We start from the raw sequence: 45,239 nt of genomic DNA, 5'->3' as shown, positions 1-45,239 counted from the left end.
CGGAACCGCCGTATGCGACCCACGCTTGTACGGTGGTGTGAGAGGACGGAGGCCGTGAGGCCTCCTCCTACTCGATTTATTTATCGAGGTTTTCTTGACTGCTATCCCTGTGGTTAGGGCTCGGTCACATCAATAATTAAAGTGTTGTAACAACTTCATCAAGAGCTAGGCGCGCTTTTGGTTTACCGTAGTTGTAGTCTTCGCCTTCTTTGTGGTAGCCGATAGCCAGTGCCACATCAACAACGTGACCTTCAAGTTCGTCTGCAAACTCTTCGCCGATCATCTTCGCGTCGACACCTTCCATCGGTGTTGAAGCGATACCAAGGCGGGCCAATGTGTGCATGACATTACCTAGCGCAATGTAAATTTGGGCCTTAGTCCAGTTACCGTTGAAACCGGTTTCGTCGGTGTTCATTTCTGCGAATGCGTAAGCACCTAAGAATTGCTCGTACATTTCAGCTGGTAGGTGACCCGAGCTAACTTCAGTGTCGGCACGTTTAGCGAATTTCTCTTTAGTGTACTTAGGGTCATAAGCAAAAAGAATCGTGTGTGACGCTGCTTTTGCATGTGGTTGGTTAAACTGGAACATGTTTTCAAACGTGTTGTGGAAGCGCTGTTTTGCTGCATCGCTCTCAATGATGATGAATTTCCAAGGCTGAGAGTTAATAGAAGAAGCCGATAAGCGAAGCGCTTCTTTGATCACTTCCATGTCTTCCGCAGATATGCGTTTTTCTGCATCGTATTTTTTAGCTGTGTAACGAGTGTTTAGATCAGTAATGATTGGGTGAGTCATGTTGAATCCTAATATCTATCAATAATAAATGTTGTCGAGCTTTATATTCAGTTATGCCAACCTTTGTTTAGTCGAATAAAACTAGCTCAGTTGCGTAAAACTAGTTCAATCTCGTCAACAAGATACGGATTTAAACTGAATGTTTGAGTGACGCTCGAACGTGTCCGAATAAATCGAATATCTGCGGTAGATTGGGTCGATGGGGGTAAGGTAATAGAAAAGTGGCACGGAGAAAATAGCGAACACATCAAATAACTATGGTTAATCATGTCCATAATAGTTCGATAAGTGTGAGCTAGATTCAATTAAGTGGCCGATACTCAGCCGCTTAATACGCTTTTATGCCGTATTGGCGCAACAATGGGGGAAGTAGGCTATCTAAGTGAGGGATATCCTCTGGGGTGAGCTCTATTAAGCTAAAACCGTGCTCTTGATAGACCCCTCTTGTGATATCACGCTTGTCTTCTGCGATTGGCGCAGAATCGGTTCCCCAAAATTGGATGTACACCTTGCCACTTGGTAGATAGAAATCGCTTATCACTTCTTTTGATGTCGGCAGTGGACGCTCGTACGCATGGACGACACCCGCCATATACAGCCAATTATCGATGATAAGCTCGCCCTTCGAACGAACATAGTGCCCATCTAGAGTTCGATGTTTTGCTTCGAACTTCTGGCGAAAGTTGGAAAATGACACGTCGGTTGAGTGACTCTCCGCATCATGGCCCAGAAACTCGATAACCGATTGCTTTAACCGTTTATTACGAACCAAAGAATTATGCCAAACCACGAATAAATTCTGAGTCGCTTTATCCTCTCTTTGTTCGCCACCGGCTTTGAGGCCTGTTGGGGTGACGTGCCAGCCGTTTTCTTCTTTAGTTATCCAGCCAAGCTCACTGAGTAATAAGTTGATTTTCTTGGCATTGAGTTGAAAGGCGCTACCAAGCTGGGTGGCGGTGAGTGTTTTTCCTGAGAATGAGTCCAAATCGATAAGCAGTTTCTCTGGCCAGACAATAAAGACACCAAACTTCTTGTGTTCGACATATTCCCCACCAAAGCTTTCTCCCCGCTCAGTGAGAATCCAACGCTCTTGTGAACGCACAATATAGCCCGCTGTTTTTAGATCGCTAAATAACGTTTTAGCTTCTATTCCTTTTTGTTTCGCAAGTGCCGAGGTGGAAATCTTGTCTGACATAGTCTGTTCTCAAGTAGCAGTGTGAGCTGCTAATTCATGCTGAGGGAGGCGGGATATCGTAGGCCAATACCATAACACATCTTGTTGTGCTAATTGCAGCTCTTCAGCTTGCGTCTCTGAGGATGTTTTAGTAGTACAACTCACGGATGATAGCTTTCTTAAATTACCAAAATGTAATTAAATTACACTTACTCATTAATTGCTCGCTTTTTCGTGTGTATTTTGTGCTTAGTATGGCGTACTCATATACATCTTTATCATTTCAGTGACTGCTATATTTTAAAATGAGACCTGTGTCGCTTTTTAATTTTCTGCTTGCGGCTGATTGGCGTGATCAAGATCACTGTTGAATAGTATTCATTATCAGAGAGTTGAGATTGTAATTTAAATTCACGAGCATTATGTGATCTTTGTCCTGTTATTTATTGTTAGTGTGTTTTTTATATGTGATCAATATCGCTAAAGATGAGTAAAAGTGCATTTTTGAAACTTTGTGATACATTTTAATCAACTTCTAAGCACACACTTTCGGTCATTTGACCAACCAATACATGACGGGGTTCTACCTATGCTATCACCTGAAGCGAAGATCAAGGTTCAAAATTTTGGTCGTTTCTTATCCAATATGGTAATGCCAAATATCGGCGCATTCATTGCGTGGGGTTTCATTACCGCACTATTCATTCCAACGGGTTGGTGGCCTAACGAAACGTTAGCATCCATGGTTGGTCCTATGATCACATACCTACTGCCACTTTTGATTGGTTATACCGGTGGTAAAATGGTTGGCGGTGATCGCGGTGCGGTCGTTGGTGCCATAACCACTATGGGTGTTATCGTTGGTACTGATATACCAATGTTCATGGGGGCAATGATTGTCGGTCCACTCGGTGGTATCGCAATTAAGAAATTCGATGAAGCGGTTCACGGTAAAGTGAAGAGCGGCTTCGAAATGCTAGTGAACAACTTCTCTGCGGGTATTATCGGTATGATCTGTGCGATCATCGCGTTCATCGTGATTGGTCCTGCGGTTAAGATTCTATCTGGTGGTTTAGCAGCTGGCGTGAACGCCATGGTAGAAGCTGGGGCACTGCCGCTCGCCTCTATTTTTGTTGAGCCTGCGAAAATCCTATTCCTAAACAACGCAATCAACCACGGTATCTTCTCCCCGCTAGGTATTCAGCAATCTGAAGAAATTGGTCGCTCAATTTTCTTCCTTATTGAAGCGAACCCAGGCCCAGGTTTTGGTCTGTTGCTGGCTTACATGGTGTTTGGTAAAGGCAGCGCAAAGCAATCGGCTGCTGGTGCGTCTATCATCCACTTCTTAGGTGGTATCCACGAAATTTACTTCCCTTACGTTCTAATGAACCCACGTCTAATCCTTGCGGTTATCGCAGGTGGTATGGCTGGTGTATTCACTAACGTAATGTTCGATTCTGGCCTTATCTCTCCAGCATCACCGGGCTCTATTTTCGCGGTATTGTTAATGACGCCCAAAGGTTCTTACATCGGTGTTGTACTGTCTGTTATTGCTGCCACAGCGGTGTCTTTCGTGGTCGCTTCAATTCTCCTTAAGACTTCAGCTCAAGGTGAAGACGAAGATTCGCTAGAAAAAGCATCAGCACAAATGAAAGACATGAAAGCATCCTCGAAAGGTGCAGCCTCAGCAGCCAACGTCAACCTAGCAGATGTTAAAGCCGTTTATGTCGCGTGTGATGCGGGCATGGGTTCAAGTGCGATGGGGGCTGGCTTACTGCGTAAAAAGGTCGCAACAGCGGGCTTAGATATCGAAGTCACCAACTACGCAATCAACAATTTACCGGCTGATTCGCAAATTGTGATTACCCATAAAGACCTAACAGACCGTGCGCGTAAAACCATTCCCGATGCGATGCACATGTCTCTTAACAATTTCTTGGACGGCGCGGTATACGACCAGCTAGTTGCAGAGCTGACAGACGCTCAGCTTGCCAATGCTCCAAGTGGTGAAGCGAAAGCAGCAGCGCCGGCAGCTGCATCAGAAGACAATAAACTTGCCCTGACGGATGACAGCATTTTCCTTGGCCTTAAAGCGGCTCAAAAAGAAGACGCAATTAAGTTTGCTGGTGATCAATTAGTCAAACTGGGCAACGTATCTCCACAATATGTCGACGGGATGTTTGCCCGAGAAGAGTTGGTGTCTACTTACCTAGGTGAGTCTATCGCCGTACCACACGGCACCATCGAAGCAAAACAGTACGTACAAAAAACCGGCATCGTGTTCTGTCAGTACCCTGAAGGTATTCAGTGGGGGGAAGATGAAGACGATATCGCAAAACTGGTTATCGGTATTGCCGCACAAGGCGATGAGCACAACATGGTGCTGATGGCTATCACCAATTCACTCGATGATGAAGAGGCTGTCGAATGCCTACAGAACACCACCAACCCTGCTGATGTTCTGCGTATTCTCAACGGTAACTAACAAGCTCTAGTCAAGCTCCTGAGTGAAGGCGGCCAGTCCCCCCCTGACTGGCCTCATTTTCGGTCTTAATTTTTTTGTAAGATTCAGTCTGGATAGCTGACTGCTGAATGCCGAGAGCGCATGGTCAAGGTATGTTGTTGAGCCGTTAGCTATCTAGATTCAAATATTTATAAGGTCAAAGTTATGAAAGCATTACATTTTGGTGCAGGTAATATCGGTCGTGGTTTCATTGGTAAGCTTCTTTCTGATGCGGGTATGAAGGTTACGTTTGCTGACGTAAATGAAACGGTTGTGAATGCGTTAATTGAGAGCCAAGAATACCCAGTGAAGATTGTCGGTGAAGAGTGCGTTGTTGAAGTGGTTAAGAACGTGACCGCAGTAAATTCAGCGACAAGCGCAGTGGTCGATTGCATTGCTGAGTCTGATCTTGTGACAACAGCTGTCGGCCCCACGGTGCTTAAAATCATCTCTAAATCCATCGCTCAAGGCATTGAGAAGCGTGCAGCAGATAACAATACTGCACCAATGAACATCATCGCGGCAGAGAACATGGTACGTGGTACGAGCCAACTAAAAGCGGCAGTGTTAGAGCATCTTTCTGATGAAATGAAAGCGTTCACTCAAGCACATATTGGCTTTGTTGATTCCGCCGTTGACCGCATTGTTCCTCCGGCAGAAGCGAGTGAAAGCGACCCGCTAGCGGTAACCGTTGAAACATTCTGCGAGTGGATTGTCGACCAAACACAATTTAAAGGTCCAATCCCTAACATTCCTGGTATGGAATGCACCGACAACCTAATGGCTTTCGTTGAGCGTAAACTGTTCACGCTTAACACGGGTCACTTGGTCACCGCATACCTAGGTGTGCTTGCTGGTCATGAAACGATTAAAGAGGCTATCGAAGACGATAATATTCGCGCTGAAGTGACCGCAACGATGGAAGAGAGCGGTGCGGTTCTGATTAAGCGCTACGGTTTTGATCCACAAGCTCACGCGGCCTACATCCAAAAAATTCTAGGTCGTTTTGCTAACCCGTTCCTGCGGGATGAAGTCGACCGCGTTGGCCGCCAGCCGATTCGTAAGCTGAGCCCGCAAGACCGCCTCGTTAAGCCACTGAACGGCACCTTGGAGTACGGCCTTCCGAACACGCATTTGGTCAACGCTATCGCGGCAGCGTTCCATTATAAAAATGAAGATGACCCTCAAGCGGTTGAACTTCAAGCAATGTTCGCAGAAAAAGGCTTTGCTGAGACATTAGCGCATTATTCTGAGCTGAATAGTGACTCAGATATTGTTAAACTAGCGCAACGAGCTTATCTAGCATTGAAATGATAAACCACCAAGTGCCACTCCAGTGGCACTTTCTTATTACCGAGCCATTATGCCAATACAAACGAGCAACGAAACCGAACTACTCGAAGCGCTCTCTGAAGCTGAGAGTGCTAGCGCCTGCCTGATGGCAGCTTACGATGCGTTGGATGACACGGTCGATGCAGTTTTAAACAATATTTTCAAGAAAGATGATACTGCGATTCAGTTTGTGGTTGAGCCGCTGCTTAATAGCGGTGGGCCTTTAGGTGAAATCATGGTGCGTGGCAAGCTCCTATTGGGGCTAGGCGTGATAGACAAAGCGCTTTATGACGATTTAGAAATTTTCGTGACTTTAAAAGAGTGGGCGAAAATACAAGGTGAAGATACCAGCTTCACGGAAGTTGATGTGATCTTCGAGCTTAATAAAGTGCACGCGATTCAACGTATTATGCCGATTGAATATGATGCGGAGATGGTAAAAACCATGTCTGGTCCAATGCTCGAAATGTTCTTGAGCCGACATCATCAGAAAGTGCAGTCGACCATCGTGTTGGCTATTACCGATATTCTCAATACCTTGTGCCGAGATAACGCGCTGAGCTCTTAGCTCTAGTCTGCAGTCCTGCTTATCTCGTTTCTCATCCTACATATCTTGTAGTTATTCGTTTCAATCCAAAGCTTAAAATGATAGCGGTTTCTCTCGTTGGATAAATCGCTTTGTTGTTTTTTTGCCTCTAAAATATATCCGAAATCTCTTCCCATTAAACACAAAATCAGCAGGCACAAAAAAAGCCACATACAGTGGCTTTTTTGATTCAACAAAACCTTAGATTATAGGTCTTGGATGTTTTCAGCTTCTAGCTCTTGGAAGTAGCGTAGAGTCTTAACTTTAAGTTCTTGTTGAGCTGGCTCATCAGCAACGATGATCGCTTTACGGTGCATCTGTAGAGCTGTAACAGTCCACATGTGGTTTACAGAACCTTCGATAGCCATTTGAAGCGCTTGTGCTTTGTTGTGGCCTAGAGAAAGGATCATTACTTCTTCAGCGTCTAGAAGAGTAGCAACACCGATAGTTAGTGCGTATTTAGGAACTTGGTTGATGTCGCCATCGAAGAAACGAGAGTTCGCGATACGAGTGTCTTCAGTCAACGTTTTGATACGAGTGCGTGAAGATAGAGAAGAACCTGGTTCGTTGAATGCGATGTGACCGTCGATTCCTACGCCGCCCATGAACAGGTTGATCTTACCGTATGAACGGATTTTTTCTTCGTATGCTGCACAGTGAGCATCGATGTCTTCAGCTTTGCCGTCTAGCAAGTTGATGTTTTCTGCTTGGATATCAACGTGGTTGAAGAAGTTCTCGTGCATGAATGTGCGGTAAGACTCTGGGTGGTTTGGTTCGATACCAACGTACTCATCCATGTTGAATGTTACAACGTGCTTGAAGCTCACTTCGCCCGCTTTGTAAAGTTCAATTAGCTCAGCGTAAGTAGTTAGAGGTGTGCTACCAGTAGGAAGACCTAGTACAAATGGACGCTCAGCTGTTGGCGCGAATTTGTTGATCGAGTCTGCGATATGACGAGCAGCCCATTTACCTACTTTTGCTTTGTTGCTTAATGGAATAAGTCTCATTGATTTTGCCCCTAGAAATAAAATTTTATAGTGTTCTGAAACATTAATTCGCATTATAAAATAAGCTATCTGGTTCCGCTATTGTTTTAGGTCAAATTTTCGATTTTTCTTAGTATCTGTGACCATAGCCGCCAAATTTGAACATTTATCACATGGATATTTGGTGGCGTTAAACAAGATTAATACATTTGTCATATCGTCGACTTCAAGTCAATGCAGAGCGGAACTACCTCGGTGTTTTTGTGATGGGTGTTTTGATAAATATCTGATTTTTTGATGTAAAGTGTGTTTAAAGAGAAAGCCCCAAAATGAGGCTTTCTCTGTTTGGGGCTGTTTATTCTTCTTGGAGTGCTAGCTCACTGTCGTACTCTTCGCTGGGTTCTTGGTCGCGTTTACTGCCATTTAAGGTATGAAAACGACGACGTCCACGAGATAACTGAGTGTACTTTAACCAAACACGCTCTAACTTAGACTTTGCCTTATGGGGTTGAGACAATACTTTCAGAAAGTGTTTCTCTTCGGCATTGACTGGTGTTAATTCACCAGTCTCAAGAGCCTGCATAGTGTCCCCAAACCGGGTAAGGGTCTCCTCTTCGGAAAGAGTAAAGTCACCTGACTTCGCAAACCCTCTCGGGAATTTAACGGTGTCATAAAAACGTTTTTTTCCATGTCGGAATTCAGTCTCAGACATATCAGCCTCTTCGATAATCATTGGTGTTTTTTTGTTGATGCGAGAATATGGGCAAAGGGAAAAATACGCCCTTTGTCTGCTACGAAAACAATCCTAGATCGGTTAGTTATCAGATTTATGACAGAGAGTAGTTTATTGGCTGAGGTGTAAATATTGAGAACTTAATCACTTAAGGTGAGGTTGATAAGGCTGAATGAGGGCTGACTCATTTACCGTGTCTTCGCTGCGAAATATGCGATGCAAGCGCTTAAGGGTAATAATTTTGACCTAATCTATTTAGCGACCACAAAAAATGGCTCCTTCAGGAGCCATTTCAGTGTAAACCATACGCCAAGCTTTCGCTGGGTATGCTGCTCGAACGGTATATTATGCGTTCGGCTCTTTATTATCGACTAATCGACTAGAAGCTAGAGGTTCATCAAATTCTCAATCGACTCCTCTAGAGAGTATGACATGTACGAATGGATCGTTTCTCCATCGGTAGCATCAATTTCAATCTTAGAAATTCCGTTGTCCGTTTTATCTTCAAGAAAGCTCAGCGACTGCTCGACTGATTCACTGATAAGCACTTGTTGGTTTGATAAAATAATTCGACAGGTGTGAAGATCCATAGCCATTTCCTTTGTCTTAATTCCTTTTATTCGATAGGTCTCTGCATCTTAGTGTGCTAAGTACTTATCGCCGACGTTGATAGAAGTATGCCTTCTACCTCCTAAAAATAGCTGAATTGAAAAAAAATAAAACTCTTTTTTGTGATTTATCTGTCTTTCAGTTCCGAAAATGGCTAGCGCCGATGGTGGTTCACGATACACTTTTGATTATTGGACGCATCGTTGTTAGCAATGGAAATAAGGAAAATGGCAGATAATTTATACAAAAACAGTATCTTAACTGATGAGCAGTGCAGTTTGGCTCGTTATTCACGAGACGCTCGTTTTGACGGTATGTTTTTTACCGCCGTGAAAACCACCGGTATATTTTGTCGGCCAATTTGTCCGGCAAGCCCACCCAGAGAAGAAAACGTCGAATATTTTTCCCATCAAGCTCAAGCATTGAGCGCGGGGTACCGGCCTTGTTTACGTTGCCGACCAGACAGCGCACCTTTTTCGCCGGCTTGGAAAGGGGTCGAAACCACATTTTTACGCGCATTGCAGTTGATTGATGGCGGTGCCTTAAATACAGGTTCTATGGTCGAGTTAGCGGCGCGCTTAGGGGTATCAGACCGTTATCTTCGAACTTTATTTGAACGCTATATTGGGGTTTCTCCCAAGCAATACAGTTTATACAATCAACTGATGTTCGCGAAACAATTGCTGCATAGCACGACAATGAGTATTACCGACGTCGGTTTTGCCAGTGGTTTCAACAGCACTCGTCGGTTTAACGATGCGTTCTTAAAAGAGTTGCAGCTTTCTCCTAGTCAGATTCGCCGAGCTAAACCCAGTCAGGGAGCCAGCAATCATCTCCAAGTCAGCTTTCACGGGGCGCTGGATTGGCCTCATCTACTGGCATTTTATCGACGACGGATGATTGAAAAAATCGAACAAGTTGGCGACGATTATTACCAGCGTACCGTCAACATCAATGGTGCAAAGGGCTGGTTTAAAGCTACACTTATCGGCCCACAGACCTTAGATATTGAGTTTGAGTTGGAAGAGATAAGCCAGCTAAGAATCTTAATTACGACAGTGCGGCGTATGTTCGATCTCAATGTCGATATTGATAAGGTTGAGACGTTTTTAGCGAGCGTTGACGGCAAACTGGTGCAGAAAAGTGGCATCCGAATTCCCGGGGTATGGAGTGCATGGGAAGCGGGAGTGAGAGCCATTCTTGGTCAGCAAGTCTCCGTGACAGTTGCGGTGGGGCAGTTGAATTTATTGGTACGAGAGTTGTGTGATTCAACCCGCAGCTCTGAACCACCAAATAGACTCTATTTCCCAACGCCACAGCAGATAGTTGATGCCGATATTGGCTTTTTAAGAATGCCAACAAGCCGCAAAGAAACGCTCAAACGCTTTGCTCAATACATGGTCAGTCATCATGCGGAGCATCCTTCAAAGTGGATTGAACTGAAAGGGATCGGACCATGGACGATTCAGTACGCCCTGCTGCGAGGATTAAGTGAACCCAACCATCTGTTAGTGGGCGATTTAGTAGTGAGAAGGTATCTCGAACATCATCCTACTATTACCCCAGAGGCGGTTTCACCTTGGGGAAGTTACGCCACCTTTCATTGCTGGAATCAAGCCTAATATCAATGTACATAAAGCTGGGAGACAGAATAGTGAAGCATTTTACGTATTACCAAAGCCCACTTGGGGTTATCACGCTGCAAGCCAATGACGACGGGTTACTGGGCGCATGGTTTGAAACTCACACAACCCAACCACAGGAGTTGGGTACCCAGCAGGACAATTTCCCGATTTTTACATTAGCTATTGAGCAGCTTGAGCGCTATTTTTCAGGCGAAGCAATAGAGTTTTCAATACCGATAGCAGCTAAAGGAACCCCATTTCAAGAGTCGGTCTGGCGTGCGCTAACCACCATCCCATATGGTGAGACGTGGAGCTATGCACAGCTCGCAGATGCGATTGGCAACCCAAAAGCAGTACGAGCCGTTGGCTTAGCGAATGGTAAGAATCCGATATCGGTGATTGTGCCATGCCATCGAGTGATTGGTAAAAATGGTAAACTTACAGGGTATGCTGGCGGTGTTGAAAGAAAGCAACGCTTGTTGGATTTAGAGGGCCACACTGAACTTTGATGACACTCCTAAGTTAATTCATTATCAATTCCAATCGCCGTAAATAACGGCTGATTGGTGTAACGCGGTTAATTGCCCTGATACAGTGAATTACCCTGATACAGCGAGTCGCTCTAACACAGCGAATAGATGTAACACGGGTAAAAGCGTAGACTGAAATAGTAGGGTGGAGTGTGATAGATATCTTAATCATTCAATAGATCATGACGAAAAATCCCGATGGGATTCAGCGTTGAGAACCGCGTAGATTACTATTGAAATTTAGTGTTATGAAGAGATCGCTGCGTAGATTGTCTAGAGATAAGACGTCGCAGAAATAAGAGACCCCGCTTGGCTTTCACCAAACGGGGTTCATTCTTTTTATTGTAGCCATCCTGCTACTGACGTGTTACGTATTTTTTTTATAGGTAACGTATGCTCCATGCATCGTTCCGTGATTGAGCCAAATCCTTTAGCTTTCCTACTCATCGCCTTCCTAGCGGTGTCCTTACTCACTCATCATCCTGACAAGCGACTCAATCCTAGAGTATGACTTCCTTGCTGATCACTCATCCTAAGTCATCAAATCTTCTTCCTGAAGATACCCAGTCCGTTAGGTTTTTCCTGTTGCTGCCAACTCCCTGTCGACATGTGTATTACACATTTTTATGGCTTCACTCGCAATCTACCTCAATAAAAAAATCGGCTCTTTGAGAGAAAGAAATATGCGTGGATTCATACAAAACAAGGAGTTGGGTTTGTTTTCTAGGTATTTTCTGCGAAGCTTAATTAGGATCTCTTACGCCAGATGTAAGATATATCTCACACATATACGGGCGCAAACATCCTTCTATACTGACCCTATCTGTTTGATAGGTAAGCCAAATGCACCCATAAACGCCAGAGAATAGGGAAATATAATGGTGACAGCACTTTACGCGGCCTTGTTAACGGTCGTCATGATTTGGTTGGCAATTGAAGTTATCAAGCAAAGACGAATCAATCTTGTTGCTCATGCCGATGGAGGAGTTGAGTCGTTGCAGATAGCCCGTTCGGCTCAGAGTAACGCAATGGATTACATCCCAATCACGGTTATCTTGATGGGATTGTTAGAGACAAATGGTGCCGATGCTTGGTTTATTCATGTGCTGGGTATGGCGTTTCTGTTGGGACGAGTGATCCATGCAAAGGGGATTCTAGCCAAGAACTTCAAAGGTCGAAAAGTCGGGATGGTGTTAACGCTTATCTGCATGGTCTCATTGATTGTCCTAAACTTAGTTTACCTACCTTTCGATAAAATGTTCTAGGGAGCATTATGGCATTGCGCCTTCCTCCTGCTTGGGCGATTGTCCTTGCAGGTCTCATACTCAACATCATGGCGATTATCCTATCGAGTTTGGTGTTAGATAGAATTGAAGCTGAGAAAGCGCAATACAATGACCGCAAATACGGCAATGTGTATTTAATACAACTGGCTTGGAACACGACTGAAACTCTAGAGCGCAAGCGTGAAGCGATTCTGATTCACCTTGATAAATTACCGACTGCAACCGCAGAGCCTTCAGCGACACTTGATCAGGCATTACGCGCCCAACTGAGACGCTGGGTGAGTGGTGATGTACCGGCCATCTCATTGGCTAACTTACCTAAGCTGATGACGCTGATAGATAGCGCTCAAGAAGCGCAACGCACACGAATCGATGATTACTACCTAGATAATCTGACCTTGGTGGAGTTGATCCAAAGGCTCGACGAGGAGATGGCGTTCTACAAGAACATTGCCCTGTTTCTTCAGGTGTTTGGTTTAGCGCTTATTTTGGCGCGAGACTTAGCGAGAAGACCTTAGGGGTTTGCCTTACTCATTGGCGACCTGCGTTAGCGGTTTCGATTGATGTTTTAGTGGAAATTGTATGCAGTTTGTTCATTTGTCGAAAGAGGGCGTAAAAAAGTGGACTTTATAAGCTCATTGTACCATCCTGCCCGTCCTATTTTATCTAGACACCAGTGAGACGAAGTGCCTGCTGAACATTATTCAGCCTCCCGTATTTCATGAAAGTATTAAGGAGTTCAACTTGAACCTATTTGTAAGAGACCTTACCGTTATCGATTCTTCATACATCTGTGAACACAGAGGGGTCGTAGGAGATAGTTGGATTTTAGATGTCATCATGTCTGGTGAACTTAATGAAATGAGCATGGTGCTGGATTTTAGCAAGGTCAAAAAGCAGATCAAACAGCTGGTTGATGAACACGTTGATCACCGCTTACTACTGCCAATGCAAAACGCTGCAATTGTGCTTCAGGCGAGCAAAGCGGGTTACTCTAAGGTGGATGTGTTACGCGGTGACAAGAGCCTTCACCTGCATTGCCCTGATGAAGCATATTGCCTGATTGATGCAGAAGCGATCACCATCGAGAGTGTGACTGCACACGTTTATCATATTCTTCGCGATAACCTACCAAGTAACGTCACTGGGTTAGAGATCACCCTGCGCCACGAACACATTAATGGCGCGTTCTACCACTACACCCATGGTTTAAAAAAGCATGATGGCAACTGCCAACGCATCGCGCATGGTCACCGTTCTCCAGTAGAAATTGTGGTTGATGGTCAGCGTGACGAACAACGCGAACAAGCATTTGCTCAGCGCTGGGAAGACATCTATTTAGGTTCTAAAGAAGACCAAGTTTCAGTTTCATCACTTAACCTGAGTGAAAACGCGAACAGTGTTAATGATGAAAGTCATTATGGTTTCCGCTATACGGCGCCGCAAGGGGAATTCGAGCTGGCGATTGCCAAGAGTGAGACCGAAATTCTGCCGACAGATACCACGGTGGAACTGCTCGCGGGCTACATTGCGGATCAAATTGAGCCGAGCTTAGCTGAGAACCAATCTCTACAAATCGTCGCTTATGAAGGTGTGGGTAAGGGTGCAATGGCGTTCCGATAACACTGCAACGAGTACACCGTTTCGGTACTGAAATGATCAAATAAGGGTAAGATAATTCGTTATCTTGCCCTTATTTTTTGTCGCTGTTTAAACGGCCTAATCAGTAGTGTTAGACAAAGGAGCAATGCATAGGTCAAGAACTCACGCATAGATCAAGAACTAACGCATAGGGAAAGCACTAACGAAGTAGCACACGTCTTAATGGGCTTTTCTCAATAGCAACGACCAAACCGAAGCTCAGCAATAGGGTGCCAACATACACGGTAACGTCTCTGCCGAATTCAGTGATTTCCAACATGCCACAGACATTGGACAGCAAGATAATGATCAGTAAATGACATGCGTAGATACCCAGCATACGATCAGAAATTGCGCGCACCCACGCATAATTGCCCATTTGGGGATGAGCTAAAAGCCACATAAAGATGCCTGTGCCCCACAGCGCCGTCCCAAACAAGAAGTCGTTGATATTAAAGGCAACATCAAACTGTGTTAACCAGGCTGCTTCTGTAAAATGAACGACCATTCCTAGTGCGAGTAGCCCTAGCGCCTTGGCAGACGATAATTGCCGCTGATTTTGACGAATAACAAAGCCAACAGTCACCAACAGAGTACTAAAGAAGGGGCCGTTCCGTGTGAAGAAGGGGGCATCTAACCCTGTTAACGTGGCGTAACTGCCCGCCAGTACACCATAGCCATACAGAGCCAACGCGACAGGTAATAGTAGTTTGGTTAGCTCCATTTCTATGAGCAGCGAGATAATTAAAACCGCACACACCAACGCTGGAATGAACCACAAATGTACCAGCCCTCCCTCTAGCAGCGAGTTCAGTGGCGCATTCATTAAATAGCCCCAATAACCTTGACGCTCTGCTAAATAACCAAACTCACCGACCTTCGCGAGATTAAAGGGCATTAATAGGCAAATGAGGCTCCATGCTAACCAAACTTTGAGCAGCGGTTTAGAATAATTAACGACCGTCTCCCAAGGTGAAGCCGATAACTTTGGCTGAATCAAGAAACCTGCAATGAGGAAGAACAGAGGTACGGCAAAGCGAGCTGCTTGGTTGAGCACATAGCCCACCCATGGCACGTCGCCTATTTGCCAGTAAGACAGTGCCATTTGACCGTGTAAACCAATGATCGCCAAGATAGCGATCACTCGTCCTAACTCGATACTTGCGATGTGTGGTGACGGTGGGGGCTGAACAGAAGACATATTAGATCTCTTAATCATATTTTTTAAGAAATCTAACAGTCTTTATAGGGATTAAGTGAGTGTTAAATCAAAGGGATAGTTGTTTTCAGACCTTGCTGTCGATTATTTGATCTTGCTCTCAGTTAGAGCAAGTCCATGACGCTGAGAGCAAAGATACCTAAGGTGCACGTCACCAAAGAGACAACGGTCGTTAGGGCAATAATATTGGCAGCTAAGGTTGAGTTTCCTCCCATAGCTCGGGCCATTACATAGCTTGCTGCTGCGGTTGGCGCGGCACTCATTAAAAAGATAAGCCCGAGATCTAATCCCTCAAAACCTAAGCCTAACGCCGCGAGTGTGATCAGCAAAGGTGAGATAATTAACTTATAACTGGAGGCAAACCACGTAGACAGTTTTTCTTGTTGCAGTGAGCTAATATCCAATGAGCCACCCGCACAAAGCAGTGCCAACGGCAAGGTCATGTTAGCAAAGTACTGTCCCGCGTCAGTCACTATCTTAGGGATTGGGATCGACAGAGCATAGAAGAATACCGCTAAGAAAATAGCAATGATGAGTGGGTTCTTGGTGATTGACTTAACGATCCCTTTGATCGCCTTCGCCCCCGACTCTTGCCCTTTTGGTGTCAGTGCGATCACCGCTTGAATATTATACAGTACGGTTGTTGAGGCAACATAAATGGCCGCCAGCGCCACCCCTTGGTTGCCATAAATATTGGCGACATACGCTAGCCCTATGATCGCCGTGTTGGCTCGAAAGCCACCTTGGATTATCACGCCATGATCTTTAGAGTCTTTAATGACTAATTTGGTCGAGAAAATAGTAAACAAGAAAAAGGCAAAGTTAGCGATAAGACCAAATAACACCAGCGTACTGCTTGATGAGAAATCATGATCAGATTGAACAATACTCAGAAAAAGCATTGCGGGTAAGGTCACTTGGAAAACGACCTTAGACGCGACCTCAATGAAGTTATCATTGATTAAACCGATCCGCCTAAATATCACCCCAAGAAACAGCATTAAACAGATGGGCCCTGTTATTGAAGCCGAAAACGCAAACTGTTCCCAAAGTGTGTTCATATTTTTCCTTCGTTCATTGATTGATGGCTGTGACTGCCGCCGCATTTTTCCACAATTCGTCGGTAAGCGAAATTAAATCCCGAACGATAGGCAAAAAACTTTCAAAAAAAGAACGACCGTGCTAAAAATAAATGATCAAACCCACAATTGGTGAATGATGAGCAAGGGTAAAATAACCAAAGAGTATATTTTGAGTCATGCATTTGCACTCGCAAGTGAAGGTGGTCTTGAGAGCCTGACTATCGGTGAATTAGCCAAGCAGTGCGGGATGTCGAAGAGTGGACTATTCGCCCATTTCAACTCGAAAGAGAATTTGCAGCTTTCGGTACTCGAGTATTCTAATCACATATTTTCTGAAAGGGTCATCTTGCCCGCCAGAGAGCTGGGTGACGGTGATATTGAAGCTAAGCTGCAACAGCTGCTCGACAATTGGCTGGGTTGGAACCACTCCTTTCAAGGTCGCTGCATGTTTATTGACGCATGGAAGGATAGCGGCGCTGAAACCTCCGTGATTCAGCAAGCATTGCAAAAGACCATGTCGGTATGGATTGATTATTTGACGATTCAGATCGCCAAGGCCGTAGACAGTAACCAGTTTCGAGCCGATTTAGACCCTAAGCAGGCAACGTTCGAGTTATACGGTCTTTACTTGAGTGCGAACTTGTTTTACTCCTTACGAGGCCAGCAAGAGAGCCACACTCATTTTTGGCGAGGTGTAGAGCGCTTAATCGCTAGCTGGAAAGTGGCTTAGCTCGTAAACCATTTATTTCACAAATAATTTAGCTCGCAAATTATTGAGTTCGCAAATTATTGAGTTCGCAAAGCATGTAACTTTGCTTAATTCAGGCTTGCAAAAGATTTTAAGATAAGTGGCGGCAAGCAGTCGTAAACAGCGCTATCGCCATTTTTATACTAACAAATAGCACGGTCGTTCGATTTTATGACCGAGCTCGATACGCCAATGATGATGGCGACACAAGGAACGATCATGAGTGATAAAATCTATTTTAATACATCGAACAAGTTTAGCTTCAAGCGCAGCCTAATTGGTGCAACAACCAATTTGCACTACATTCTCGCGCCGAATCATGCCAAGAAGACCGCGCGCAAACTGCTATTAACGCCGATGCGAACGGAACAGAAGAATGCCGACCCACAAGGGCTGGTTAAGGGTGAAATTAGAGGCCGTGATGGGGTGCTCAAAACATACTCCCTAGGTTCAGGCCCAGTTTGGGTGCTGACTCATGGTTGGTCTGGTACCGCGAGCCAGTTTTTCCCTTTAATGGAGCATATTGCTGCGAAAGGCTTTACGGCACTGGCTTATGATCACCCAGCTCATGGTGGCAGTGACGGTTTGCATGGTCATATTCCGGCGTTTGTGCACGGCCTTGAAGCCATTCTCGATTCAGTGGGTGATGTTGCGGGTTTGGTGGGTCACAGCATGGGGACGGCTTCGGCCTTGGAATGTAAGCACATTAAATTGCAAAACAAACCGCTATTGCTGATCGCCCCTGTGCTCGATTACTTGGATAACCTATTTGGCAGCGTGGCACGCTCTGGCTATTCCATGAAGCTATTCGACGCAGTGGCCGGTGAGTTGGAAACGCAATTTAACTACCCGATTCAGTCAATTGATCCTTATGGTAAATTGTCGCATCGCGATTCTCAAACCATTATCGTCCATGACGAGCAAGACAAGTTTACTAAGTTTGATGTCTCTCAGCGCGCCGCCAATGAAATTGACCGCGTTACCTTGATTGCGACTCAAGGGCAAGGGCATGGCCGAGTGATGAAATGCCCACAAGTGTTTGAGAGTTTTGATTCGTTGGTTGGTTAAACTTAATCGATTCAACTTCAACTTCATGTCGCACTTATTATCTGAAATCGGGAGTCATGGTATTTATTTTCTTTAGCAGATAGGCCAACGAGAGCATAGCTAGTTGGCCTATCTTTTGAGTTTTTTGATCGCTTAGTTCGTTTCTATCGCTTCAACATACCCCATAAGGTGCTGTTTCACTTCATCCGATGCGAATGCGCTCGCGACAGAGTATTGGTAGATCTCTAGGTAGTCTTGTTTGCTTAACTCGAAGGTTTCACACACACGTTGTACTTCGTTGGTCATGGTTGTATTCGACACCGTACGGTTATCGGTGTTGATGGTCACTACGATGCCGTCTTTTTGGAATTTAGAAATTGGGTGGTCACCGAAGGTGTGGATGCATTTCGTTTGCACGTTACTGGTTGGGCAAGTCTCAAGTGCTACTTGTTTATCTTTAACAATGTTGTAGGCATCTTGGTTACCTTGGATATGAACCCCGTGACCAATGCGCTCAGCATCGAGCAGAGTGATCGCGTCATAAACGTTTTGTCCGTGCCATTGTTCGCCCGCGTGCACCGTTACACGGTAACCTTTCTCGATCGCGTATTGGGTGTATTTGGAAAACTCCGCGCAAAAACCGGGCTTTTCGCCACCAGCGATATCAAACGCCACCACACCGTTACCTAAATAGGCTTGGCCTGCGTCAATGACATCTTTGATTGAATCTTTCGGAAACATACGCAGTACAGACAGGATATAATTCCCTTTGATGTCGTACTTCTGTTCTGCGCGCTGCATGCCTTTGACTGCACTGGCAATGATCGTATCAAGAGACAAGCCCTTGTTGACGTGAAGAATCGGTGCAAAGCGAACCTCAAGGTATTTCACGTTCTCGAGTGCAGCGTCTTCATAAAGCTCAAAAGAGATACGCTCAATTGCTTCCTCGGTTTGCATCACTTGCAATGGCAGTCTGAAACACGCCAAGTATTCATCAAGGTTTTTGCAATCTTCAGGCACGGTGAGAGATCTAACGACGGCTTCACGATCTTCTGGAAGTTCAATAGCGTATTGCTTCGCCAGATCAATCACAGTGTCAGGGCGAACGCTTCCATCTAGGTGGCAGTGCAGATCAATCTTAGGAAGTGCGAGAAAGTTCATGAGTATTCCTTTTTCTATTATTTTATGGCGTTATTAACTCTTAGGTTACAGGCGCTGAAATTATCAAGTTTGTGATATGATTTAAAGTGACATAAATTCATCACAAATTTGAACTAGAGGAATATCATGGTCGATGTTAAAAGCTTACTCAAATGTGATATGAATTTACTGCTGTGTTTGCATGTGTTGCTCGAAGAGCGCAGTGTCAGTAAAACCGCAGAGCGATTGTTCCTCAGCCAGTCGGCGGTCAGCAAGCAGTTAACCAAGCTGCGTACGTTGTTCGATGACCCTCTGTTTGAGCGTGAATCTAGGGGCTTATTTCCAACGCCTAAGGCTTCCGTTTTAGCCCCTAAAATCCACCAAATTCTTCTTCAAGTTGAGCAGCTAACGCTACCGGAAGAGTTTGATGCACCGGGCAGTGAGCGCATTTTTAACATCGATCTTGTCGAGACTGCGTATACCGCGATCTATCCGCAATTTATGCCGAATGCGCTAGCAGAAGCGCCGAACATCACGGTAAACAGCACTACTTGGAGCAGCGAAACCTTCAAGCGCTTGCTCAAGCGTGAGGTCGATTTTGGTATTGGGATTTTTGAGCTAGATGAGAGGGCGAGCAGCCATGTTCAGACGATTCCTTCCGAGCTGAATTATGTGGAGTTGCTGCAAGATTATTCGGTGTGCTTAATGCGCAATGATCATCCAGTACTGGAAGAAGAGTGGAGCTTAAAAGCCTTCCTTAAATACCGTCATATACAGCTAGTCACTGGTGGCGTTGGCGATTGGTTACTGCTTGAAATCTTACAATCCAAACAGCTGCAAATTAATAAGGCGGCGAACGTGTCGGATATCACCAGTGCCGTAAAATTGTGCAAGCAAAGTGATTTACTGATGTGCTACCCGTACAACTCGGTGCGTGATTATATCGAGAGTGGTGAGTTGGTGATGAAACCTGTTCCAGTCGATTTGGTGCCAGGAGGCTTGTTCTTGCTGTGGCACAAGTACTTCGATTCAGAGCCGAGCCACAAATGGTTGCGTGATCTGATCATCGAACAGACTCGATAGCTGGGATGCTTCATTTGTATAAGATATTGAAAGATATAATAAACGTAATTATTTGAGAAAAACTTTCACTTTATTTCGTCTTTTGGGATTAAGCTTCGTCTTATTATGGATGCTATTTTTATTTGTAAGATGAGATATGACAATTCCACCGTTATCACAACAGATTATTGAAGATGCATGTGAGTGGGCGATCATGCATGGCGTTGCGTTCTGCCAGTCAGATAATACCGCTAAGCATTGCCCTTTCAGTATTGCGCCAATGACAATGGAACGTGAGGTTTTTTGTATCTATGAACAGCTCAAATATCGGTAAATCTTAAACAACCATCACTCTCCCAACTTGGTAAAAGCCAGAGGTGTTTGTCCGGTTTGCTGTTTAAAAAAGGCAATAAATGAACTGTTGGATGAAAAGTCTAATTGGTGCGCGACATCGCCGACTTGTCGGTTTTCTGATAACAATTCAATTGCTTTAAACAAGCGCCATTGTTGTCGCCATTCTTGATAGGTCATGCCTGTTTCGGCTTTGAATAATCGGGTAATCGTTTTGGTGCTTGCGCCAACCGAGTTCGCTAATGTCGATAATGCAGGGGCGAGAAAAGAGGCGGTTCGGACTTGCTTACAAAAGCTTTTAAAGCGTCGATTTGTGGGTAGTGGCAAGATGAACGAATGTTGATTGGCGCTGTAAAACTCTTCCCAGAATAGGTTGGCTGTATTGGTGGTTTGTTCCGGTGCAATGTTCCAATCCCAAAAAGCCATCTTATTGATCAGCGCCTTCAAAAGCTCGTTCACTTCCACAATCTCAATGGCTTCTGGGCAAGTGTAAATACTGCTATCGAAATAGAGCGAGCGATAGGCGACCACATTAGTCATCTGCGCTCGATGCTTGGTATAGGGCGGGATCCACACGGCTTTGGTTGGCGGTAAAATACAAAGGGCGTTTTCCAAGGTCAAGGTGATGCAGCCTTGCGGAGCATACAGAAGTTGCCCCTTAATATGGTGATGTATGCCCGAGTCATGTTTGCCTAGCTCTGCGGCAATGCCAATTACAGGTGCGGGTAAGCTGTCTGCATCAAACTCGATGGTCTCACTAATTAATGCCATTTGTCCCAATCTTGTTGTTTTTGGTTTTAATGTTGTTAACGAGCCAAGGTTAGTTTCCCCTAGACTTCCCGTCAAGTTCACTGGTCTTGGAAAAATGATGAAAACAAAACCTTCTTTATGGCAAATGGTGCTGCTGCTAATGTTCCCTCAAATCGCAGAAACCATCTATAGCCCGACTCTGGATTCAATATCGAAATCCTTTGATGTCAGTTACACACAAGCCGCTCAAACCCTATCGATTTACTTCTCTGCATTTGCGGTGGGTGTGGTGGTATGGGGCGTGTTAGCGGATAAATGGGGACGTCGTCCCACCATGTTATTGGGGATGGGATTATTCGCTTGTTCAGCACTCATTGCCATGCAAACCGACAGTTTTACGTGGTTGATGATAACAAGAGCGATGGGCGCTTTCGGACTTGCAGTTGGCTCTGTCGTTACTCAAACCATGCTGCGAGATGCGTTTAGCGGAACAGAGCTAGCCAAGGTATTTGGTTACATGGGCATGGGGTTGTCGATTAGCCCAATCATCGGGTTGCTACTTGGTGGTCAATTAAGCCAAGCGGGCGGACATCAATATGTGTTTATTACCTTATTTATTATGGTATTAGCGTTGCTGGTACATAGCTTATGGTCGCTGCCTGAAACACAACAATCTAAGCAGCCGTTGCAGTTAAAATCGCTCAGTCTTCACATGATCAAAGACGGTGGTATTTGGGTATCGATACTGCTTGTTGCCTCGTTCAACATTGCGTTGTTTTCGTATTACCAACTGGGTTCATTTACCTTCTTACAGCTTGGATTCAGCATCGAGCAGTTTGGTTATAGTGGTGTGGTGCTTGGGTTCGGAACCTTGTTGGGAAGCTTGGTTAACAAAGCGCTATTGAAGCGACAAGTTTCATCTACCTCTTTGATTGGCTTAGCGGCAGGGCTTCAAATATTAGGTGCGGTTGGTGTGTATTTATCACAACACACGATCTGGTTCTTGCTACCGATGATGTTGGTGGTCATGGCGTTTGGAATCGCGATCCCTAATGTATTGAGCCGTGCGTTGGTCCGTTACCAATCTCAAGCAGGAAGTGCAGGCGCACTGTTTGGTTTGATGTATTACACCTTGATTGGTTTCGGGCTTGCTTTAGCGGGAATGATTCAAAATCTAGGTGCGGTGTTGGTACTTTGTGGTTCGTTATCTGTCTTGGTAACGATACGCAGTAGGCTCTAACCCAAACGGTAAACCTCTCATCTATTTCGATAAATTCCGCATTCTATTGAGTGCAGAATTTTTCATTTTATTGATTCGTAAATTAGGATGTTGACATAGGTAGAGTGATCGTTCTACCTTGCAAGTAGAACAATCATTCTACCCTTTGTCGGGTATTGAGAGAGCACTATGTTGAGAGAACAGATTGCAGCAAGCCTTGAAGTAGCGTTCAGCCAACAAGGTTTTGCTGAGCCGAGCGTTGCACAGTTGAAAACCGCGTGCGGTGTAAGCCTGAGAACCCTGTATAAACACTTCCCTTCAAAAGAAGCGATGATTGTTGGTGCATTGGAGTACCGACACCAACGCTATCTCGATTTCTTACTGGAGGCGTCACCTGAGGCTGGGTTGGAATCTGTCACTCATATCTTCAACAAGCTTCAACAATGGTTAGAAGAGTATGCGCCGCACGGGTGTATGTCGATGAGTGCGATTGCTGCGTTCCCAGATAATGAGCTTATCAACCAATCGGTTATGCAGCATAAAGAACAAGTTCGTTTGCTTATAGGCAAGCAGAGCCTGCGAGATGATCTCGCGACACCACTGTTTTTACTTCATGAAGGCGTATCAAGCGCGTGGCCGGTATTAGGCGAAGAAGCGGTGGCATCAGCACAGAATATGGTTACAAAATTACTCGAGGAAACACGATGAAATTCGAACTACCAAAGACAATGAAAGGCGTAGAGATGTTGGGCCACGGCGGAGCAGAAATGCTTGGCTACCGCGAAGATATCGCGGTTCCTCAAATCGAACCTAATGAAGTGCTGATCAAAGTGATGGCAGCAGGTGTTAACAATACGGATATCAACACACGAATCGGTTGGTACTCAAAAAGTGACGATTCAGACGACGCAAGTTGGGCGGGTGAAGCGTTAAAGTTCCCTCGTATCCAAGGTGCTGACGTGTGCGGTTTTATCGTAGCAGTCGGTAATGAAGTCTCTGCTGATCGTATTGATGAGCGTGTTCTTATCGAACCTTGTTTAACAGAAGTGTACGGACGAGATCTGCCACAGCCATGGTACTTCGGTTCTGAGTGCGATGGTGGTTTTGCTGAGTACACAAAAGTTGCAGCGAAACACGCTTATGCGGTGAACAGTACTATGTCGGATGTCGAGCTAGCGTCGTTCCCATGTTCTTACTCAACAGCAGAGAAAATGCTCACTCGTGCTCAAGTCGCTGAAGGCGATCGCGTGTTGATCTCGGGCGCTTCTGGCGGTGTAGGCTCTGCTGCGATTCAGCTTGCTAAAGCGCGTGGCGCATACGTGATTGCAATTACTAGCCCAAGCAAGAATCAACAGTTGCTTGAATTAGGTGCTGATGAAGTGATTGCTCGTGATGCTGATTTGGTGGAAGCATTAGGCGTAAACAGTGTGCATGTGGTTATCGATTTGGTTGCCGGTGACAAGTGGCCAGAGTTTCTGGAAGTTCTAAAACCGCATGGTCGTTATGCTGTGTCTGGTGCGATTGGTGGTGCGATGGTCGAGCTAGATGTTCGTACTCTGTACTTGAAAGACCTTAGCTTTTTTGGTTGCACAGTTTTAGAACCGCAAGTATTCCAAAACCTGGTTAACCGAATTGAGAAACAGCAGATCGGCGCAATTGTCGCGAAGTCTTTCCCACTGGCTGAAATCCATAAAGCGCAAGACGAGGTCTTAAAGAAAAACCACGTCGGAAAGATCGTACTGGAAGTGGCCTAGCCGTAGCTCAAAGCCAACAGTAACCTAAAACCAACACAGCAAGATATTGGACATCATGCCACTGCTTGTACCTAGTTTTTACTCGCATTTTTAACTATTAACGTTTAGCTACTAACAGATAGTGCTTTGACTATGAATGAATAGCGCTTAGAGGGCTGATGAATTTCGCTGAGGGTTAAGCCACGGGTGCTCCGGCTTTGGAGCACCTCTTTTTAGGGGGGAGCGAATGTCCTATGGGGCATTGAAAGACGGTTTAGAACTGCTCGGCAAGCAGCTTATCAAGTGTTTCGACGAGTTTTTGGTTTTTTCTGGTATCGAGCGCATCATCATGAGGGGCTTTGAATAACCCTGAATCATTATCAAAGTACTGCCCTGATGCGTTCGCAAACTCCTCGGAGAGTGCTGCCCGACATAAAATATCGTCACCAATACCTAAGTCATTCCCTTCCAATCCATAGGCATCTCTCACCAGTTTACTGCCAAGAAATGAAGCGGGGTTAACGGGAATAATCGCTGGGCCGTTCGCGTCAAGTTGATGCGCGAGGTTGATAGACCACATAGTGAGCGCTAACTTACTTTGAGCGTATATCGGGCCATCTAACGCTTCGGCATTGGCACGAGTCAACACCTCAAGATCGACCGGGGCCTGCGCTGCGGAAGATAAGTTAACGATGCGGCCGCAGGCATCAAAAAGGGGAAGTAACATTTGTGTGAGTAGATAAGGGGCGATGGTGTTGACGGCGAATCGAACGTCTAGATTATCCTGAGTGGTGATCTCTGTGACCTTATAAACGCCGGCGTTGTTGATCAGCACATCGAGCTGCTGATGTTCGATTTTTACTTGATTTGCTAATGCCTTTACTTCCGACAACTGCGATAAGTCAGCAACATAACTGTCGAACACTGCATTTTTAGACAATCTTGATAGACTGGTTTTAATCTTACTCAGTTTCGCAGGATTGCGTCCATGGAGCAGAATATGATGCCCTTGCTGAGCCAACCTTCTCGCCGTCTCTAGCCCAATCCCATCTGTCACACCTGTGATCATGATTTTTTTCTGCATCTTTTTTCCTTTGAAGCATTGCCCATGCAACTTTTATAACAAAGTTTTCTTACGCAAAATTTCTATTGGTTCACATGATCGGGGTTACTAAGGGTAGTAAATGTCGAGTTAGTAAAAAATATGCGGATGCAAGGTGGGTAAGGCGCTGCAGGGTTGTCGCTGATGGTTTGGTTTTGTACGCGTTTGGAAGGGGATCAATCTGATAAGAAAAACCTCAGCCCAATCGTTGGGTTGAGGTTTTTATTTTCCTCTTAGGTCAGCCTAGAACCACGGAACCTGATATGTATTGAGGCTTCTTTTATGGTTAGTGCTGATGCTGATGCGAATCTTGATATAGCTCTGCATCCACTTCTTCGCCTTGGTTTGGGCGCGGTACAATCTCAAAATTGGTGTCCGCTTGCGTTAATGAAGACAGCAGTTTATTGAGTGAGCTTTGATCGCCCGTTACGCCTGCTTTTCCCTCTTCCAACAGTCGATTGAGGGTGGTTGTTTGCAATACGATCTTAGAAACGTCTGATTTATTGATGATCAGTGTGGTGTCAGCCTCTTGTGGCTGCGCAACTTGAATGTTGTTGAGATTGCCGTTCGACATCTCTACGTAGTAAAACTCTTTCACGTCAGGCAGTTGGATATTCATGGTAAACGGCGTGTCTTGCGCTTTCAATGAATCAACTTTTACGGCTAAGTAATCCAACAAATTCTCGATGGTCATGTTCGCCAGTACATCTGGTGATGCGGTTTTTGGCGCTCCCGGTTGTGTACCAATACGCAGCTCTTGTGCGCCCGTTAGGTAGATATTTATCCAGCCTGCGCCCTCTGATTGGTAGCCTAGTTGCTCGTAAGTATCAGCAAGTAAACCACGCGCAACCTTGTTGTTTGGCTCTGCCTGCACCACTTTATTCAGCACGGTGGCGACAAAGCGGTATTCCCCGTCTTTGAAATCTTGTTGCGCTTTCTCAATCACAGCATCACTGCCACCCATGTATTCGACAAATTTGACCGACTCAGGCTCCACTTGCAGCGGGTTAAGGTTGGCAGGGTTCATGTCAAAGTAGCCAAGATACATGTTGTATACCGCGCGCGCGTTGTGCGAATAAGTACCATGGTAACCATTGGTGTGCCAAGATTGTTGAATGCTGTCTGGCATCACCTTGTAGATCTCGTCACCGATATCTTGCATTACCACCCCGTTATTGGCTAGGCGAAGGGTTTGATTATGGGTAAAGCCGTACGCATCACGCTGCATTCTTAGGTAATCTGCGATCTCTTGCTCGCCCCAAATCGGTGATGAGTGTGATGCAAATAACACCTCTGTATCTTCGCCCCAAGTGACTAACATCTCGTTGATTTTCTTTGATCATTTTAATCCGTCACGCACCTTTGCGCCGCGCAGCGTATACAGGTTATGCATTCCTTGGTAGGTCAGCTCACCGGTCCATAGTGCCTTCATGCTTGGGATATAAGTGACCATTTCTGAGGCTGCTTCGGTACCCGATGCGTCCATAAATTGCATTTCTAGGCCGTCGATAACCAACGTTTCAATCTCTTGATTATGGTTTAGCTCATAATCTGGTAGGACGTAGGTGATGGTGCCTGTCGATAAGCCTTTCGCCAGTGCGGCATCAACAACACCGTGTTCATGACGATTCAATGTCGCCCCATACTGATAAGCGGTACGACGAGACATCGCATTGCCTGCCAGCACGTTTTCGTCGACGATCTCTTTGGTGATGTTTTTCGATCCGTAAACCTTGACCTCTGGGTAGGCGTCTTTAATGGCTCGTGCGCCACCGAAATGATCGGCGTGTGAATGCGAGTAAATCATCGCTACGATAGGCAGCTCCCCGCCATCTGGCACCTTGTTTTGGAAGAACTTGAGTGATTTCTCAGCCGCCTCTTTGGTCAGCAGTACGTCGTAGGCAATCCACCCATTATCGGTTCGAATAAAGGAGATAGACGCTAAATCGGCACCGCGTACTTGGTAAATTTTACCCGGAACCACCTCATAAAGGCCTTCTGCTGCTTGGTTGAGCACCGCTTGTCGCCATAGGGATGGGTTGACGGAATCCGGTGCTTTATCGGCACTGGATACATTGGATTCGATAAAGTTGAAGCTATTGCGAATGATGTCACCGGTGTCTTGATCGAAGCTTGCGATAAGGCCCTTGTTGTTATTATCAAAGGCGCGCGTGTCGGCAAAGTTGAGTGTTTTCGCCAGTTCTTGATTTGCTTGTACCGTTTTGTCGGTTGCGGCTTTGCCCCCTTGATCGCCAATGTCACTAAAGTGCGCGTGGTCGTGGTTCGCAGCAATCGACGAAAAGGCGAGAGAGATACCAAGCAGCAGGGATGAATTTTTGAATGTGCGTGAAATTGTCATAGAAGCCTCTTCAATTTGTTTTCGTTGGGTTGAGGTAATTGTAGGCTTAAGACACATAGCTAAAAATAAAGTGATTTTTAGGTTATATATCACAAATAGTGATGTATTGGACTAAGCTGTAGAGGTAGGTCAGCGGCGCTATTGACCATTGAAGATAGGGGCGGTTGATCTCATTTCAATACAGTGGGTATAGCTTAAAAGCAGTGGGTATAGCTTGAAAGCTGGGGAGCACTTAAACGCAGCATGGAGAGCAGTAGTGAGCGACAGTGAAAAGTTGGATTTGAATTTATTGAGTGTGTTCTTGGAGGTGTATCGATTGCAGTCGATCACGCTCGCTTCTGAATCACTTGGTATGACACAACCGGGGGTTAGCGGGGCGCTCAAGCGCTTACAATCTCAACTTGATACCGATTTGTTTACGCGTGAAGGACGCGGGATCGTCCCGACCAACGCAGCTGTGCAATTGGCAAGCCGGGTTGAGCCTGCTTTAGAGGGCATCACCAACGCAGTCAGCACTTTAAAGCAGTTTGATAATCAGCAGCATCATGTGTTTCGAATCCTAGCCAACGAGACGGGGTTGCTCAAGCTTCAGCCACTTGTTGAACAAGATGATTCGCTGGGGAATATTTCGATTGAGTTTAATATGGTGCCGAGCAACGAAGAAGATCTGCTGCATAGTTTGAGCATGCAGCAGGCCGATTTAGCGATTGATGTCCACTACCCGCAAGTGAATGGCTATATGAAGCAACCCGTCGTTGAAGATGAGCTGGTGTTGATCGCCAAGAAAGACCACCCAAGAATCAAAGGTTCGGTCACCGAGGCGCAGTTTTATCACGAGAAACATATTACGTTTAGGATGCGGCGTACGCGTTTGCACACCGCTGACTACTTTACCAAATCAACACTGAAGTCGAGAGCCGTTAGTGCGGAGTGTGACTCGCTGATGACCATGTGCGCGCTGGTCTCCAGTTCTGATTGCGTTGGCAGTACGTCGCGTGATTTTGCTAATCAATTTGCTGACCGATTCCAACTCCAAGTTATCGATCTACCGTTTGAGATTTTGCCTATTCAGCAGTACATCATTTGGCATAAAAGAACCGAGTCGACCCCGGCTCATCAGTGGTTGAGAAACAAGATTCACCAATACATGCTCGGCTAATCATGCATGGGCTAACCACTCATGGGTGAATCGTGGTTGGTATTGGATTAGCGAGCCGCTTTGTTTGTGCGTTTCTGCTTCGCACTCTCTATCATCTTCGCGGGCGACATACCTGTGACTAACATGGTTCCGGCAATCACCAGCATTGAGCCAAACATGGTGTTAAGACCAATCGCTTCGTCTAAGAATAGGTTGCCCCACAAAATGCCAAACACAGGAATCAAGAAGGTGACCGAAAGCGCCGAAGGGGCACCAAGCTCGGAGATGAGGTTGAAATAGAGTAGATAGGCTAACCCAGTACACACTGCGCCCAGTAAGATGACCGATGTCGCTATAGTCAGGTCGGGCGCTTCTCGCATTGGAATAAAAAATACAAACGGCAATACGATCAATACTGCGGCCCACATACTGCCATGGGCATTGTTGAAGGCTTCAAGTTTTGGGGCTGTCTTGGTGTAGTTAGAGGCGATACCATAGCTAAATGCAGCCATCATGGCGGCAAAAATAGGTACCATCGCATCTCGGCCAATATTCACTGCATCCCAGCCGACCAATACTGCAACCCCGATCACCCCTGTGCTTAAGCCGAGTAAAACCCTGCTTGTCAGCGCCGTTTTAGTCCAAATAGCCCCAATGATCGCCGCCCATATCGGTGCAGTCGAGTTTAAGATCGCGAGCGTTGAGGCATTGAGTGTTTGAGCCGCATAAGCGAACAGCAAAAAAGGCAGTGCGGTGTTGAACAGGCCAAGAATGAAAAAATGTTTCGCGTGAGCAGTAAACGAGAGCTTCCTTTTAAGATAGCAAGCAACTAAGAGTAGGGTGACAGCCGCGAACAGAACTCGTGCCTCAATCAGTACCGCTGGCCCCAGTGGGTTAGCCGCTATTCTCATGAAAAGAAACGAGCCACCCCATATGGCTGCAAGGGTTATCAGTTTTAAAAAGCTCACAATTTGAATCTCAGATGGTGTAAAACCCTGACTATGTATCAAAGCTTAGGATTACACAAACTTAGATTGCAAACAGTAACGATAGATTTAACCAACAAAGCCCGAACCAAGGCTTGGGCTTTGTTTTGTCTGTTTTTCTATTCTTGCTAGATGCTAGATGCTAGATGCTAGATGCTAGATGCTAGATGGAACAGCTTGCTGAGCTTGTTTCTTGTCTAGTGCGCCACTAAATCGAGTCAATCCTAGTGCGATTAATACAATCACAGCACCTACCCAAGGGGTATTCATCAATCCAGAATCTGCAACAATTAAACCGCCGCCCCATGAGCCGAGTGCAATACCTACGTTGAACGCGGCAATGTTCAATCCCGATGCCACATCGACTGCATCCGGTGTGTATTTCTCAGCCAGTTTCACAACGTAAACTTGCAGTCCTGGAACGTTACCGAATGCGAACGCACCCCAAACCAATATCGTAGCGACTGCTGCATAAGGGTTTACTGCGGTAAAGTTGAATACCACCAGTACCGCCGCTAAGCCTGAGAAGATAATCGTTAGTGCTTTGATTGGACCCATCTTGTCGGCCATTTTTCCGCCCCAGATGTTGCCAAACGCCACTGAAACACCATATACCAACATGATTAGGCTCACAGAGCTCGCATCAAATCCTGATACGTTTTCTAGTATAGGCGCAAGGAAGGTAAAGGCTGTGAACGTACCGCCGTAACCAAGCGCTGTGATGGCATAAACCAACAATAGGCGGGGTTGAGTCAATACCTTTAGCTGCGATGAAAGCTTCGCTGCTGGTGGCTGTTTTAGGTTGTTTGGCACCAAGATAGCACTGCCGATAAGCGCAATAAGACCCAGCACAGCAACAACCAAGAAGGTGGACTGCCAGCCATAAATATGACCGATGTGCGTACCCAGTGGGACCCCCGTCACTAAGGCGACTGTTAAACCGGTAAACATGATCGCAATCGCGCTCGCGGCTTTGTCTTTTGCAACCAAACCCGTCGCGATGGTCGAACCGATGGAGAAGAAAACACCATGGGCAAGACCCGTTAAAATACGTGCTGCGATCAGCGTGTTGTAGCCCGGAGCTTGCCACGCCAGTAAGTTACCGACAACAAACAGTGACATCAGGGTAAGCAACACCAGCTTGCGGTTCCATCTATCGGTTAATGCCGTTAATACTGGTGCGCCAATCGCCACACCCAGCGCGTATAAACTGACCAACAAGCCTGCTGATGGCAGTGATACATTCAAGTCGGCTGCCATTGTAGGGATCAAACCTACGATGACAAACTCTGTTGTTCCGATGGCAAAGGCGCTGAGCGTCAATGCGAATAATGCTAAAGGCATAATGATTTCTCTTACTATTCTGTGTTGTGTATCGAGCGCGATAAAGCGAGGCAGCTTGTGACTGCAATAGGAGCGCTTCGTTTGATGGCGGGGATTATCCAGCAAAATATATTTGTGAAAAATGCTATCATTAACAAATAACCTTTGTTAAATATGCAATAATAATTGGGTGGCTTAATCATTGTGCTGAGTGCCCGTAAAGTCTGGGTCACTCAGCCAAAATGGGAACAGGTAAGGAGCCTCATGCTAACGCGTTCTGATGATTTAGAAATGGTACTCACCGTCGTCGATGCTGGTGGTTTTTCTGCGGCGGCAGAGGCGCTGGACGTGCAGGTCGCCAAGGTGTCTCGTTCGGTGAGTAAGGTTGAGTCGCAACTCGGCGTCTCAATATTCAACCGAACAACGAGACGCGTGGAATTGACGGAGGAAGGGCGGCAGTTTGTCGATTCGGTTCGACTAGGTTTACAGATGATCCAGACCGCAGAAGAAGAGATAGTGTCACGTGGGGAATTGCCCAAAGGTCGCTTAAGGGTCGATGCCGCCAGCCCATTCGTATTCCATCAGTTGGTGCCTTTGGTGCAGTCATTCAAAGAGGCCTATCCCGATATCGAACTCGAGTTAACCTCAAACGAAGGCTATGTTGATCTATTAGAAAAGCGTACCGATGTGGCAATACGAATCGGTAAGTTGTCCGATTCAACATTGCACGCTCGACCGTTAGGAAAAAGTCTACTCCATATTGTGGCGTCACCTGATTATCTCGCTAAGCGTGGGTTGCCCACCAAACCTGAAGATTTAAGTTCGCATCAAATTGTGGGATTTGCGGGTAACAAAGTGCTTAACCATTGGCCTTTACCAAACCAAAGTTATGTCGCGCCTACCGTGACAGCCAGTAATGGTGAAACGGTGCGTCAACTAGCACTAGCTGGAAATGGGATTGCTTGTTTATCGGGGTTTATGGTGCAGGAAGATATGGCTGCGGGTCGCCTAGTCCCTATTCTGGAACAAGACAAACTTGCCAACACAGACCGAGAGCGAGTGAATGCGGTTTATTATAAGTCGTCATCGGTCTCTAAACGTATCTCGGCGTTTATCGATTTTATTCAGCCCCGTTTGAATCTCTAACGAAGGCAGACTGACGAAATCCGCTTAAATGAAAAAGCCCCGCTGACGTGCAGCGGGGCTTTGAAATCGAACTAGATAGCTTGTCAGTATGCTTTCTAGTAACAGACTACTGAAACTGTACTTAAGCGATCTTAGTCATCTCGTTAAGTGTAAATGACGTAACACTGCCTTCCGTTGCTGCCATGTATTCAGCAAGGTGAGTATTACCCATGTGTGTTTGCCAAAGTTCACGTGATGTCCAGTTTTCATAGAAAGTGAAATGTGCTGGGTTTTCATTGTCTTGGTGAAGGTCGTAGTTGATGCAACCCTCTTCAGCGCGAGTTATATCAATCAGCTTTAGCAGCTCTGCTTTAACCAATTCAATTCTGTCTTCGTTAGCGATGATGTTTGCGACAATAGTGAGTTGAGTCATGTTCGTACCTATATTATTTTTTCACCGAAATGGTGATTTGTCTGTGTATACAGCGCTACTCTTTGTTCATTGAGCTGCAGGCTGTGTCGATGGATAAATATTAGTAGGAACATTTGAAACGATAAACAGTGCTACATTTGAATTATTATCAAAAAATAATTGATAATAATTTGGGTATTATGTGCTATTAGGCGTAGGTAATAGTGTTTAAAAACCGCCAGCCCACGCATCAAAATCGTCAATATTGTCGAGCTCTTCCTTGGTTCTTGGGGCTGGGTAATAAGGAAGAGCCAATCTTTGAGCGGAAGGCGGCAGTTCCCAATTGGGCGTAATCTTGAGTCGGGTTAACTCATCGTTGAGGCGCACAAACATAAAGTAGCCATCGGCATGGGTATTGGCGTAACTCCCGATTGTTGCAGAATTTCTAAAAACTGTTCACCAATACGGTCGACCAAAAGCTTCATAATATCCAGCTACCATCAAGAATGAGAGACGATAAAGAGCACTACTATAGGGGAGGCTTGTGTAGGGACGGTAAAGATTACGTAGTGTGAGCAATGTTTCCGGTGTTGATCCTTAGGTGCCCCTTCGATGAACAACAGCTTAGCGCTTACGTAAGTAATGAGTTTGGACTATCTCATCAAGGTACGTCGTGACGCCTTTCAACGTAAAATCGACAGGGGACACTAAGTCACCAAATAACGGGGAACCACCACCAAGTAAGACTGGAATGGTCGAGATGATCAGTTCATCAATCAGGTCTTCTTTCAGGAAGTTTTGGATGGTAATGCCGCCATCGATGTACAGGTTCTTTAGGCCTTTGTTATTCAAATCCGCGACAATCTGGCTAAGCTCGCCCTTCATCAAAAATACCTTACCTTCAAGTTCTTGAGGTACTTCACTTAAAGTGTTGCTCAGTACATAGACTGGCTTGCTGTAAGGCCAATCAATGCCAAAGCTCAACACCATGTCCATTGTATTACGTCCCATGACCAGCGCATCGATACGACCGGTATGAGCGTTGTAACCCATGTCGTCACCGTCTGGATTTGGAATCGCTTGCAGCCAATCTAAGCCGCCTTGTTTGTCTGCAATGTAACCGTCAAGACTGGTTGCGATGAATACAATATTTGACATTTTTAACTCCGATATCGATGAGAAACTTGGCATCTACACGGTAATAAATCAAAATAATTCTACAGCGTAGAAATAAAGTTTAAGAGGTGACGGTATGACTGTCAAGGATCAGAAACGAGGTCGACCAAAGAGTGGGTCAAGCCAACTCAGCGCGGAGAGAATTCTCACCATTGCCAAAAGCATGATGCGAGAGAGTGGCAAAGTGCCAAGCATTCGAGGATTAGCGACAGAGCTCGGGGTCGATGCGATGGCCATATATCATTACTTCAAAAACAAAAACGACCTGCTTGAGGCAATCACGGTTTCTTTGATTGAAGCAGTTGCACAGCCTGAGCTAAATCAAGACTGGCGAGATAACCTTTATCGGCTCAGTGTGAGTTACTTGTCGGTGCTCAACGAATATAGAGGCTTGTTAGAGACCTTATTGACCATGAAATCCCTCGGCCCGATGGAAGTGTTTAGTGAGCGTTTTGCAGCGGTATTGAGCCCGTTAGCGTTAACCGAAGAGCAAACCAAAAATGCGTTGGATTTGCTGGTGGATTATTTACATGGCTATGTTTTGGCGTTGAACTGTAACCCAGACCGAACTGAACTCACCATTGAAATGGTCGAAAAGCCGCTGAGTTTATACTGTTTGGCGCTCACTCAACTTAAGTGATCTATAGGCCAATTTACCGACCTTTAAATTTAGACTGGATAATTACCTATAAATTTCGCGCAATAGCAGTAATAATTGATGCATAAACTGGAATAGCTTGTGATCCACAAAGCTGTCCAGACAGTTTTCAAAGACCTTATTGTGAAAGGAAGTCAGATACATGTCTGTGCTGCAACGCATCAGTTTAAGTTTAAGTTTAGTCGCTATTCTTGGTGGTTGTTCTTCATTGCCTGAAGGTATTGACCACCCTGTAGAGCCCCAAATTTCTCCCGCGCCTAGTTCTTTATCGGTTCTAACAAGTGAGTATCAGCCTGAAGCTTTAGAGCAAGGCACCACGGCGGTTCGTCTGCAAGAGTCAGGTTGGGATGCCTTGGCACAGCGATTGGCGCTGGTCGAAAGCGCCGAGCACACCATCGACATTCAATACTACATCTGGAACTCAGACGAATCAGGCAGCTACCTAGCCAGCCGTTTGTTGGCGGCAGCCGAACGAGGTGTGAAGGTGCGGGTAATGCTGGATGATATCAACCTCAACGAGCGTGAAGGTTTACTGTCGGCACTGGATGCGCACCCGAATGTCGAGATCCGAATCTTCAATCCAACACCAACACGTCGTGGTTTCAGTAAGTGGTTAAGCTTCGTCGGTGACTTTTCTCGCTTAAATCGCCGCATGCACAATAAATCGTTTACCGTCGATGGCACCTTAGCCGTGGTCGGCGGGCGTAATATTGGTGACGAATACTTTGACCTCTCAGATGACATCAATTTCCGAGACCGCGATGTGCTGGTGATGGGCTCAGCAGTCACCGCGATCCAAACCAGCTTTGTTGACTATTGGAATAGCCATTGGTCTTACCCTATCGATATATTGGGTGATGAAGCGCTTGCGGATATCTCAATGATGGATGATATTGCGGTGCCACATTATCAACATTACCCTCAATTACCTTTAGACCGAGAGGCGGCAGATGATTTGCTGCAACAGGTGATTGGTGAGATGACTTGGGTGAAGGCACATTTTGTTTACGACCAACCCGTGCCTGCCGATTCGGATAATACCGATCAACCCAAAGCGACCGGGATTTATCTTGCCAAGCTGGCAAGTGAATCGACACAAGAGATCTTACTGGAATCCGCTTACCTAGTGTTTGATGACGGTCAGCTGGAAGAGTGGCAAGCGTTGAATAACAGCGGCGTTGAGATAAAGGCATTAACCAACTCAATGGTGTCTAATGATCTGGTGAGTAACCATTCCGCCTACGCGGGTCGACGCAGCGACATGTTGGAACATGGCATTGAGTTGTTTGAGCTGAAACCGGAATCTAAGTTGTGTGAAGCATCGACTCAAGATGTGTCTAAATGTGCGCCTGAAACGGCCTATGGCTTGCATGCTAAGTCGGCCGTTTTTGACCGAAGTATCGCCAGCATTGGTTCATTTAACTTCAATCTGCGTTCTACCTACCTCAATACTGAATCGGTTTTGATCATCGAGAATCAAGAGATTGCTGAAACGTTAGCAGACACCATTGAGCAAGCAATGAGTGAAGATAATAGTTGGCGTTTAGAGCTCGAAGACGGGGATGTGTATTGGTATTCTGGCGAGCAAAGTTGGGACAGTGAACCAGAAACGGGCCAGTGGGAACGCATGCAGTCAGGCTTTCTACAACTGCTCCCGATTGAGAAATATCTGTAAGCTCATAGGCTCGAATCAATAAAAATGTCAGCGTATTGTACGCTGACATTTTTGTTTGTGCTGTGGTTTGCTGCTATTTTTTACGGATTTACGGATTTACGAACTAACGCTTGGTCAACTGCTTGCTGTTTAAGTAAGGCAGGATATGCGGGCGAGATTCGCCCGACAGCTTTTGCGTGATCTGCTGTGACCAACTGCTTTGCTTTTGGTTGCTTGAACGGCTTGCGTAGTAGCTTTGCATCGAATCATCGTAGCTGGCAATTTCATCTAGACTCAGCGGCTGGTATTGGTTTTCGTGCATTACTACGTGAGCAGGAAGGCGAGGCTTCACCTCTGGTTGTTGTGCCGGATGACCTAAGCACATCCCGAACAATACGGCGGTGTGTTGTGGTAGCTCTAGCAGTTCATCGACTTGTTGTGCGCTGTTACGCAGCCCGCCAATGTACACGCCCCCCAAACCTAGAGACTCAGCAGCCAGCATGCAGTTTTGCGCCATGATGCCCGAATCGACTGCGCCAATCAGGGTCAGCTCGGTAAAATCGGTTTGAACGTCAGGGTTGATCTGAGCGTGGCGTTGATAGTCGATACAGAACACCAAAAACTCAGCCGCGTTCTCAACGTAAGCCTGGTTGCCTGCGTAATCGGCGAGCAATTTGCGTTTGTCTTTGTTTGTGACTCTTATGATAGAAACAGCCTGCAGCAAGCTCGATGATGAAGCCGCGAGACCCGCCTGAATAATCACATCAAGTTGTTCTTTTTCAATCGGTTGATTTGTATATTGACGAATGGAGCGGTGTCCTAAAATAGTGTCGATGGTGCTATTCATAGGGTCAGCAATCCTTATAGTGATCATTAAGTAATGATTCACCATAGCGACAATTACCTTAAGGGTAAACCAGAAACTAATCGAGTAGTCATAGAGAAATAGGGATACTTTGTATGAGCGCCAAGCACGCTTTGTTATGTTATGTGGTGGCTATGTTATGAAATGGTTATGGTGCTAGTCGGTGGAAAATTGCCGTATACGCACTAGGATGAATAAAAGTAACCTCTACAATTAATTCAACCACATGGTAGTGCTATGAAGAAAACACCCCTTTTGTCCATTGCGATTTTATCGAGCCTCTCTTTGTCATCTTTTGCTAAAGATTGTGACCCTAATTTGTTGCCATCTTGGAAGGACAGCGAGAGCAAATCTGCTATCGTCGACTTTGTTGGGCAAGCCACCAAAGCGGAATCTAATACGTTCGTGGCGGTTGAAGATCGCATCGCCGTATTCGATAACGACGGCACGTTGTGGTCGGAAAAGCCTTATTACTTCCAACTGGCCTTTGCGTTAGACCGTGTAAAGGAGATGGCGTTAGAGCACCCTGAATGGAAAACCGAAGCCCCTTTTAAGTTCGTGCTGGAAGATGATATCGAGAGTGTACTTAACAGTGGTGAAGAGGGGTTATTGAAAATCATCATGGCGACGCATTCAGGCATGACCGTTGAGCAATATCAGCAAGATGTGGCGCAATGGCTCGCAGCAGCTAAAGACGAGCGTTTCAATAAAGCCTATACCGATCTCACCTATCAACCGATGAAAGAGATGCTGACTTACCTGCAAAATCATGACTTTAAAACTTACATAGTGTCAGGCGGAGGCGTTGATTTCATGAGGGCGTGGGCTCCACAAGCTTACAATATTCCTACACAGCAAATCATCGGCAGCGCGCTGAAATACAACTACAGCTACAACGATGGTAAACCAACGGTGACTAAAGATTCGTCGATTTTGACGATTGATGACAAAGCAGGAAAGGTCACCAATATTCAACATATTATCGGCAAGAAGCCTATTCTAGCGGTCGGTAACTCAGACGGTGACCAAGCGATGATGCAATGGGCAACCAGCCAACCCAACGCCATGGCAATGATCGTTCATCACACCGATGCTGAGCGAGAGTGGCAATACGATCGCAAGTCCATATGGGCAAGCTTGATAAAGCGTTAGATGAAGCAAATTCTAGAAATAATTGGCTGTTGATCGACATGCAATCGGACTGGTGCAAGGTTTACTAGGGCGTGTTGACCTTCCGTGGTTGAATTTTGTTCGAGATAAAAGCGTTTTAATCGCGGCGAGGGGGAAGTCGCCTAGTCACTCTAAGTAAATCTCCCTCAACAAAGAGTAAAACGCTTTTAGCCGAACCTTTCTGGCAGCGTTTGCTGGTCATTTCTACTACGTTATCGCTTCTCATGTAGGCTAGCTACACATCGACGCCTCTGCCTTATATAAATACCCAGCAACTCGCTGCAAAAATCAGCTCGAAAGATCAACACGGCCTAATGATTCGCTGATGAAAATTAAATGTATTTCATCGGCTGAATTCTCACTTCATTAAGCATAAAATCCGCCATCCATGAACTCATGGGTGGCGGATTTGTATCTTGATCTAACCGTAAAGATTAGTCTTTGTACATAGAAATACTAGAACGTACGCTACCATCGCTGTTTAGAGTACGGCGATTCAGGATGCCTTGATCCCAATCCGCTCCTGCTGGTGCATATTCCCAACGGTTGATTTTGGTATCTGCGCCATTGTTACAGTTGCCGTTATCAACTTCGTCTTCGTCAATGTCACACCAACGGATAGTGCTGTTTAGTTGTGTAAGGGTTGCTTGGCTGTCTTTTTCATTGGTTGTGAACCACCAGTAGTCCTTCTTAGCTAATTCAATATAAGAGTAATGTTCAGGTTCTAATTCTTCTGTCTCACATCCAGAATAGAATTCTTCACCTGTCATTGTTAGACCTGTAGCATCAAATACGTAAGTTGATGTAGCCACATTATCACAGCCAGCTCTGGTCGCTACGGCGTTCCAAGTACCCTCAAAATTGACATAACGATCTGATTCTGATGAATCAACTAAGTAAGAGAACCCTAAAGAATGAGAGATACGACCGTCATATATCCCTTCTTCTGAACCAATAGTGCGCTTTCTAACTTCGGTGAAAACGCCAGTAACAGCATCGTAGCTGGTATTCAAAATATCTTTGCGCCAACCTGAATCATCTTGTTCATCGCTGTCGTCATATTCGGCAATGTAAAAACCGGTTAATGCATTTTCAGTACAGCTTTTGTCAGCCATGCAAGCATATAACGGTCCAAACTGCGTCACTTCGTCCCAAGACTCATCGCTATCTTGATCAAGCTCTTCTTGCGGATTAACTAACGAGTAAGAGAAGTGATCACCAAGAATAAATGGTGAATCAGGCTCAGGTTGAACTGGCATGTCTACGCCATCACATTTAATAATATTCCAGCCTTGATCATTTTGGGAAACCTCAGCGTCACCACCGTCAGCTAAACAGTTCAAGTATTGTGAGGCTAAAGTACCCCCTAGGCTTGAATCATTTGAGCCTGCGAGCATGATGAGATTACTTTCATCCAAGCGAAAGCTCATCGTTTTTACGCCTTGTGTCGCTTTAAATATACCCTCTTCAAAATTGTCGCTTTCAAGCAGCTTATCTGCATGAATGTTGTAAACTTCAATGGCCTGTGCGTCGTTTTGATAAGATAAGCTAGAACTGATCGAACGCATGTATTTACCTGAACCACGCTGCCAGTCTGTTAGCAGCTCATTACTACCACGCTCTAAGCCTGCAAGTGAATTTTCTAGATGTTCTAACGCTTCTTCTTCACTGATCCAATCTTCGAGTTCGAGTTCTTCGAGTAGGCTTTCAGCAGACGTCATATCGTGCAGTGATACATTGTTGAGTGCTGTAATTGTACTAGCACTCGGTGCAATAACATCTTGCGGCAGTGTGATAAAGTCAGACGTTGTATCACCGATAGTTTGTAATATTCTTGCTAGGTTGACTGCTTTTTGGTAATTGCCCGTCGCTTCGAAAGGAGAAACGATACTACGAGCGCTTGCTTTACCGATACGTAAGCCATTTTCACCACCAAGGAAGAAGGTAATCGTATCATTCGCTTCGAATTCGTAGTTACCATCGCGATCAGTGAAACCTGCTTTACCACTTGGTTGAGCTACGTAGTACAAACCTTCGACAGCAGCATCAATAAACTGGCCTTGAGTTTGAGTCACGATTTCATCGTCTTGTTTTGTATCGGAAGAGCCTCCGCATCCAGCCAATAGAAGAGCCGCTAGAATAGACGTTGATACAGCCGTTTTTTTGAATAGCATAATTATCCTTAATTCATCGTTATTCCCCTATATTCTGTAGGGGTTACCTAGACCTCATTGATTATTAAGGGGGAGGAAATTAATTCAATAGATAAAACATGACGTATCATATAATTGTGATTTACGTATCAATTCTTCCCAGCATAAATAACACTTTTATTATTAGAGGGATGATGATTTATAATTGAGCTGTATCACTTTCTTGTTCTTATTATTAAATTTAATGGATTTGGTGGATAAATAAGACATTGGTTCAAATTGTCATGTTTGAAATTATAGATAGAGAGTTTATGTAATCCCTTGACAGATTGAGGAATATACAAACCACCAAGCCCAAACAATTGCTGCTGCCAAACATTATTTTTGTTCCATTCGTTGTTTGTACCTCTGATCATGGCTTATGTGTTGGTTGTTTTTTGTCCTATGCTGTGTAGTAGGTCTCATTCGTTATTTGAAGCCGTGCTAAAGTTAATAATGAATGTGTTGAAGATATACCCAATCACTTTTTTACACTGAAGAGGTTTCTATGCTAGGTGAAAATCATTCTCTTGTTCACGAATTTCCGGAAATGAAAGATAAAATTATTGAGCTTGCTCAAGCTGACAATAGCTTTGCAACCGCCATGAAGACGTACGACAACCTTGATAAAGAGATTCGTAAGCTTGAGCTAAAAGATTCACCCATTGATGATGGCTCAATGCATCAACTAAAACATAATCGTTCGGTACTCAAAGATACGCTGTATGCTCGTTTAAAATGATTGGGTGAGTAGCAACACAACAGATGAAGACAGAAAAAGCTCCCGAGGGAGCTTTTTCTGTTGATTCAGAGCAAAAATTACTGCTCCGCTTGTTGTTGGACTTTCAACGCTTGTTTCTTCTTCATACGCAGTGTTGAGTAAACGGAGAACACGGCCATAAGGATGAATGCTAACGCGATTGGACGCTCATATAGAAATGACCAACTGCCATCGAACATCAGTAGCGACTTACGTAAATTGGTTTCTGCCATTGGCCCTAAGATGATGGCCAACAAGATTGGTGATGATGGGATATCCATTTTGCCAAGCACGAAACCGAGCAAGCCAAACGCAATCGCGATGCCAACATCAAACATCGAGTTGTTGATGGCGTAGGCCCCGACGACTGAGAGGAAGATGATGATCGGTATCATGATCATTTTCGGCACTTCGATGATACGACAGAAGAAACGAATACCCACTAAACCAATCGCTAGCATCACTAAGTTCGCAATGAGCATTGAGCTAAACACGCCGTAAACCACTTCTGGGTTCTGTGCAAACAATAGTGGCCCTGGTGTCAGACCTTGAACAATCAAAGCACCAAGGAGAACCGCAGCCACCGCATCACCTGGAACACCTAAGGTTAATAGGGGGACTAATGAACCACCGGTAACGCCGTTGTTTCCCGCTTCCGCAGAGGTTAAACCTCGAACAGAACCTTTGCCGAACTCTTCCGGGTTTTTAGATGAACGCTTGGCTTCGTTGTAGCAAACAAACGCTGAGATATCAGCACCTGCACCGGGTACAGAACCAATCGCTGTCCCCATTGCACCACTTTTTATTGCCGTGGGTAGCATCTCTTTTAAATCGGCTTTACTCAGTAACTTGTGATCGAACTTTGCCGCTTTCACTTGTTTTTCAGTGCGGAGCTTTTCAAGCTGATTCATTGCCTCAGACAAGGCAAACAAACCAATCAACACCGGGATAACATTAATGCCGCTGTAGAGATCCATCACGCCAAACGTAAAGCGCGGCACACTACTGATTGGGTCCAGCCCAACGGTTGCAATGAGCAAACCTATCGTACCTGCCAATAGACCTTTAAGAATATTTTTTGATGAGACACTCGCGATGATCGTCAGACCAAACAGAGCCAAAGCAAAGTACTCTGGAGCGTTAAATTTGAGTGCGAAATTCGCCAGTTTGGGAGCGATAGCAATCAATACGATAGTACTGATCAATCCGCCAATAAAAGACGCGATAGCGGAAATACTGAGTGCTCTTGCTGCTTGCCCTTTCACTGCCATGGTATGACCGTCAAGAACCGTGGCAGCCGAAGCCGGAGTGCCGGGCGTTCTCAATAAGATTGCAGCAATAGAGCCACCGTAGATACCACCGATATACACGCCGATTAGCATAACCAGAGCCGCAGTTGGCTCCATGCCGAATGTGAATGGTAAAAGGATCGCCACACCCATGGTTGCGGTTAAACCGGGTAGTGCGCCAAGAATAACGCCACCGAGTACCCCGAATACCAACACGGGAAGGACTTCTAGACTGATTGCGGTGGATAAACCACCTAGTAGATAATCAAACATAATCGTCTCCTACATCCAGCTTGCTTCTGGTAAGGCGATATAAAACACCTGACCAAACAAGTAGTAGACTGTAAATACAAAGCCAACGCCCACCGCGTAATAGAGTGGTTTTTTGACCTTGAAGAAAATTAAATATACAGCAAACGCTATAAGACTGGCGTATAAATAACCTAAGTAGTTAATTGTGAATGCATACGCAATAAGATAACCGATACCAAATAAAGACATTTTGGTGATCAAAGGAGTATTCACCTTTTCAACGCCTTTCATTTTTTGTTGGACCAGTAAGACCGCACAAATGATTATTTGAAAGATCACAATCATTGTTGGGAAGAAACTAGCATCGACGCTTGCGTCTTGATACATGGGGCTATCGAACTGGGAGATGAGCCATAAAGCGACTGCACCGAAAAGAATAACGATAGATGGGAAGACGACATTTCTATTGAGCATAGACTTACCCCAAAAAAATCTTAAAAATGGAACAAAGGTAATAAAGTAGAAAATATAACGGCACCCTAGGATGCCGTTAACTTACATGGATATTATTTGATAAGCTGACCAAGCGCTTGAGAATCTTGTTTAACGAACTCGGTGAACTCTTCAGCGTTCATTGGGTGGATAGTCATCGCACCTTTTTCCATGAACTCTTTAAATTCAGCAGAAGCCATTGCTTCATCGAACGCGTTACCAAGCACTTCGATAACTTCATCTGGCGTATTCGCCGGAGCGCCGATACCACGCCATGTACCTGTCGTCACATCAATACCTTGCTCTTTCAGCGTCGGTACATCTGGAATGTACGCAACGCGCTCGTTAGACATAACTCCCAATGCTTTTAGCTGACCTGAACGTAACTGAGCAATAGCCTCACCTGGGGTTACCATAGTAACGTCTGTGTGGTTACCGAGTACCGCAGGGATCGCTTCAGATGAACCGTTGTAAGGAATTGCATTCATCTTGATATCTTGGTCTTTTTCAAGCGCCATCAGGTAGAAGTTGGGAGCGGCAGTCGAAGCAAACTTCACCTTGCCTGGGTTCGTTTTGGCTTCTTTCACTAGGTCATTGATTGTGTTGTAAGGACTATCTTTCGCGACCAACACAACGGCAGGGTCTAAGTTGATCAAACGGATAAGCTTGAAGTCATCCGCGCTATGGCGCATCAAACCCATCTGCGGAAGTGAAGCAATTTCACGCGTCACGACGGTTAGGGTATAGCCATCGGCACGTTGTTGAGCCCCAAAGCTCATACCTACAGCTCCGGCTCCACCCGTTCTGTTCATAATAGAGATGTTTTGACCGAGCACGTCTTTAGCGCTGTTTGCAAGGGTACGACCAACGGCATCTGTACCGCCACCGGCACCGAAAGGCACCACTAGGCGGATATTTTTTGAAGGGTAATCGGCGGCAAATGTAGATGCTGAAGCAATAATACCGGCTGCGACCAACAGAGACTTTAGTAGTTTACTCATATCAATACCTTTTGACTTATTATGTTTAACGGTAAGCTTGTGTAGGGTTTTCGATTTTTTGTGTTTGGTACTCATGCATTGTGAGTTGCTCAACTGCCAGAGCAATCCAGCTACTGATGAGCATGTCATACCATTGCTCTACGCCACTGCATGCGACAACAATATTGCCGTACACAAATGACCCGTAGAACAACAGGTCTTCCTCGCGCAGAGCACTTGGATGAAGCTGTTGTAACTGAACGTTGCTTGTGGATTCTCTCCACGCTTGTTGTGCTTTCTTTTTTGCTAACTGATTGAACGGAATCGTCCAAGATTCGGGATTGCCTAACGAAGTCTCAAAGAGGATCGCCTCCTCAAATGTGGCTTCCCAAGGTTTTAGGTGTGGGTTCATAACGACGATATGCAGTTCTTTGCGGTTAGTTCGCTCGAATAAGCGTTCTATAGAAGGCGTAACCACTTCTACTGCATCCATCACTATATCTTTCATATCTCTCATAGTAGGTCCTTAATAATGCTCTTGAGATATACAATATTGTACGACAAGTGTGGTCTCAATCTGATAATCAGCAGATCTTGGTGCTGGTCACGCGTGAGAAAGTTTAATCGGACAGAATATGAATTTGATCGTTTTTAATGGCTCATAACAGGCTCTAATAGAGACTGAGATCAAAATTAACCAATTATTTAAATTCAAAGCCCTTGTAAAAATTCGCTTGTTGAAGATTTTTGTCTTATTTTATATCAAGCTCACAAACTAAGGTTAGTTTATGATCGAGCGCACATGCATTACGATTCTAATTAGTGGAAAATAAAAAAATGACAACGCTTGGAGTACAAATAATAGAAAAATTGAGAATATTAAGTAACGCAGGATGTGGTTGTTATTTAAAACTATAGGTAAGTTTTATTGATAATTTAAAATAGATTTGAAAGGTTCGGTGATCAAGCCCCTACAAATAATGACTTCACGGGCTCTTGATGATATTTAATATACTCGTTCAACTTGAAGATGCAGGCTTGAGAACTTGAAAGTTATCATTAATTCGAGATGCCAAAGAACCTGCGATCTCTGGAAGAGTCACAGTAAAAAATTGCTCTATTGCCGCCTTGAAATCCCGTTTACTTTTGAAGTAAAC

General features: G+C 45.3%; 39 protein-coding genes and 5 pseudogenes. 21 read left to right on the top strand and 23 right to left on the bottom strand.

Annotated features, from left to right (window positions below; all coding sequences use genetic code 11):
* Positions 1-136 precede the first annotated feature (136 nt).
* Together Q1A70_RS08850 and Q1A70_RS08845 are read right to left on the bottom strand one after the other, a co-directional pair.
* Positions 137-793 carry an NAD(P)H-dependent oxidoreductase gene (locus Q1A70_RS08850; protein WP_299689203.1) on the bottom strand — a complete coding sequence of 219 codons (657 nt, stop codon included), beginning with the start codon at positions 791-793 and terminating at the stop codon, positions 137-139.
* A gap of 328 nt (positions 794-1,121) precedes the next feature.
* A complete protein-coding gene (locus tag Q1A70_RS08845; protein ID WP_299689200.1) occupies positions 1,122-1,988 on the bottom strand; it encodes a glycerol kinase in 867 nt (288 codons plus the stop codon).
* A 568-nt stretch (positions 1,989-2,556) separates the two neighbouring features.
* Here Q1A70_RS08845 and Q1A70_RS08840 point away from each other — a divergent pair.
* From Q1A70_RS08840 to Q1A70_RS08830, 3 genes are all read left to right on the top strand, one after another.
* Positions 2,557-4,452, top strand: a complete 1,896-nt coding sequence (locus Q1A70_RS08840; protein WP_299689197.1) for a PTS mannitol transporter subunit IICBA — start codon at positions 2,557-2,559, stop codon at positions 4,450-4,452.
* A 183-nt stretch (positions 4,453-4,635) separates the two neighbouring features.
* On the top strand, positions 4,636-5,784 hold the full coding sequence (locus Q1A70_RS08835; protein ID WP_299689193.1) for a mannitol-1-phosphate 5-dehydrogenase: 1,149 nt from the start codon (positions 4,636-4,638) through the stop codon (positions 5,782-5,784).
* 49 nt (positions 5,785-5,833) lie between these two features.
* Positions 5,834-6,370 (top strand): MltR family transcriptional regulator, encoded by a 537-nt coding sequence (locus Q1A70_RS08830; protein ID WP_299689190.1) that lies wholly within the window; start codon positions 5,834-5,836, stop codon positions 6,368-6,370.
* Between the two features lie 224 nt (positions 6,371-6,594).
* Here the strand turns inward: Q1A70_RS08830 and nagB are convergent, their stop codons facing one another.
* From nagB to Q1A70_RS08815, 3 genes are all read right to left on the bottom strand, one after another.
* Positions 6,595-7,395 (bottom strand): glucosamine-6-phosphate deaminase, encoded by an 801-nt coding sequence (gene nagB, locus Q1A70_RS08825; protein WP_019819998.1) that lies wholly within the window; start codon positions 7,393-7,395, stop codon positions 6,595-6,597.
* A 334-nt stretch (positions 7,396-7,729) separates the two neighbouring features.
* Positions 7,730-8,086 carry a DUF413 domain-containing protein gene (locus Q1A70_RS08820; protein WP_299689186.1) on the bottom strand — a complete coding sequence of 119 codons (357 nt, stop codon included), beginning with the start codon at positions 8,084-8,086 and terminating at the stop codon, positions 7,730-7,732.
* A gap of 407 nt (positions 8,087-8,493) precedes the next feature.
* Positions 8,494-8,697 (bottom strand): hypothetical protein, encoded by a 204-nt coding sequence (locus Q1A70_RS08815; RefSeq protein ID WP_299689183.1) that lies wholly within the window; start codon positions 8,695-8,697, stop codon positions 8,494-8,496.
* Positions 8,698-8,943: 246 nt separating this feature from the next.
* Between Q1A70_RS08815 and Q1A70_RS08810 the strand changes: the two genes are divergently transcribed.
* From Q1A70_RS08810 to Q1A70_RS08790, 5 genes are all read left to right on the top strand, one after another.
* A complete protein-coding gene (locus tag Q1A70_RS08810; RefSeq protein WP_299689180.1) occupies positions 8,944-10,338 on the top strand; it encodes an Ada metal-binding domain-containing protein in 1,395 nt (464 codons plus the stop codon).
* A gap of 29 nt (positions 10,339-10,367) precedes the next feature.
* Positions 10,368-10,850: a methylated-DNA--[protein]-cysteine S-methyltransferase gene (locus Q1A70_RS08805; RefSeq protein WP_299689206.1), complete on the top strand. Its 483-nt coding sequence runs from the start codon at positions 10,368-10,370 to the stop codon at positions 10,848-10,850.
* 899 nt (positions 10,851-11,749) lie between these two features.
* Complete coding sequence (locus Q1A70_RS08800; protein ID WP_299689177.1) at positions 11,750-12,136, top strand: MAPEG family protein; 387 nt, start codon at positions 11,750-11,752, stop codon at positions 12,134-12,136.
* An 8-nt stretch (positions 12,137-12,144) separates the two neighbouring features.
* The gene (locus tag Q1A70_RS08795) at positions 12,145-12,675 is read left to right on the top strand and encodes a DNA mismatch repair protein (RefSeq protein WP_299689174.1); all 531 of its coding nucleotides are present in this window, start codon (positions 12,145-12,147) and stop codon (positions 12,673-12,675) included.
* A gap of 226 nt (positions 12,676-12,901) precedes the next feature.
* Positions 12,902-13,780 (top strand): 6-carboxytetrahydropterin synthase, encoded by an 879-nt coding sequence (locus tag Q1A70_RS08790; RefSeq protein WP_299689171.1) that lies wholly within the window; start codon positions 12,902-12,904, stop codon positions 13,778-13,780.
* A gap of 178 nt (positions 13,781-13,958) precedes the next feature.
* On the opposite strand, the gene Q1A70_RS08785 is transcribed toward Q1A70_RS08790, so the two are convergent.
* Together Q1A70_RS08785 and Q1A70_RS08780 are read right to left on the bottom strand one after the other, a co-directional pair.
* Positions 13,959-14,999, bottom strand: coding sequence for an acyltransferase family protein (locus Q1A70_RS08785; protein ID WP_299689167.1), 1,041 nt, complete (start codon positions 14,997-14,999; stop codon positions 13,959-13,961).
* Between the two features lie 122 nt (positions 15,000-15,121).
* Positions 15,122-16,078 (bottom strand): AEC family transporter, encoded by a 957-nt coding sequence (locus tag Q1A70_RS08780; protein WP_299689164.1) that lies wholly within the window; start codon positions 16,076-16,078, stop codon positions 15,122-15,124.
* Between the two features lie 157 nt (positions 16,079-16,235).
* On the opposite strand from Q1A70_RS08780, the gene Q1A70_RS08775 reads away from it, so the two are divergent.
* A complete protein-coding gene (locus Q1A70_RS08775) occupies positions 16,236-16,829 on the top strand; it encodes a TetR/AcrR family transcriptional regulator (RefSeq protein WP_299689161.1) in 594 nt (197 codons plus the stop codon).
* A 237-nt stretch (positions 16,830-17,066) separates the two neighbouring features.
* On the top strand, positions 17,067-17,915 hold the full coding sequence (locus Q1A70_RS08770) for an alpha/beta hydrolase (protein ID WP_299689158.1): 849 nt from the start codon (positions 17,067-17,069) through the stop codon (positions 17,913-17,915).
* 132 nt (positions 17,916-18,047) lie between these two features.
* Here Q1A70_RS08770 and add read toward each other — a convergent pair whose 3' ends face one another.
* Positions 18,048-19,055, bottom strand: coding sequence for an adenosine deaminase (add, locus tag Q1A70_RS08765; protein ID WP_299689155.1), 1,008 nt, complete (start codon positions 19,053-19,055; stop codon positions 18,048-18,050).
* Positions 19,056-19,181: 126 nt separating this feature from the next.
* On the opposite strand from add, the gene Q1A70_RS08760 reads away from it, so the two are divergent.
* Both Q1A70_RS08760 and Q1A70_RS08755 read left to right on the top strand, forming a co-directional pair.
* On the top strand, positions 19,182-20,117 hold the full coding sequence (locus Q1A70_RS08760; protein ID WP_299689152.1) for a LysR family transcriptional regulator: 936 nt from the start codon (positions 19,182-19,184) through the stop codon (positions 20,115-20,117).
* Positions 20,118-20,253: 136 nt separating this feature from the next.
* A pseudogene (locus tag Q1A70_RS08755) lies at positions 20,254-20,400 on the top strand (glutathione synthase); the annotation flags it as partial.
* 44 nt (positions 20,401-20,444) lie between these two features.
* Here Q1A70_RS08755 and Q1A70_RS08750 read toward each other — a convergent pair.
* Positions 20,445-21,218, bottom strand: coding sequence for a helix-turn-helix transcriptional regulator (locus Q1A70_RS08750; RefSeq protein ID WP_299689149.1), 774 nt, complete (start codon positions 21,216-21,218; stop codon positions 20,445-20,447).
* Between the two features lie 97 nt (positions 21,219-21,315).
* On the opposite strand from Q1A70_RS08750, the gene Q1A70_RS08745 reads away from it, so the two are divergent.
* The 3 genes from Q1A70_RS08745 to Q1A70_RS08735 all read left to right on the top strand — a co-directional run bounded on the left by Q1A70_RS08745 (position 21,316) and on the right by Q1A70_RS08735 (position 24,170).
* Positions 21,316-22,437: a multidrug effflux MFS transporter gene (locus Q1A70_RS08745; protein WP_299689146.1), complete on the top strand. Its 1,122-nt coding sequence runs from the start codon at positions 21,316-21,318 to the stop codon at positions 22,435-22,437.
* Between the two features lie 168 nt (positions 22,438-22,605).
* Entirely contained in the window at positions 22,606-23,124 is a 519-nt protein-coding gene (locus Q1A70_RS08740; protein ID WP_299689143.1) for a TetR/AcrR family transcriptional regulator, read from the top strand.
* Positions 23,121-24,170 carry an alcohol dehydrogenase family protein gene (locus tag Q1A70_RS08735; protein WP_299689140.1) on the top strand — a complete coding sequence of 350 codons (1,050 nt, stop codon included), beginning with the start codon at positions 23,121-23,123 and terminating at the stop codon, positions 24,168-24,170. Before Q1A70_RS08740 ends, Q1A70_RS08735 begins: the two co-directional genes overlap by 4 nt.
* 253 nt (positions 24,171-24,423) lie before the next feature.
* On the opposite strand, the gene Q1A70_RS08730 is transcribed toward Q1A70_RS08735, so the two are convergent.
* A complete protein-coding gene (locus tag Q1A70_RS08730) occupies positions 24,424-25,233 on the bottom strand; it encodes an SDR family NAD(P)-dependent oxidoreductase (protein WP_299689137.1) in 810 nt (269 codons plus the stop codon).
* Positions 25,234-25,537: 304 nt separating this feature from the next.
* Positions 25,538-27,610 (bottom strand): annotated as a pseudogene (locus Q1A70_RS08725) (alkyl sulfatase dimerization domain-containing protein).
* A gap of 256 nt (positions 27,611-27,866) precedes the next feature.
* On the opposite strand from Q1A70_RS08725, the gene Q1A70_RS08720 reads away from it, so the two are divergent.
* Positions 27,867-28,769, top strand: a complete 903-nt coding sequence (locus tag Q1A70_RS08720; RefSeq protein WP_299689134.1) for a LysR family transcriptional regulator — start codon at positions 27,867-27,869, stop codon at positions 28,767-28,769.
* Positions 28,770-28,816: 47 nt separating this feature from the next.
* On the opposite strand, the gene Q1A70_RS08715 is transcribed toward Q1A70_RS08720, so the two are convergent.
* A complete protein-coding gene (locus tag Q1A70_RS08715) occupies positions 28,817-29,716 on the bottom strand; it encodes a DMT family transporter (protein WP_299689131.1) in 900 nt (299 codons plus the stop codon).
* A gap of 174 nt (positions 29,717-29,890) precedes the next feature.
* Entirely contained in the window at positions 29,891-31,078 is a 1,188-nt protein-coding gene (locus Q1A70_RS08710) for an MFS transporter (RefSeq protein WP_299689128.1), read from the bottom strand.
* Positions 31,079-31,321: 243 nt separating this feature from the next.
* Here Q1A70_RS08710 and Q1A70_RS08705 point away from each other — a divergent pair, with 243 nt between their 5' ends.
* Positions 31,322-32,203: a LysR family transcriptional regulator gene (locus Q1A70_RS08705; protein WP_299689125.1), complete on the top strand. Its 882-nt coding sequence runs from the start codon at positions 31,322-31,324 to the stop codon at positions 32,201-32,203.
* A gap of 121 nt (positions 32,204-32,324) precedes the next feature.
* Here Q1A70_RS08705 and Q1A70_RS08700 read toward each other — a convergent pair whose 3' ends face one another.
* From Q1A70_RS08700 to Q1A70_RS08690, 3 genes and pseudogenes are all read right to left on the bottom strand, one after another.
* On the bottom strand, positions 32,325-32,615 hold the full coding sequence (locus tag Q1A70_RS08700) for a putative quinol monooxygenase (protein ID WP_299689122.1): 291 nt from the start codon (positions 32,613-32,615) through the stop codon (positions 32,325-32,327).
* Between the two features lie 207 nt (positions 32,616-32,822).
* Positions 32,823-33,032: pseudogene (locus Q1A70_RS08695) on the bottom strand (hypothetical protein); the annotation flags it as partial.
* Between the two features lie 186 nt (positions 33,033-33,218).
* Positions 33,219-33,785 (bottom strand): dihydrofolate reductase family protein, encoded by a 567-nt coding sequence (locus Q1A70_RS08690; protein WP_299689119.1) that lies wholly within the window; start codon positions 33,783-33,785, stop codon positions 33,219-33,221.
* 61 nt (positions 33,786-33,846) lie between these two features.
* On the opposite strand from Q1A70_RS08690, the gene Q1A70_RS08685 reads away from it, so the two are divergent.
* Entirely contained in the window at positions 33,847-34,410 is a 564-nt protein-coding gene (locus Q1A70_RS08685; RefSeq protein ID WP_299689116.1) for a TetR/AcrR family transcriptional regulator, read from the top strand.
* A gap of 160 nt (positions 34,411-34,570) precedes the next feature.
* Positions 34,571-36,103: a phospholipase D family protein gene (locus tag Q1A70_RS08680; RefSeq protein ID WP_299689112.1), complete on the top strand. Its 1,533-nt coding sequence runs from the start codon at positions 34,571-34,573 to the stop codon at positions 36,101-36,103.
* 103 nt (positions 36,104-36,206) lie between these two features.
* On the opposite strand, the gene nfsA is transcribed toward Q1A70_RS08680, so the two are convergent.
* Positions 36,207-36,929, bottom strand: a complete 723-nt coding sequence (gene nfsA / locus Q1A70_RS08675; protein WP_299689109.1) for an oxygen-insensitive NADPH nitroreductase — start codon at positions 36,927-36,929, stop codon at positions 36,207-36,209.
* A 255-nt stretch (positions 36,930-37,184) separates the two neighbouring features.
* Between nfsA and Q1A70_RS08670 the strand changes: the two are divergent.
* Positions 37,185-38,167, top strand: a pseudogene (locus tag Q1A70_RS08670) (HAD family hydrolase).
* A 384-nt stretch (positions 38,168-38,551) separates the two neighbouring features.
* Here Q1A70_RS08670 and Q1A70_RS08665 read toward each other — a convergent pair.
* On the bottom strand, positions 38,552-40,291 hold the full coding sequence (locus Q1A70_RS08665) for a hypothetical protein (RefSeq protein ID WP_299689106.1): 1,740 nt from the start codon (positions 40,289-40,291) through the stop codon (positions 38,552-38,554).
* A gap of 526 nt (positions 40,292-40,817) precedes the next feature.
* On the opposite strand from Q1A70_RS08665, the gene Q1A70_RS08660 reads away from it, so the two are divergent.
* Complete coding sequence (locus tag Q1A70_RS08660) at positions 40,818-41,051, top strand: YdcH family protein (RefSeq protein ID WP_299689103.1); 234 nt, start codon at positions 40,818-40,820, stop codon at positions 41,049-41,051.
* A 77-nt stretch (positions 41,052-41,128) separates the two neighbouring features.
* Here Q1A70_RS08660 and Q1A70_RS08655 read toward each other — a convergent pair whose 3' ends face one another.
* From Q1A70_RS08655 to Q1A70_RS08635, 5 genes and pseudogenes are all read right to left on the bottom strand, one after another.
* Positions 41,129-42,631 (bottom strand): tripartite tricarboxylate transporter permease, encoded by a 1,503-nt coding sequence (locus Q1A70_RS08655; RefSeq protein WP_299689099.1) that lies wholly within the window; start codon positions 42,629-42,631, stop codon positions 41,129-41,131.
* 9 nt (positions 42,632-42,640) lie between these two features.
* Positions 42,641-43,084 (bottom strand): tripartite tricarboxylate transporter TctB family protein, encoded by a 444-nt coding sequence (locus Q1A70_RS08650; protein ID WP_299689096.1) that lies wholly within the window; start codon positions 43,082-43,084, stop codon positions 42,641-42,643.
* A 92-nt stretch (positions 43,085-43,176) separates the two neighbouring features.
* The gene (locus Q1A70_RS08645) at positions 43,177-44,103 is read right to left on the bottom strand and encodes a tripartite tricarboxylate transporter substrate binding protein (RefSeq protein ID WP_299689093.1); all 927 of its coding nucleotides are present in this window, start codon (positions 44,101-44,103) and stop codon (positions 43,177-43,179) included.
* 25 nt (positions 44,104-44,128) lie between these two features.
* A complete protein-coding gene (locus Q1A70_RS08640; protein WP_299689090.1) occupies positions 44,129-44,599 on the bottom strand; it encodes a hypothetical protein in 471 nt (156 codons plus the stop codon).
* Between the two features lie 502 nt (positions 44,600-45,101).
* Positions 45,102-45,239: pseudogene (locus Q1A70_RS08635) on the bottom strand (IS630 family transposase); the annotation flags it as partial.

Origin of the sequence: uncultured Vibrio sp. (genome assembly GCF_947488985.1) — a bacterium.
Taxonomy (GTDB): domain Bacteria; phylum Pseudomonadota; class Gammaproteobacteria; order Enterobacterales; family Vibrionaceae; genus Vibrio.
This window is presented reverse-complemented; position numbering and strand designations above follow the sequence as displayed.

Bases quoted from the DNA above. Each gene is read 5' to 3' on its own strand.
- nfsA (WP_299689109.1), bottom strand. From the start codon at position 36,929: ATGAATAGCACCATCGACACTATTTTAGGACACCGCTCCATTCGTCAA.
- Q1A70_RS08650 (WP_299689096.1), bottom strand. From the start codon at position 43,084: ATGCTCAATAGAAATGTCGTCTTCCCATCTATCGTTATTCTTTTCGGT.
- Q1A70_RS08690 (WP_299689119.1), bottom strand. From the start codon at position 33,785: ATGCCAAGTTTCTCATCGATATCGGAGTTAAAAATGTCAAATATTGTA.
- Q1A70_RS08730 (WP_299689137.1), bottom strand. From the start codon at position 25,233: ATGCAGAAAAAAATCATGATCACAGGTGTGACAGATGGGATTGGGCTA.
- add (WP_299689155.1), bottom strand. From the start codon at position 19,055: ATGAACTTTCTCGCACTTCCTAAGATTGATCTGCACTGCCACCTAGAT.
- Q1A70_RS08810 (WP_299689180.1), top strand. From the start codon at position 8,944: ATGGCAGATAATTTATACAAAAACAGTATCTTAACTGATGAGCAGTGC.
- Q1A70_RS08845 (WP_299689200.1), bottom strand. From the start codon at position 1,988: ATGTCAGACAAGATTTCCACCTCGGCACTTGCGAAACAAAAAGGAATA.
- Q1A70_RS08745 (WP_299689146.1), top strand. From the start codon at position 21,316: ATGAAAACAAAACCTTCTTTATGGCAAATGGTGCTGCTGCTAATGTTC.
- Q1A70_RS08795 (WP_299689174.1), top strand. From the start codon at position 12,145: ATGGCATTGCGCCTTCCTCCTGCTTGGGCGATTGTCCTTGCAGGTCTC.
- nagB (WP_019819998.1), bottom strand. From the start codon at position 7,395: ATGAGACTTATTCCATTAAGCAACAAAGCAAAAGTAGGTAAATGGGCT.
- Q1A70_RS08660 (WP_299689103.1), top strand. From the start codon at position 40,818: ATGCTAGGTGAAAATCATTCTCTTGTTCACGAATTTCCGGAAATGAAA.
- Q1A70_RS08680 (WP_299689112.1), top strand. From the start codon at position 34,571: ATGTCTGTGCTGCAACGCATCAGTTTAAGTTTAAGTTTAGTCGCTATT.
- Q1A70_RS08830 (WP_299689190.1), top strand. From the start codon at position 5,834: ATGCCAATACAAACGAGCAACGAAACCGAACTACTCGAAGCGCTCTCT.
- Q1A70_RS08700 (WP_299689122.1), bottom strand. From the start codon at position 32,615: ATGACTCAACTCACTATTGTCGCAAACATCATCGCTAACGAAGACAGA.
- Q1A70_RS08840 (WP_299689197.1), top strand. From the start codon at position 2,557: ATGCTATCACCTGAAGCGAAGATCAAGGTTCAAAATTTTGGTCGTTTC.
- Q1A70_RS08760 (WP_299689152.1), top strand. From the start codon at position 19,182: ATGGTCGATGTTAAAAGCTTACTCAAATGTGATATGAATTTACTGCTG.
- Q1A70_RS08785 (WP_299689167.1), bottom strand. From the start codon at position 14,999: ATGTCTTCTGTTCAGCCCCCACCGTCACCACACATCGCAAGTATCGAG.
- Q1A70_RS08820 (WP_299689186.1), bottom strand. From the start codon at position 8,086: ATGTCTGAGACTGAATTCCGACATGGAAAAAAACGTTTTTATGACACC.
- Q1A70_RS08740 (WP_299689143.1), top strand. From the start codon at position 22,606: ATGTTGAGAGAACAGATTGCAGCAAGCCTTGAAGTAGCGTTCAGCCAA.
- Q1A70_RS08640 (WP_299689090.1), bottom strand. From the start codon at position 44,599: ATGAGAGATATGAAAGATATAGTGATGGATGCAGTAGAAGTGGTTACG.
- Q1A70_RS08735 (WP_299689140.1), top strand. From the start codon at position 23,121: ATGAAATTCGAACTACCAAAGACAATGAAAGGCGTAGAGATGTTGGGC.
- Q1A70_RS08705 (WP_299689125.1), top strand. From the start codon at position 31,322: ATGCTAACGCGTTCTGATGATTTAGAAATGGTACTCACCGTCGTCGAT.
- Q1A70_RS08800 (WP_299689177.1), top strand. From the start codon at position 11,750: ATGGTGACAGCACTTTACGCGGCCTTGTTAACGGTCGTCATGATTTGG.
- Q1A70_RS08645 (WP_299689093.1), bottom strand. From the start codon at position 44,103: ATGAGTAAACTACTAAAGTCTCTGTTGGTCGCAGCCGGTATTATTGCT.
- Q1A70_RS08750 (WP_299689149.1), bottom strand. From the start codon at position 21,218: ATGGCATTAATTAGTGAGACCATCGAGTTTGATGCAGACAGCTTACCC.
- Q1A70_RS08655 (WP_299689099.1), bottom strand. From the start codon at position 42,631: ATGTTTGATTATCTACTAGGTGGTTTATCCACCGCAATCAGTCTAGAA.
- Q1A70_RS08850 (WP_299689203.1), bottom strand. From the start codon at position 793: ATGACTCACCCAATCATTACTGATCTAAACACTCGTTACACAGCTAAA.
- Q1A70_RS08685 (WP_299689116.1), top strand. From the start codon at position 33,847: ATGACTGTCAAGGATCAGAAACGAGGTCGACCAAAGAGTGGGTCAAGC.
- Q1A70_RS08770 (WP_299689158.1), top strand. From the start codon at position 17,067: ATGAGTGATAAAATCTATTTTAATACATCGAACAAGTTTAGCTTCAAG.
- Q1A70_RS08835 (WP_299689193.1), top strand. From the start codon at position 4,636: ATGAAAGCATTACATTTTGGTGCAGGTAATATCGGTCGTGGTTTCATT.
- Q1A70_RS08780 (WP_299689164.1), bottom strand. From the start codon at position 16,078: ATGAACACACTTTGGGAACAGTTTGCGTTTTCGGCTTCAATAACAGGG.
- Q1A70_RS08775 (WP_299689161.1), top strand. From the start codon at position 16,236: ATGAGCAAGGGTAAAATAACCAAAGAGTATATTTTGAGTCATGCATTT.
- Q1A70_RS08815 (WP_299689183.1), bottom strand. From the start codon at position 8,697: ATGGATCTTCACACCTGTCGAATTATTTTATCAAACCAACAAGTGCTT.
- Q1A70_RS08665 (WP_299689106.1), bottom strand. From the start codon at position 40,291: ATGCTATTCAAAAAAACGGCTGTATCAACGTCTATTCTAGCGGCTCTT.
- Q1A70_RS08710 (WP_299689128.1), bottom strand. From the start codon at position 31,078: ATGCCTTTAGCATTATTCGCATTGACGCTCAGCGCCTTTGCCATCGGA.